Here is a 57671-nt window from a genome sequence, read left to right as displayed (position 1 = left end):
CAGCAGCAGGGCCAGGGCGTACCCGATGGTGGCAGCGGCCCCGGCGATGGGCCAGAACACCCTCGGGCGGGTGGCGACCGGCGGTGGTTCGCCGTGCCAGGCGCGAAGGAGCCGGCGGCGGCCGACCAGAACGGCGACGCCGAGCGTGACCAGGGCGCCTGCGAGGCTGCTGGGAATGTCGGACACGGTCCACCAGGCGACGTCGCTGACGCGGTCCCAGTCGATGCCGAACACGACGCGCAGCCACCCCACGGTGTGGGTGAGGTGATCCCAAGCGAGGTGACTGGCCGCGCCGAGCAGCGCCGATCCGGCGGTGATCTGCCAGGGATGGCGCACCGTGGCGAGCACCCCGTAGTCGCGCAGCGCGAGCGAACCGAGGTGGGGTAGGTGAGCGGCGAGGGTCGCGACGGTGGCGCGGACGACCCACGCACCGAGCAGCGCCACCGGCAGACACCACCACAGCAGCGCGGTGAGGGTGTGACTCTGCCACTCCGGGCCGATGCCGAGGAACGCGTACCTGATGTCGGGTGCGACCGCCCCGGTAGTCAACGCGACACCGTCGAACCATCGAGGTCGCCAGAGCTTGAGCGGGAGTACCCCACCTGGGTGCGACGGAAAGGTGAGTGGCATCGGCGCATCTTTACATTCAGCGGGCAGCCGAGGCGCTGTCGGGGCGACATGCGTGCGCAGACGCAGCCGAGTCCTTCGTGGTACGTTCGCCGTCGCTGTGCGCTACTGCGAGCTGAGGAGGTGAGACCGATCAACGCTGTGACAGGTCGGGGCTCCCTCCCTCGCATGGCCTAGGGAGCGCCCGAAGAGGCATCCCGAAAGGCTCAGAACACTATGCGCTTCACCTCTGAGACGTCGTCCGACGGCATTCTCGAACAGCTGTTCATCCTCGGTGACGTTCCCGGCGTGCTGTGGACGCCGGAAGGTGCCGCCGGCCCTCGTCCCCTGATCCTGATGGGACACGGCGGCGGCCAGCACAAGAAGGCCCCCGGCATCGTGGCCCGGGCGCGCCGCCTCGTGGCCGAGTGTGGTTTCGCCGTGGCGGCGGTGGACGTGCCCGGCCATGGCGACCGGCCGAAGGACGAGGAGTACGACCGGATCGCGACCGAGAACCAGGCTCGCGTGGCTGCCGGAGAGGAGTTGGCTCCGCTGATCGCCGGTTTCCAGGCGCTCGTGGCCCGCCAGACCGTCCCGGAATGGCGGACGGTCCTGGACACGGTCCAGGACCTTGAGTACGTCGGCGCCGGCCCGGTGGGCTATTGGGGTGTGTCGTTGGGTTGCGGGCTCGGCGTGCCGTTCGTCGCCGCCGAACCCCGGGTCCACGCGGCGGTGCTCGGTCTGGGCGGGGCGCTGGCATCGGCGGAGGTCGCCGCGCGGATCACCGTCCCGGTGGAGTTCCTGCTGCAGTGGGACGACGAGCGGGTGCCGCGAGCCCAGGGCCTGGCGCTGTTCGACGCATTGGCCTCGGCCGAGAAGACCCTGCACGCCAACCCCGGCAGGCACGGGGAGATCCCGGCATTCGAACTGGACAACACGCTACGGTTCTTCGCCCGGCACCTCGGCTGACACCACCGCCTGCGGTCCGCTACGCGCCGGTCGGGATCCGTTCCCGATCGGCGCGTTCGCCGCGATCGCGGCGTACGACCGGTGGGTGCCGTCGCCGGGCCGGTGCAGGCGCTCGACCTCCGTGAAGCCGGCCCGCGCCAACCGCGCCGAGAACTCGTCGACGGGCCAGCGGTAGGCCGTCGCGACCTTGTGGTCGAAGGCAGCGACATCGTCGCCTTCGAAGAAACCGACCACCAGCGCGCCGGCCGGTGCCAGCACTCGCCGGAACCCGGCCAGCACGTCGTCGACGTCCTGCGGCGGCAGGTGGATCAGCGAGAACCAGGCCAGGATGCCGGCGACGGAGTGGTTCTCGACGTCGAGGCTCCGCAACGACCCGAGTTGGTACCTACCGTCCGGATGGGTGGCCTTCGCGTGAGCGATGAACTCGGGAACCAGGTCGATCCCCGTGGCCTCGACGCCGAGTGACCGGAGGTAGTCGGTGATGTGGCCGGGACCGCAGCCCAGATCGAGCACGTCGCCAGGCCAAATCGCCAGGTGTCGCCCGATGAAGGCGAGGTCGTCGGGGTGCACCTGCTCTTTCGTACCGAACAGCTCGATGTAGAGGGCTGCGACCGAGGTGTACGCGTCCCGAACCTGTGTGAAGTCCACCGCGCGACCATACCGACACCTACTGCACAGCGGAGACGGCCAAAAGTAACAATTATGGTTGCTTTCGCTGCGCCGGTGAGCGAGACTGCCGGAGTGGCGGCCAACAGCAGGGTGACGATCGCGGCCCACGCCTTGGCGTGGCTGGAACTGGCCAGGCGGCGCGGTCGGGAGGTGCTCACCTCCGAAGAGGTGGCGGCCAGCGTCAACACGAACGCGGTCGTCGTCCGGCGCAGCCTCGGTGACCTGCAGCGGGCCGGCCTGGTGACGGCGCGCCGCGGCAACGGCGCCGGCTTCTCCCTCGGGCGGCCGGCAGCAGAGATCACGTTGTTGGACGTCTGGCTCGCCGTCTCGCCCGAGCCGCTCCTCGCCCTGCATTACTCGGAGCCGAACCTGGAGTGCCCGGTCGGACGCGGGATCCGTCCGGTGCTCACCGACCTGTACGACGAAGCGACTGACGCGTTTCGGGCGGCGCTGGCACGCCGGACCGTCACCGACGTCCTGGAGAGGATCCTGGCATGATCGTCGAGCTGCGCCGTTACACCCTGCGGAAGGGGCGCCGTGACGAGCTGATCGACTTGTTCGACCGCGAGTTCGTCGAGACCCAGGAGGAACTGGGAATGGCCGTGCTGGGCCAGTTCCGCGACCTCGACCGTGCCGACCAGTTCGTGTGGCTGCGCGGATTCACCGACATGCCGTCGCGCCGGACCGGCCTGACGGCCTTCTACTCCGGCCCGGTGTGGGCGAAGCACGGTCCAGCGGCGAACGCGACGATGCTCGACTCGGACGACGTCCTGCTGCTCCGCGAGATCGTCGCGGTGCCGGTGTTCGAGCGCGGCGCCGCTGATCCCGAAGCGGTCCTGCACGCGACCATCTGGTACTGGGCCGGGCCCTTCGCCGACCCCACCCAGATCCCGGACGATGCGCACGGTGTGCTGAGGACCGAGTACGCCGCCAACGACTTCCCCCGGTTGCCGGTCCGGGAGGGAGAGCACGCGCTGGTCTGGCTCACCCGGTCACCTCTACAGGCGGACGTCCCGGCGGAGGTGGTGAAGACCGAGACCCTCCGCCTGCGCCCCACCCGCCGCTCCAGCCTGCACTGACAGACAAGGCACTACCGGGTCCGCGCCTCGATCTCGGCGACCCGTGCGGCCGGGATGCCCCACGGCTCGGCTACGCCGACCTGCGCGTCCAGGTCCCACAGCACGCACCGCTCGCCCGGCCGGGCCACCATCGACCAGGCGACGACGGTACGGCCCAACTGGTCGCGCATCGACCCCGCGCGGGCAGCCGCGCCCGGCAGGCCGCCGCCCTCCGGGTGGTGGTGCAGGTAGCGGCCGTACGCCGCCGCGCAGAACGCCGCGTACCGCGCGGTGCACAGGATGAAGCCGTGCCATGCCTCGTCGACGGCGTACGAGGGCATGCCGATGATCCGGTTGTCGCGCAGCGCCGCGCCGCAGCAGCGCAGCCACTGCCGCAGGCCGGCCTCGACCAGTGCGCGGGGCTGGTAGGGGCACGTCCTGAAGACGGCGTCGGGCAGTTCCAGGCTCTCGACGGCCCGGGCCACGCGGTCGATGCGGATCCTGCGACGCAGCAGTGCCATCCTCACCTCCCGGGCATCAACAGGCTTCACTGTAATGATGGTGAAGAAAGCCTTGCTGATCTGGTTCAGTGTCCTCCTCCTCAGCGGACTCGTCGGCGGGGAGGACTACATGAAAACGGTGCTGTGCCTGGGCCTGGCCGGTGGCGGGCTCTGGTTGATGTTCCACCTCGCCACCGACAACAGCAGCCAGAGCGGTAAGGACAAGTGGGGCACGGGCGCAGGCGGACACGGCGGCTCGAGTGGTTGCGGGGGCGGTTGCGGCGGCGGCGACTGAGTCGTGCCGCCCGGGTGCCACGACCGCCACCGATCCCCTGGTTCAGGGGTCAGGTAGGGCTCGGCGCGGCGAGGCGGCCCCGCGCCGGGTGCCGGACGAGCGTCTGGCGGACTTGCCCCGGGCGCGCTTCCGCCCCGGGAGGGCGCCGGCCCTGGCGGCGGAACGCTTGGCCGGTCGCCGCCGTCGACGTGCGGACGTCTTTCGGGCAGGGTGGACGACGGGCCGCCCGGCCAGCATGCAGAACACGGCGAGGACGACGAAGACGACGGGGACGATGACCCACAATCCGCCGGCGTCGGTGAGCTCCTCGGGCAGGCGTGGGTCGACCAGGCCCTCGGGATCCCGCACCACCGTGACCCCGTGCCCCACGTCGCCTTCCGGGTTGTCCGAGGCGCCGATCCTGGCCCCGGGCCACTGCCCCAGCTCTCCGGGAATTCGCCGACCATCCGGATCGGCGAGGGTGTAGTAGAGATGACGACTGTCTTCCTGGCCCTGGCGCAGGGCGGTGACTGTGGCGTCGACCCGTTCGCCGCGCTGCGTGAGCACCACCGACCACAGGCCCTCGGAGGCCACGAACATGAGGATGGCACCGACCACCCAGGCCGCGCACAGCAGGCCCATGCGGGGCGGTTCCGCGGGCCAGGTCACCAGCACCGCCAGCGCCATCGCGACACACCACAGCAGGGTGCCGGGCATGACCGCGCTGTCGGCCCGGATCCAGGTCGTCCCCGCCAGGGCGCCGACCGCCCCGACGACGGTGAACACCGCCAGGTACGTCGCCCCGAGCGGGTTCATCCACCGACGAGCACCGATACGCTGCACGGCCGCAGCGTAGGCGGAGTGGGCAACAGCCCGGATTCAGTGGACGAGGGCTGCCGGGCAGTGCGCGAGAAGCTCCGTCGGGGCGTGCACGACCAGGTCGGGGCCGGCGGCGAGCAGCGCGGCGATGTCCCCGCCGTGCCAGGTGGTGGCGACCGAGGTCGCCCCGGCGTCCCGGCCGCTGAGCAGGTCGATCACCGCGTCGCCCACCATCATGGCCTGGTGCGGCGGCACGTCGAGGTGGCCCAGCGCCTGGAGCACGATGTCCGGGGCCGGCTTGGGACGCGCCACCTCGTCGGAGCCGATCACCTGGCCGAACAGGCCCAGCACGCCGAGCTGGTCGAGCAGCGAACGGGCCCGGGGGCCGGCCTTGCCGGTGGCGACCGCCATCCGGATGCCCCGCGCGTGCAGGGTCTCCAGGGTCTCGCGTACGCCGGGGAACAGCGGCACCAGGTGCGCCATCCGGTAGCTCTCCCGGACGAACGGGGCCTCCATCTCCAGCGGCAGGCCCATCAGCCGCATGATGTCCGGGAAGTACCGGCCCATGTGCCGGTTGTACTCCTCGAACGGCGCCGGCCCGCTCCCGACCACCTCGGCGTACGCGATGCTGAACGCCTCCCGCATGACGGCCGAGCTGTCGACGATGACGCCGTCGAGGTCGAACACGACCGCACGGATCGGCCCGCGTGTCGGCGGCTGCGGGATCACCTCGACGGTGGACGGTGGGTGGCTCATGGCTGCTCCCGGAAGCGAGGAGGGTCGACGGTGGTTCTCACCGGTCGCGATGGCCTGCCAGGGCGTGCTCCCGCGCCGGCTCGGTGGGCCGGGCGGAGTGGTAGATCCGTTCGATGACGTCGATGGTCCGGCGTGCCTCGGCCACGGCCGCGCCCCGGGAGGCGGGGTCGGCGAGCAGCCCGGGCAGTTCGTCGAGCTGGCGGCCGTACTCGGTGCCGATCGGCTCCTCGGGCAGCGGCAGCCGGACGCTCTCCCCGTCGCGGGTACGGGTCAGCACCGGCGTGGGCTCCCGGTTGGGGCTGAAGCCGAAGGTGCAGCGCAGCGTCGCCGATCCGGCCGCGCCGTGCACGGTGACGGTGGTGCGGTCGAGCGACTCGTGCGAGGCCCAGCAGGCGTGCAGTGCGACCGAGGCGCCGTCGGCGGTGAGCAGGAAGCCCCGGGCGGTGTCCTCGACGTCGCCGGGGGCGCGGTCACCCGCGCCGGTGTCGCCGCGCCAGGCGGCGTTGGCGGCGCCGTCGTTGACGAAGTCGTCGGAGACGCTGCCGATGGCGTGCACGACCCGGGTCGTCGGGCCGAGCAGCGGCAGCACGGTGTCGAGCAGGTGCCAGCCGAGGTCCACCAGTGCGCCGCCGCCGGAGAGGTCGCGGCGGGTGAACCAGCCGCCCGCGTCGGGCACGCCGCGCGCGCGGACCCAGGCCACGTCGACGTGCCGGATCGGGCCCAGCTCTGCCGCCGCCGCCGCGAGGGCCCGCACGTCGGCCCGGTAGCGGGCGGCGCTGCCGGCGAGCAGCACCGCCCCGCCGTCGCGTTCCGCGTCGGCCAGCAGGGTCGCCTCGGCGGAGGTCAGGCAGACCGGCTTCTCCAGGAACACCGGTACGCCCCGGCGCAGCAGCCGGGCGGCGACGGTGGCGTGCAGGTGGTTCGGTACGGCCACCACCACGAGGTCGACCGACCCGGCCGGCAGCTCGTCGACGTCGGCGTACCCGGCGGGGATGCCGTGGGTGTCGCGGACCTTCTCGCGTACGCCGGCGGCCGGATCGACCACGGCGGTGACCGCGTAGCCGGGGTGCGCGGCGAGTCGGGGCAGCCAGATCTCCCGCCCGGCCCAGCCGAGGCCGGCCACCGCGACCCGCACCGGGCGGTCGGTCGCGGCGGCCGGGGGCAGGCCGGTCATCCGGCGAGGACGTCGGCGAGCACGGCGGCGATGTCGTGCATCTGCTGCTCGGTGCCGAGCAGCGTGCGGTGGTGCAGCCAGATGCAGTCGGAGTGGATCAGCTCGGTGTTCGGGCACCGGGCGGCGACCGCCTCGACCGACTCGTCGGGCGCGCCGGCCTTCCAGAAGCCCTCGCAGCGGTAGATCGCGCGGAACGCGACGAACGCGGGCACGCCCCTGGCGATGAGGGCGTCCACGACCTGGCGGCGCCGCGCGATGTCCATGCCGGGGACGCGGAACATCGCCATGTAGTGCGGGTTGCGGTCGGTACGCGGGTCGGTGGACTGCGGCACGACGCCGGGGATCTCGGCGAGCAGGCTGGACAGCAGCGGCCAGCGCTGCTCGCGCACCGCGATCTGCTCGTCGAGGCGGGTCAGCTGGGCCCGGAGCACGGCGGCGGTGAACTCGCCCATCCGGTAGTTCGAGCCGGTGGTGCCGTGCAGGTAGTCCCGGTCGGTGCGGGGCCGGCCGCAGCTGTGCACCAGGAACGCCCGCTCACGCAGTTCCTCGTCGGGGAAGAGCACCGCCCCGCCCTCACCGGCGGTCATCAGCTTGCCGTTCTGGAAGCTGAACGCGGCCACCGAGCCGAGCGCGCCGGCCCGCTTGCCCTGCCACTGCGCGCCGTGGGCGTGCGCGGCGTCCTGGAGCAGCGCCACCCCGGCGTCGGCGGCGATCTTGTCCAGCGCGTCCATGTCGGCGAACTGGCCGGCCATGTGCACCGGCATGATCACTTTGGTCCGCGGCGTGATCGCGGCAGCGACGGCGGCCGGGTCGACGCAGTAGGTGTCCAGGTCGACGTCGACCGGAACGGCGACCGCACCGAGGCGCTGGGCGGCCAGCGACGACGAGATGAACGTGAAGGCCGGCACGATGACCTCGGTGCCCGGCCCGACGCCGAGCACCTCCAGGGCCACCTCCAGCGCGTGCGTGCCGTTGGTCACGGCGAGCGCGTGCGGCGTGCCGTGGTACGCCCCGAACTCGGCCTCGAAGGAGTCGACCTCGCTGCCGCCCATCCGCCACCACTGGCCCTGCTCGAGGGCGCGGATCAGGCCGGCGCGCTCCGCGTCGCCGAACTGCGGCCACTCGGGGAATTCCGACACCGTCGGCTGACCACTCATGACATCCCACTTCCCAACTCGGGCGGACCAGGGGTTTCGCCGGCCCGTCGGGCGGGGCGACCAGGGACCGCCGGTACGCGGTCGGTGTCGCCCGGTGCGCCGGGAGGGCCGGTTCGAGGTAGGGGCCGCCCCCGTGCAGCCGGCGGCGTCGCTTCAGCAGGGAGGACGCTAACCGAACCGGCCGTACGGTTACCGCCCCTAACAGCCCCTAGGCACCCCTTAGTCCGCCCGTTCCCTCGCCGCCGCCGGTTCGCCCGACGGCCGGCGCGTAGTAAGACTGCGGAGGACCAGTCATCGGTCCTGTCGCGACAGGACCGCGCCCCGCGAGGTGAAGTTGTGTCGGACGTGCTGCTGTTGAACGGCCCGAACCTGGGCATCCTCGGCCAGCGGGAACCGGAGATCTACGGCACCGACACCCTGGCGGACATCGAACGGGCGGTCGGCGAGGAGGTCGCCGCCCGGGGCTGGCGGGTCGTGGCCGAACAGCACGACTGCGAGGGCGCACTGATCCGCGCGATCCAGGGCCGCTACGACACCGTCGGAGCGATCGTCAACCCGGGCGCGCTGATGATCGCCGGGTGGAGCCTGCGGGACGCGCTGGCCAACTATCCGCGGCCCTTCATCGAGGTACACCTGTCCAACGTCTGGGCCCGGGAAAGCTTCCGGCACGACTCGGTCATCGCCCCGCTGGCCAGCGGCGTCATCGTCGGGCTCGGGTCGTTGGGCTACCGGCTGGCCGCCCGCGCCCTCGTCGCCACCCTCCGGTGACGATCCGGGACACCGCCGTCCGATCCGGGCGGCACCGGGCCCGCCCCGGTACGGTCGTCCGCACGTTCCCGCTCTCCCCGAAGGACATCACGTGCGCATTCCCATCATCGTCCTGACTCTCTCCCTCGCCGTGGTCTTCGTGACCACCGCCATCCCGAAGCTCACCGGGCAGGCGCTGATGCGCGAGCGGATGGCTCACCTCGGCGTCTCGGAGCAGCTCACCCGCGTGCTCGGGGTGCTGGAGCTCGCCGCGGTCGCCGGCCTGCTGCTCGGGCTGCTCTGGCCCCCACTGGGCATCGCGGCGGCGATCGGTCTCGCCCTGCAGATGGTCGGCGCGGTGGTCTACCACGCCCGTGCGAAGGACCCGATCGGGATGATCCTCACGCCCGCCGTCTTCGCCATCGCCGCCGTGGCGCTCGTCTACCTGCACGTGCGGCAGGGCTGAGTCACCGTGCCCGGTCCGCGCCCCGCTGACGGCCTGCTGGGCGTCGACGTCGGCGGCACGAAGGTGGCGCTGCGCGCCGAGGCGGCCGGCCGGCCGGCGTACGAGAGTTCGTTCCGCTGGCCGCGCGACGCCGACCCGGCAGCCGACCTGGCCGCGCTGGCCGCCGAGGTGGACCGGCTGCGCGACACCTGGGGTCCGGTGGCCGCGGTCGGCGTGGCGATGCCGGCGACCACCGACCCGGCCGGCATCGTCACCACGTGGCCCGGCCGGCCGGGTTGGGCGGGCCTGGATCTCGCCGGCGCGCTGCGCCGCGTCTTCCCCGGCGCGGCGACGGCCGTCGCCGACGACGGTGACCTCGCCGCGCTGGCGGAGGCCCGGCACGCCGGCCGGGACGACGTGGTCTACCTGGGCGTCGGCACCGGGATCGGCGGCGGCGTCGTGCTGGCCGGCAGGCCGGTGCCCGGCCGGTCCTCCGCCGAGGTCGGACACATGATCGTCGCCCTCGACGGCGAACGCTGCGACTGCGGCCGGCGCGGCTGCCTCCAGTCGATCGCGTCCGGCCCGGCCACCCTGCGCCGGGCGGGTGCCGCCCGGGGCGCCGAGGTGGGCTTCGACGACCTGCGGGCGGGGCTCGACGAGGGCGTGGCCTGGGCGGTGGACGCGGTGGACGCGAGCTGCCGGGCGCTGGCGGCGGCGGTGGTCAGCCTGGGTGAGCTGCTGGACCCGGCGCTGGCGGTCGTCGGTGGCGGGTTCGCCGCCGGGCTGCCGGGCTTCGTGCCGCTCGTCGCCGAACGGGCCCGCGCCGCCGGTCGGCCCGGGCGGCCGGCGCCACCGGTGCGGGCCGCCGCCCTCGGCGCGTTGTCGTCCCTGCACGGCGCGGTGGAGCTGGCCCGTGGCCTGACCGACGCGCCGGCTTCCGTGCGTCCCACCCCCACCCCGTAGAGGAGATCAACCATGGTCAGGATCGGTGTCGTCGTCGGCAGCACGCGGCCGGGCCGCAAGGCCGACGCCGTGGCCCGTTGGGTGCACGGCGTCGCCGCCAGGCGGGGCGACGCCACGGTCGAGCTGGTCGACATCGCCGACCACGACCTGCCGCACTTCGACGAGTTGCTGCCGCCGTCGATGGGGCCGTCGAGGCGGCCGGCCGTACGCCGGTGGGCGGCGACCGTCGCCGGGTTCGACGGTTTCGTCTTCGTCACCCCGGAGTACAACCACTCGATCCCGGGCGCGCTGAAGGACGCCATCGACTTCCTGTTCCAGGAGTGGCAGCACGCGTCGGCCGGCTTCGTCAGCTACGGCGTGCACGGCGGGACCCGGGCGGCGGAGCACCTACGGCTGGTGCTCGGGCAGCTCGGGGTCGCCGACGTCCGGTCCCAGGTCGCGCTCTCCCTGACGACCGACTTCGTCAACTTCCGCGACTTCCGGCCGGCGGCGCACCACGAGCAGGCCCTCGGCACCATGCTCGACGAGGTGGTCGCCTGGGCCGGGGCGCTACGGACGCTGCGCCGCGGCTGACGCCAACCGGCGTCGAGGCGGTCGCGGCCCGGCAGGGTCACACGTCGGGTGCCGCCGGAGGTGGCAGCCGTAGGCCGGCTGGGATCCGGGCGCCCACCGGCCACAGCCCGGACGCCGGAAGCCGCTGCCCTCCGTCGATCTTCGACAGGTCGAGCAGACCCCCGCTGAAGGTGGCGCCGACCTTGCCTTCGTCCATATCGAGGACGCCCCGGACATGCGCTGGGCACTGGTGTGGCGCAGCGACAGCGACGACGACCCGCGCGTCCAGGCGCTGGCCGGCATCTTCCGCGAACACGGACCCCTGCGGCACTGACGAAGCCCGGAAGTCGCGGATGCCTTCCCTCGCAGCGGACGCACACCGCGCTCAACAAGGGCTGGGGCAATCCACGCCCCCACGCAGCTGCACCGATAACGTGTGGTTATCGCACCTTAAGAAGACTGTCGTAGATGAGCCGGCGAGGTAGCTGAGAGGCTGGCCAGGTCCAAGCGATCCGGACGCCGCTGGGTCGATCTCCGTTATGGAGGAACGACCGCATCGAAGGGAGTAAGCTCTCTTGCGTCACATCCGCACAGTTTTCGCACTCCTCCTGGCCCTCGTGACCGCGGGCGGCGCACTCGTCGTCCTCACTGCGTCACCCGCACAGGCCGCCGTCTCGTGCTCCGGGACCATCACCTACAGCCGTACCTATGGTCCGGGCGAGCTGACGATCTTCTACAACACCTCGAACGGCGGTACGAACAGCGCCTGCTTCTACCACAAGGGTGCCGCGTACGGGGTGGCCGCACCGACCTATGTACGCGCGTACCGGTGTACGCAGCAGTCCGGCGAGGGAGAGCCGTGCACCGTCGCGGCCAGCTCCAGCGCGGACTCCGGCAACTACGCCTACTACGCCGGACCACGTGGGGTCACCGGCACCGCCAACTACTGCGTCGCAGCGATCGGCTACATCGACTGGCAGGGCTACCGCTACGAGATCAGCAGCGGGCGACAAGGCTGTTGACCCGGACCTCTGAGGACGACCTCGAACCGCTGAACCTCAACGGCTTACCCGCCCGGACGGCCTGAACCTTTACGCGGGTCACACCTCAAACCTCTAACCATCAGCCGCGCCCAGCCAGGCGCGGCTGATTCCATATCCGACACCACTATCAGGATCAATTATTTGTGGTGCCGGGACAGCTACCCAAGCGTGGGGCCGACAGAGCCGCCCGAACGTTGACGATCTTGCCTAACTGGTGGCTCCGGCGCCGCTGCCTCGACCTCGACGGTCACCGGCTTCGACACGTACCTTGGACGGCCCCGGCCTCAGCCGGCCCGCTCGGCGCGACGCAGCAGCGCGGCGGCCACGCAGCCGCCCGCGAAGACGGCCACGGCGCCGACCGTCTGGCCGGTCTCCAGCGCGGAGCGGAACGCGTCGGAGACGACCCCACGCTCCGCCTCGGACCGCGCGGCGGCCAGGGCGGCGGGAAACGATCCGGCGCCGGCCAGGGCGGCGGGCAGCAGGGCGGCGAACCGGGCGTTGAGGATCGCGCCCAGCACGGCGATGCCGAGGCTGCTGCCGACCTCCGTCATGGTGCCGTCCACGCCCGCCCCGGCTCCGGCCTTCTCCGGCGGGATCGCGCTCATCACCGCCTCCACGATGGCCGGGTTGGCCAGGGCGCAGCCGGCGCCCATCACGAGCAGTCCCGGCAGCAGCACCCCGTAGCCGTCCGACGGGACGTGGGTGATCAGGGCGAGACCTGCGGCGAGCATCGTCATGCCGAGCGCGATCGAGTACGCCAGCCCGAGCCGGTGGATCACCCGCGCGGCGATCCCGCCCAGATTGAGCAGGACGATGGAGAGCGCGAACGGCATCATCCGCAGCCCCGCCTCCCAGGCCGGGTAGCCGCGGACGAACTGGAGGTGCTGGGTGAGCAGGAACAGCGCGCCGGTGGCGCCGAAGGTGATCAGGACGACCCCGGAGACCGCGCCCACGAAGCGGGGGTTGCGGAAGAAGTGCATGTCCAGCATGGGGTCGGCGACCCGCCGTTCCCAGGCCACGAAGGCGGCGAGCAGGAGCACCCCGGCGACCGCCGCGCCGAGTACCGGGGTGGCGTCCCAGCCCTCCTCCGGGCCGGCGATGATCGCGTAGACGACCCCGGTCAGGCCGGCCGTGGAGAGCACCACCCCGCCCAGGTCGAGGCGCCCGCCGGCCGGCTGGCGCGACTCGGGCACCAGCGCCCACGCCGCCGCCAGGCAGACCAGCACGATCGGGACGTTGACCAGGAAGATGGCTCCCCACGGGAAGTGGGCGAGGATGAGCCCGCCGAACGGCGGCCCGGCCGCGAACCCCAGGGCGCTCGCCGCTGCCCAGAGGCCGATCGCCCGGGACCGCTCGGTGTCGTCGAAGACCTGCATCGCCACCGCGAGGGTGGCGGTGACCAGGAGGGCCCCGCCGACGCCCATGCCGGCGCGGGCCGCGATGAGCTGGCCGCTGGACTGGGACAGCCCGGCGGCCAGCGACCCGAGCCCGAACAGCACGAGGCCGGCGAGCAGCATCCGGCGGCGGCCGTACCGGTCGGCGGCGCTGCCCGCGGTGAGCAGCAGTCCGCACTGGACCAGCGCGTACGCGTTGATCATCCACTGGACGTCGGCGGTGCTTGCGCTCAGCTCGGTGGTGAGCACCGGGATCGCCACGGTCAGCACGGTGTTGTCGAGCACCACGGTGACCTGGGCGAGGCAGAGCACGCCGAGGATGAGCCACCGGCCCCGGACCCGGCCGTCGGTGTCGGCGACCGGCGTCCGGGGCGTGGTGGCGGTCATCGGGCCGGGGCGAAGCGGGCGAGGGGGTTGGTCAGGCTGCCCACCAGTTGCAGCGCGGCCGACGGGTCGGCGAGGTCGACCATCTGCTGGTTGTTGCGCAGTTGGAGCCGGTTCAGGCAGGACAGCGCGAACTCCGGGGCGAACAGGTCGTAGCGCCGCAGCCGCTCGGCCAGGTGCGGGACGCTGTCGGCGTAGTCGGTCGCGCACTCGGCGACCGTCCGCCAGAAGGTCTCCTCGTCCAGGACGTCCTCGGTGACGAGGATCGCGCTGAGGTAGCGCAGGAAGCAGTCGAAGACGTCCGTGAAGATGGACAGCAGCTTCATGTCCTCCGGCACGTCGGCCCTGACCCGCTGGACCTGCGGGGGCAGGTCGGCCGCCGGGTCCATCACCACGATCTCCTCGGCGATGTCCTTGAAGATCGCCCGCTCGACCGTCCCGCCGTCCAGGACGAGGATGACGTTCTCGCCGTGCGGCATGAAGGCCAGGTCGTGGGCGTAGAAGCTGTGCAGCAGCGGGGTGAGATAGGCGTCGAGGTAGCGGCGCAGCCACACCTGCGGCGCCAGCCCCGACTGCGCGATCAGCGCGGCGGCGAACGAGCGGCCCTCGCGGTCGGTGTGCAGCAGGGACGCCATCGTGGCCAGCCGCCGGCCCGGCTCCAGCGCGGGCACCGGGCTCTCCCGCCACAGCGCCGCCAGCATCTTGCGGTACGGGGAGTACCGGTCGGTCGCCGCCTCGTACTCCAGGTGCCGGTACCCGACGGCGGCCCGCTCCCGGATGATCGTCAGCCCGGTGCGCTTGAGCACGTCGTCGCCGTCGATCAGGTCGGCGAGCCAGTCGTTGATCGCCGGGGTCGCCTCCATGTACGCGGCCGACAGCCCGCGCATGAAGCCCATGTTCAGCACGGACAGCGCGGTCTTCACGTAGTGCCGCGACGGGTCGCTGACGTTGAAGAAGGTGCGGATGGACTGCTGGGCGAGGTATTCGTCGGGGCCGGGGCCGAGGCAGACCAGCCGGCGCTGCGCCACCTCGGCGGCGAACGTGACGGAGATCCTGTTCCACCACTGCCACGGGTGCACCGGGATGAACAGGTAGTCGGCCGGGTCGAGGCCGAGCCCGGTCAGGGTGTCCGCGAACCCGGCCAGGGTCTCGTCGCCGAGTTCGGCGCGGATCAGGCTGTCGTAGTCCAGGTCGGCGGCGCAGGTGAACGTCGTCCGGTCGCGGTGCCCGGCCACCCAGAGCAGCCGCACCGGGCGGCCGGCCTCCGGGGCGTACCCGAGGTATTCGTCGATGCCGAAGCCGATGCGGCCGTTGTTCGCGACGAAGCCCGGGTGGCCCTCGGTCATCTGGGTCTCGATGGTCTGGAAGTCCGCGCCGGCGAGGTCGGCGGCGCTCACCGCCGGCTTGTCGAGCTTGTACGCGGTGCTGGCCAGCGTGGAGCTGATCTCCTCCAGGTAGACGGGGAGGATCTGGTCGGTGAGCCCGAGCGCGCCCCGCAGGTCGAGGCAGAACTCCAGGGCGTCCAGCGGCAGCTCGGTGTCGCCCCGGTGGCGGGTGATGCTGTCGGCGTCGATCCGCCAGTGGTCCAGGGCCAGCAGGCCGGCGGTGAACCGGTAGACGACCTCGCCGTCGTCGCCGCGCACCTGGTAGCGCCGCTCCCCCTCCGCCGGTGCCGCCTGGTCGGCGGGGGCCGTCCGGTCGGCGTCGAGCGGCTCGGGCGTGAGCAGGCGTTCGTGGGCGAACTCGGCCAGCGCCTTGCGGACCAGCAGCCGGTTGGCGTGGGCCCAGTTCGCGGGCGTCAGGTGGGCCACGGATGCGAGCGGGTTCACGCGGGTACGTCTCCTCGGGTTGCGGCGGCGAACTGGTCACGGGTGCAGACGCTGAGCAGCGCTTCCTTCTCCGGCTTGCGGATCGGGCCGACGACGGTGAACCCGACGGCCGCGTTGAGCGCGTGCACCGCCGTGTTGCGCACGTCGGGCTCCACGACGACCCGCCGGGTGGCCGGGTCGGCGAAGAGCCAGGACATCACGGTGGTGATCACCGCCCGGGTGAAGCCGTGCACCGGCGCCTCGGCGGGCGCGCAGAGGAAGTGCATCCCCACGTCGCCGTCGGCCCGGTCGTAGAGGCCGACGAGTTCGACGTGGGCGGGGTCGTACCGCTCGGCCAGGAAGGCCGGCCGGCCCTCGTGCAGGCCGAGGAACGCGTCGTGGTGCGGGTGCGCGGCGATCTGCCGGTACTCCCGCGCGACCCGCGCCACGTCGGCGTCCTGCATCAGCCAGAACGCCGCCTTCGGGTGGGTCACCCAGCGGTGCAGCAGCGCCGCGTCGGCGTCCGGGTCGAGCGTACGCAGGGCGAACTCGCCGAGCCGGTCGTCGAGCCGGCGGTGGACCACGTCGGTCACGATGCGGCCCCGGCGGACACGCCGAACTCCTGGAAGGCGATGCGCTTCTCGATCGGGTAGTGCTCGCGGCCCAGCAGCTCGCGGATGATCCACGAGTTGCGGTACGGGCCCATGCCCAGGTCGGGCGAGGTGATGCTGTGCGTGTGGGTGCCGGCGTTCTGGAGGAAGATGCCCCGGCCGGTGTGGTCGATGCTGTAGTTGCGGGCCACGTCGAAGCGGCCGTGGGAGTCCCACCGGATCCGGTCGCGGACGGGCTCCAGGAACTCCGGCACCCGGTAGTGGTAGCCGGTGGCCAGCACCAGCCCCTCGGTGTCCAGGGTGAAGTCGTGCCCCTGCTCGACGTTGCGCAGCCCCAGCGTGTAGGTCCCGCTGGCCTCGTCGTGGGTGGCGGTGGTCAGCGCGGTGTTGGTCAGCAGCCGGGTCCGCACCGGGCCGGGGATGCTCTTCGCGTAGAGCAGGTCGTAGATCTCGTTGATCAGGTCGGCGTTGATGCCCTTGAACAGGCCCTTCTGCGCGGACTCCAGCCGGTAGCGGGTCTCCTCGGGCAGGGCGTGGAAGTAGTCCACGTAGTCCGGTGAGGTGATCTCCAGGGTGAGCTTGGTGTATTCGAGCGGGAAGAACCGGGGCGACCGCGTGACCCAGTTGAGCTGGTAGCCGCAGGAGTCGATGTCGCCGAGCAGGTCGTGGTAGATCTCGGCGGCGCTCTGCCCGCTGCCGACCACCGTGATGCTCCGCTTCGCGCGCAGCGCCGCCCGGTGCTCGAGGTACCGCGAGTTGTGGATCACGTCGCCGCCGAGCCCCGCGCAGGACTCGGGCACGTACGGCGGCGTGCCGGTGCCGAGCACCAGGTGCCGGGCCCGGTAGGTGACCGACTCCCCGGTGGCGGTCACCGTCACCCGGACCGTGTAGTGCTCGTCGGCCGGGTCGAACCCGACGGCGGTGACCTGCTGGCCGAACCGGATGTTGTCGAGCTTGCCGGCCGCCCAGCGGCAGTAGTCGTCGTACTCGCTGCGCAGCGGGAAGAAGCTCTCCCGGATGTAGAACGGGTAGAGCCGGCCGGATTCCTTGAGGTAGCTCAGGAACGAGTACGGCGAGGTGGGGTCGGCGAGCGTGACCAGGTCGGCGATGAACGGCGTCTGGAGCCGGGTCGACTCCAGCAGCATCCCGGGGTGCCAGCTGATGCTCTCCCGCGCCTCCAGGAAGAGGCCGTCGAGTTCGTCGATCGGCTCCGTCAGGCACGCCAGGCCCAGGTTGTACGGGCCCAGCCCGACGGCGATGAAGTCGTGCGTCGACATGTGGTTCTCCAGTGCGGGGTGGGGATCGTCAGCCGACGGTGCAGGACAGCTCGGCGGTGGCCCTGGTCTGCGCGTACCAGGCGGCGTGTTCGGCGATCAGGTCGAGCACGTGGGCGATGTCGTCCAGCGTGGTCTCGGGGTTGAGCAGGGTGAACTTCAGGTAGTGCGCGCCGTCGACCTTGGTCCCGGCGACGAGCCCGGCGCCGGACGCCGCCAGCGCCTCGCGGGCGTACAGGTTGGCGTCGTCGACGAGGCCCCGGTTGGCGCCGGCCGGCAGGTAGCGGAAGACCACGGTGCTCAGCTGCGACCGGGTCACCACCTCGAAGCGGGGATCCTCGGTGAGCAGCCGCCAGGCGTCGGCGGCCCGGTCGATCACCTCGTCGAAGAGCGCGCCGACCGCGTCCGGCCCCATGATCCGCAGGGTCAGCCAGAGCTTCAGGGCGTCGAAACGGCGGGTGGTCTGGATGCTCTTGTCGACCTGGTTGGGGATGCGCTGCTCGACCATCCGCGCCGGGTTGAGGTAGTCGGCGTGCCAGGTGGCGTGCCGCAGCACCCGCCGGTCGCGCACCAGCAGCGCGCTGGAGCTGACCGGCTGGAAGAAGGACTTGTGGTAGTCGACGGTGACCGAGTCGGCCCGCTCGATGCCGTCGAGCAGGTGCCGCCGGGTCGGCGACACGAGCAACCCGCAGCCGTACGCCGCGTCGACGTGCAGCCAGACGCCGGCGGCCGTGCAGATGTCGGCGATCTGCGGCAGCGGGTCGATGTTGCCGAAGTCGGTGGTGCCGGCGGTGGCGACCACGGCCATCACCAGCAGCCCCTCGCTGCGGCACCTGTCGATCTCGCGGGCCAGGTCGTTGGTCTTCATCCGCCGGTCGGCGTCGGTGGGCACGGTGACCACCGCGTCGGCGCCGAGGCCGAGCAGCTTGGCCGCCTTCTGCACGCTGAAGTGACCGGCCGCCGACGTGATGATGCGCAGCCGGGACAGCAGCTCCGGACGCGACGGCCGCTCGGCCGAGCGGCCGACCACGTTCGCGCAGGTCTCCTCGCGGGCCAGCAGCATCGCCTGGAGGTTGGACTGGGTGCCGCCGCTGGTGAAGATGCCGTCGGCGGCCGGCCCCAGGCCGATCCGGTCGGTCGTCCAGTCGACCAGCCGGCGTTCGATCAGCGTGCCCCCGGCGCTCTGGTCCCAGGTGTCCAGCGAGGAGTTGACGGCACTGAGCACCGCCTCGCCGAGCAGCGCGGGGATCACCACCGGGCAGTTGAGGTGCGCCAGGTAGCGGGGGTGGTGGAAGTAGACGGCGTCGCGCAGGTAGACGTCGTGCAGCTCGTCGAGCGCGGCGCCGGTGTCCGCCAGCGGCCGGTCCAGGTCGATGCCGGCGATCCGCGGCGCCAGCTCGTCCGGTGTCACACCCGTGAACGGCCGGTCCACGCCGGTCATCCGGGCCGCCACCCGGTCGATGCCGTCGGCCAGCACCCGCCGGTAGTCCTCGACCGAACCGGCGGTGAACAGGTGGGCACGGGCGCCGTCCGACCCGGGGGTCACCCCGGTCGACGGCACCTGGGCGGTGGATCCGGGCAGGCTCATGCGGGTCCTCAACGGTCGGGGGTGGATGGTGGCGGGAACGTCGAACATCGGACGTCGGACGTCTTCTTCCGCCCCGCGGTCCGGCATTTTCGCGCCAACTTAGGTTACCCTAACCTAATTGTGTGTCAATATTGTTGCCGCGTTGCGAGCGACCTCACTCACCCCGGCACCGCCGCCAGCGGCTGCCCGTCCGGCGCCACATCGGACGGACGCGGGAACCTCCGCTGGTGCGTCAGACCCAACGCGACGCCCAGCGCCACCAGGACGACGGAGGCCACCGCGACCGCCGGGTAGCCGACCTGGTCGGCGGCGGCCAGGGCGACGGAGGCCGCCACGAACGAGCAGACCAGGCCGAACGACGACAGCACCGTGAAGTCGGTACCACCCGTGCCGGGGCGGGAGTAGTCCATGTTGACCGTGTAGAGCACGACGTTGGCGACCGTGTAGGCGGCCATGAAGCAGCACAGCGCGGCGACCGTCCCGGCCAGCGGCGCCCGGCCGTTCAGCAGCGGCAGCAGCATCGCCGTGGACAGCGCGAGCGCCACCCCGCCGGCGACCAGCACGCGCCCGCGCCCGAACCGGCCGACCGCGGCGCCGCCGACCAGACCGGCCAGGATCGCCGGCAGGCTCGTCACCACGCCGGTCACCACGCCGATCCGACCCAGCGACCAGCCCGCGTCGACCAGGGCCGGCGTGACGAGGGCGTACGTCGCGCCGGCTCCGATGTAGACCAGCGGCACCACGCCGAACGTCCACCGGCGGCAGCCGGGCTGGCCGAGCACGGACAGCAGCGCCCGGTACGCCGCACCGGCGCTGGCGACGCGGTCCGTGCGGTCCGGCTCCCGGAACCGCCACACCACCAGCAGGCCGACGGCGGTCAGCGCGGCGAGCAGCAGGATCGCCGGCACCCAGCCGAACCGGTCGTAGACGACCACGCAGGCGCCGCCGCCGAGCAGGTTGCCGACGTAGCTCGCGGCGACCTGGATGCCGTTGCCGGTCCCCCGGCCCCGATCGGAGAGCAGCCGGACGGCGACGGCGTCGACGGCGATGTCCTGCGTCGCGGAGAGGAACACGTACGCGACGCAGATCGCGATGACCGGGCCGAGCTGCCCGGCCGGGCGGTCGAACGGCAGCAGCGCCAGCAGGGCCAGCACCAGCCCGCCCTGCAACACCAGCAGCCAGGACCGGTAGTGGCCCCGGTGCCGGGAGCCGTACCGGTCGAGGATCGGCGCCCAGAGGAACTTGATCGGCCAGACCAGGCCGACGATCTGCAACACGGCCAGCGTGTCGAGGGAGGTGCCGCCGTCGCGCAGGATGGCGGTCAGCCCGACGGTGATGAAGCCGATGCCGAGGTACTGGGTGACGTAGAGCGCGGTGAGCGTGCCGTAGCGACTCCTCACCGGGCGCTCCAGTAGGCGAGCGAGGTGAGCTGGTGCTTGCCGACGCCCAGGGTCCGCCGCACGTGCTTGGTGATGCCCCGCGTGCTGGCCGCCTCGCAGGCCACCCAGTAGTGGGCGTCGTCGGCCGCGGGCAGGGCCGCGCAGACCGTCTCGACCAGGTGCTGCCCGCCGTCGCGGCGCGGCACCCAGGTGATCTCCCGTCCCGCCCGGGCGCTCGGCGCCAGCGCCTTCTCGCCCTCGTGGGCGTACTCCAGCCAGAGCGTCGCCGGGACGTCGGGGGCGGCGGCGAGCAGGCTGTTCACCGCCGGCAGCGAGGCGGCGTCGCCGACCAGGTAGAGGTGGCTCGGAGCCGGGTCCGGCAGGCTGAACCCGGTGCCCTGGACGGTGGCGTCGATGGTGTCGCCGACCTGGGCGGCGGCGGCCCAGCGGGCGGCGCATCCGTCGTGGATGGCGAACTCGAGGTCGAAGTGGCCGGTCTCCGGGTCCGGGTCGACGAGGGTGTACGCGCGCTGGTGCGGCCGGCCGTCGTTGTCGAACCAGAGCCGGACCCACATGGTGGGGTGTACGCCGCAGGCCTCCAGCAGGCCCCCGCCGTCCACGCGCAGCCGGCGGAAGTGCTCGCCGACCGGCTCGGTGCCGAGCACGGTCAGCCGGAAGTCGCGGCCGCCCATCGCCTTCAGCACCAGCGCTTCCCAGTTTCGCTTCACGGACCCCTCCAGGTAAGGTCTGCCTCAGTTAGGGGAGGGTAGCCTAAGTTGACGATCCTGTGGCAGTCGGGAAGTCCACCCCATCCGCCCGGTCCCCCGTTGACCGGCGTCTATCGCGACCGGTGGGGAATCCCACACCTGCGCGCCGGCACCGTCGACGAACTCGCCCGGTTGCAGGGGCGGGTCGCCGCCGCCGACCGCGCCTGGCAGATCGAGGTCGAACGGTGGCGCTCGGAGGGCCGGCTGGCCGAGCACGTCGGCGCCGCTGAGCTGGGCTGGGACAAATTCGCCCGCCGGGTCCGCCTCGACGACACCGCCCGCCGCTGCTTCGACGGGCTCGCCCCCGACACCCGACGGTGGGTCACCGCCTATGTGGACGGCGTCAACGAGGCGCTCGCCGAGGGAGCCGCCGCGGCACCCGAGTTCGCGGCCGTCGGCGCCACCCCGGGCCGGTGGCGGCCGTGGTCGCCGCTGGGCGTCTTCCTCGTCCAGCACGTGCTCTTCTCCACCTTCCCCAACAAGCTGTGGCACGCCCACGTCGCCGCCACCCTCGGCCCGTCGGCGGCCGACCTGTTCGCCGTCGAGGGCCCCGGCGGGGCGGGCAGCAACGCCTGGGTGACGCCCGGCGACCCGGACGCCGGGCGGGCGCCGGTCGTCGCCGGCGACCCGCACCGCATCCTCGAACTGCCGAACATCTACCAGCAGGTGCGCCTCGCCTGCCCCGAGTTCGACGTGTTCGGCTTCGCCTTCCCGGGGGTTCCCGGCCTCCCCCACTTCGGACACGCGGGCGAGGTCGCCTGGGCCGTCACCAACGCGATGGCCGACTACCAGGACCTCTACCGGGAGCAGTTGCGCCACGACGGCGACCGGGTGCTGGTCCGCGAGGCGGACGGCTGGGCGCCCGCCCACCGGCACGTCGAGCGGATCGAGGTCCGCGGCGGCGAACCGGAGTCGGTCGAGGTGATCGAGACGCCCCGGGGCCCGGTCGTCGACCACGACCGGGCCACCGGCGAGGCGATCAGCCTGCGTACGCCCAGCCGGGTCGAGGCGCGCCTCGGCTTCGACGCGCTGCTGCCGCTGCTGCGTGCCAGGAGCGCCGACGACGTCGCGGACGCGCTGCGGGACTGGGTCGAGCCGGTCAACAGCGTCCTGGTCGCCGACCGGAACGGAACGGTCCACCAGTTGGTCGCCGGGCTCGTCCCCACCCGCGACGACCGGTGCCGGCGGGAGCCCGTGCCGGGCTGGGAGCCGCGGTACGCGTGGCACGGCGGGTACGCCGCACCCCGCCGCAGCACGGTCGACGGCATCGCTGTCTGCGCCAACAACCGCCGGACCGACGTGGCGGACCTCGGCACCGACTTCGCCCCGCCGCACCGCGCCCGCCGCATCCGCGCCCTGCTCGACGAGGGCACGGAGGCGGCGGCCGTACACATGGACACCCGGCTGGAGGCCGGCGCCCTGCGCGCCGTGCTCGACCGGCTCGACCCGGGCGGCCTCAGCGAGCCGGCGCGGCGCCTGCGCGACCGGCTGACCACGTGGGACGGGCACATGTCGGCCGACAGCGCGGACGCCGGCGCCTACGCGGCCTGGCGCGCGGCCCTGGCCCGCCGGCTGTACGACCACCCCTGCCTGCGCCCGCTGCACGCCCGGAGCGCGTTCGACGAGCTGTTCACGCCGTGGACCGACCCGCTGGCCCGCATCGGCCACGCCCTGGACGGGGTGGCCACCGGCCTGCACCGCCTCGGCGGGGAGGTCGGCCCGGTGGCCGCCGCCGCCCTCGAGGACGTCGCGGCCGGCGACCCGCCCGGCCCGTGGGGGCGCCGGCACGTGCTGCACCCCGTGCACCTCGGCGTGGCGCCGGAGGTCGACGAGGCGGTCCACGCCATGCGGTCGCGGGTCACGCTGGCCGGCGACTCCGACTGCGTGCTGGCCACGTCGAGCGTCCCCGGGGTGTCCGACGCGTGCTGGCGGGGCCCGGTGGCCCGCTACGTGTGGCACCTGGCCGACCGCGCCCAGAGCCGCTGGGTCGTCCCCTTCGGCGCCTCCGGACGCCCTGGCGACCCGCACTTCGACGACCAACTGCCACTGTGGGCCGGCGGAGAGCTGGTCCCGGTGGTCACCGACTGGCACCAACTCACCCGAGAACCAGGAAACGAGACACCATGACATACCAGGAGAAGATTCCCGACCTCGGCGAGCTCTCGCTCGTCGTGCTGCACCCGGAGACACACGCGGAGCTGGTGCACGGGTGGGTGACCGAGCCCCGGGCCGCCTTCTGGGGCATGGGGTCGCACTCCGTCGACGACGTACGGGAGATCTACGAGTTCGTCGACAGCCTCGACACCCACCACGCGTACCTGGTCACGCTGGACGACACGCCCATCGGCATCTTCCAGACCTACCAGCCGGAGGCGGACCCGGTCGGCGAGCGTTACCCGGTCCAGGACGGCGACGTCGGGATGCACCTGCTGCTCGCCCCGGGCAACCGCCCGCCGAAGGGTCTGACCGACGCCGTCGGCCCCGCCCTCGCCCGGTTCCTGTTCAGCGACCCCACCCGGCAGCGGATCGTCGTCGAGCCCGACGTGCGCAACCACCGGGCGCTGCAACGGCTGGAGCGGGAGGGCTTCACCCTGGACGCCGAAATCGACATGCCCGACAAGCGGGCCCAACTGGCGTTCCTGAGCCGGGAGCGGTTCGAGGCCAACCACCCCGCACCGGCGTGACGGCCGGCAACGCGCGGCGGGGCCCCGCCGGGTTCCGGCGGGGCCCCGCGTGGGGACCGGTCGATCAGGCGGTGGGGAAGTTGTCCGGGGTACGGATGCGGTCCCGGACGAGGGCGCCCGACTGGGTGAGCACGTTCGGGCCGGTGTAGACGCCGCTGGCACAGGTGCCCGGCCGCAGCGCGGCGCTGCCCTCGGCCTTGTCCGAGTAGGTCCAGTTCGCGTAACTGATCTTCAGGCGGTCCAGCAGGTCGATCCAGGCGGTGCTGCTGGCCACGTCCACCCCGCCGTCACCCGTGTACGCCACCGTGCCGAACTCCGTGACGAACAACGGCAGCCGGGCGGCGGCCCGCTCCACCTCGGCCCGGTAGTTGTCCTTGTGGGACGCGGCGTAGAAGTGGAACGTGTACATGACGTTGGTGGCGTTCACCGGGTTGTTGATGATCTCGTTGGCGTTCGAGCCGTCGGAGACGCCGAGCGAGGACCAGCCCCGGGTACCGACCACGACCACCGCGTCCGGGTCGTTGGCGCGGATGACCGGAATGACCTGCTCGGCGTAGCTCTTGATGGTCGCCCAGCTGACGCCGTTCGGCTCGTTGGCGATCTCGTAGATGACGTTCTTCTTGGCGGCGTTGCGGGCGGAGACCGCGCCGAAGAAGGTCTTGGCCCGCTCCAGGTTGTACATCGGGTCGCCCGGCGTCAGCGTGTGGAAGTCGATCAGCGCGTACATGCCCCGCTGCTCAGCCTCGTCGACGAGGCCGTTGACCCGGTTGGTGAATCCGGCCGGGTCGGTCTCGTAGCCGTCCTCCTGCACGTACATGGCGATCCGCAGCAGGTCGGCCCGCCAGTCGTCGGCGAGCGCGTCGAGCGAGGCGTCGTTGAGGCAGTTGGCGAACCACTGGATGCCGTGGGTGCTCATGCCGCGCAGTTGGATCGGCTTCCCGTACTGGTTGCACAGGTTGGCGCCGCACACCCGTAGCTGGCCGTTGATCGCGACCGGGGTCACCCCGCCGGGCGGCGGCGTGGTGGGCGGCGGCGTCGTCGGTGGCGGGGTCGTGGGGGGCGGCGTCGTCGGCGGCGGGGTCGTGGGCGGCGGCGGGGTGGTCGGCGTGGTCGTGCCGGTGCACGCCGTGCCGTTGAGGGTGAACGACGTCGGGACGGGGTTGGCGCTGGCCCAGGTGCCGTTGAACCCGATGCTGGTCGACGCGCCGGTCGCCAGCGTGCCGTTCCACGCCACGTTGCGCGCGGTGACGGCGGCGCCGGTCTGGCTCCAGGTCGCCGACCAGCCCTGGCCGACCCGCTGGCCGGCGTCCGGGAAGGTGAAGCCGAGCGTCCAGCCGTCGACCGCGTCGCCCAGGTTCTTGATGGCGATGTTCGCGGTGAAGCCGCCGGCCCAACTGGTGGTGGTGTAGGTGACGGCGCAGCCCGTCGCGGCCTGCGCGTCGGCGGTGGGGACGACCGCCGATGCCGCGACGGTCAGCGCGCCGACCGCGCCGGCCATGACCAGGGTGCGCCGGGACAGGCGCGGTAGGAGCTTCATGCGGGGTGCCTTCGCTTCCGATCGGTGGTGGGGGGTGCCGGAGCACAGGGCGGCGGGACGCCACGTCCGCCCACACGCGTACGGCAGCGGCCCGACGACGGGCCGGCTGGCCGGGAGGCTCACGGAAAGTCCCTGCCCATCGGGCCGGGAGCGCTCCCATTGATCGGCAGCTTAGGCGCGCCGCCGGCTCCCCGCAACATGGACAGTGCTAGATGCTCGCCCGCAGCCATCGGCGACGGGTGGCCGCGGCGATCCCGTGGACCAGTCGGGCCAGGTCCGCTGCGCCTGCGGCGTCGTCGGCGCGACGCACCGTCGTGAGGATCGGCGTGACCTCGTCGAGTTCGACGCTCCCGCGCAGCAGCACGAACTGGAGCACCAGCCCGGCCAGGCGGGCGTTGCCGTCGTCGTACGGGTGGTAGAAGGCCACGTCGAGGTAGGCCCGGGCCGCGCGGGCCGTCACCGGCGTTTCCTGGTCGGCGGTCGCCGCCAGGCAGGAGGCGAACCGGGCCTCGGTGTCGGCGTGCAGGCCGTACCGTTCCCGGCCGTTCTTCGCGTACGCCGGTGCCCGGCGGAACGCCGCGACCGGGACACCACGGACGATCCGGTTCCAGCGGGCCAGCAGGTCCATGGTGAGGTCGGCGTTGGCGGCCGCCTCGCACCGCACGTCGTCGTACGCGCTCAGCAGCCGGCTCAACCGTCGCGGGCCACGCCCGGCAGTTCCTGCGGCGAAGCCGACGAAGCCGTCCCGAAGGCCGGACACCGGAGTATCCGGGTGTGGCACGATGTCCCGCCAGGCCACCTGTTCCCGCACCCGCTGCCACACCACCAGGTGATCAGGGGTGGTCACCGGCCACCCGCCGCGCCAGTTGCCCGGCCACCGACTCCACGACCGCTCCCGGCGGCTCCAACCAACTGTCGAACCGGCCGGCGATCGCGTGTTCGAGCAACTCCTCCCGCCGGGTGGCCGCGATGCCGGCCGCGTCGAGGAACCAGCCGAGCACGGTCCGACAACAGCCGTACCAGGCCGACTCGTACTGCGTGCGGTCACCGACCGCGGTCACCAGGTGAGCGACCGCGCGTTCCCAACCGTCCAGGTCCCCGGCGGGCAGCGGCAGGAACCGGTCGAACCGCTCCGCCAGGTCGGCCAACCAGTCGTGCCACTCCACCAGGGCCGCGACGATCGTGGCCGCGGTCGCCTCCGGTGTGGTGACCGAGTGCGGGAAGCAGCACCAGGAGCCGACCGGGCCACCGTCGAGATCGCCCTCGCCGACCGACCAGCGCCAGCCCACCGCCCACCGCCCGTACCGGTCGACGAGCCCTGTCGTCACGTTCTCCAGCCACAGGTCCTTCAGACGCCAGTCGGCCTCCGCGGACGGCGGCTCGAACGCCGCGACCAGGCCGGCCGCTGTCGCCGGCACCGTCCCCGGATCGAAGTCCCGGCCGGCCGGGTCGACCTCCGCCCAGCTCAGCTCCCTCGGATCGGGCAGACGACCGTCCGGGAGACCGGTGTGGACGACCACCATGCCGTGACCCTTCACGGCCCGCCAGGCCGGCGGATCGCCAGTGCCATCCGCTGCCGTCGGGGCCGCCGCGGCGAACCGGCCACGGGCATCGGTGGCGAACTCGACCAGCAGTTCGTGCCAGGCCACCACGGCGTCGGCGAAGCGGGCCAGGGTCTCGGCCGGTGTCGTCACCGGAGGGCGTCCCGTCCGCCAGACCGGGATGACACCGCGGTCCTGGTGGTCCTCCATCTCGACGGTGTACGGCCAGCCCACGACCCAGACGCCCAGACGCTCGACCAGCGCCGCCGTCATCCGGTCGTACCAGAAGTCGGTGAGCCGCCAGTCGGTGCCGGCCGGTGGAACCTCGGCGGCCGGCGGCAGCGCCCTCACCACCTGTGCGACGTCGGCGGGGTCGAACGCGGGCCGCGCAGCGGGGTCGACGTCCTTCCAGGTCAACCTCCAGAGTTCGGAGAGCTGGACTCGGTCCGTTGTCATGGTCGACCTTTCGCGTGGGCAGCCGGCCAGACTAGCTGGTCCGCCCTACGCTCGCCGCCCCGCCATCCACGAGGTGGAGGCGCCCGGCCGGGGCCCGACGGGCACCGGCCCCGGGGCGGGGACGCCTCGGGGCCGGTGCGACGACGGTGTCGGTCAGGACGACGGTGCCGTCAGAAGGTGGGCGCGAGGTACAGCAGGCGGTTCGGCGAGCCGGTGCCCGGGCTGGTGATCACGTTGGGCGTGGACTGGCTGACGATGTACGAGTGCACCTGGGCGGGCGTCCAGCTCGGGTTGACGCTGAGCACCCGGGCAGCCGCGCCCGCGACGTGCGGGGAGGCCATCGAGGTGCCGCTGATGGAGGAGGTGGCGGTGTCGCTGGTGGACCAGGCGGACAGCACGCCCACGCCGGGGGCGAACAGGTCGGTGCAGGTGCCCCAGTTGGAGAACGAGGCCCGCGCGTCGTTGCTCTGCGACGCGTTGACGGTCAGCGCCGTCGGCACGGAGGCCGGCGAGAAGTTGCAGGCGTTGGCGTTCGAGTTGCCGGAGGCCACGGCGTAGGTGATGCCGTCGGCGATCGAGTTGGCCACGGCGGTGTTCAGGGAGGCGTTGGTCGCGCCGCCGAGGCTCATGTTCGCCACCGCCGGCTGACCCGCCTGGTGGTTCGAGGTCACCCAGTTGATGCCGGCGATGACCTGCGCCCAGGTGCCGCTGCCCTGGCAGTTGAGCACGCGGACGGCCACCAGCCGGACGTTCTTCGCGACGCCGTAGGTGTTGCCGCCGACGGTGCCCGCGACGTGGGTGCCGTGGCCGTTGCAGTCGGCGGCCGGCAGGGCGTTGTCGATCGCGTCGTAGCCGTCGACGGCCGCGCCGGCGAAGTCCACGTGGGTGGTCCGGATGCCGGTGTCGATGATGTACGCCGTGACGCCGTTGCCGCTGCTGTTGTAGGTGTAGCTGGCGCTCAGCGGCAGGTTCCGCTGGTCGATCCGGTCGAGCCCCCACGGCGGGTTGTTCTGGGTGGCCGTCATCTGCACGGTGTGGTTCTGCTCCACGTACTCGACGGCGGGGTGCGCGGCGAGACGCTTGGCGGCCTGCTCCGACAGCTTCACCTCGAAGCCGTTGAGCGCGTCGCCGTAGACGTGGCCCACGGCGCCGCCGAAGCGCTTGGCGAGGCTGCCGGCGGTGTCCTTCACCGCGGCCTGCCGGGTGCCGGCGCGGCCGCCGACGCTGCTGTCCTTGAGTACCACGATGTAGCTGTCGGCCAGGGCGGTCGCGCCACCGGCGCTACGGATCTCGCCGGTTGCCGGGGCCGCTGCCGCCGGGGCGCCGAGCATGGTGGTGACCATGGCTGCGCTGGCGAACACGCTGGCCGCGACGGCGAGAGTACGCCGGCGAGTGCGAGGGAGTGTCATCTCCCGGTCCTCCTACTGTGGTGGCCTCCGGGCAGCTCGTAGCTCACCCGGGAGGCGATCTGGACGATGAGGAAACCTTAGCCGTCACATTCATGTCCGTACATTTTGTTGATGTTCACGATGTGAGAATGATGTTGATAAAGATGAACGTGAATGACTTGCGTGAGAGGGCATTCCATTGAGATGCGTCGGGTTCTCTGGTTGACTGCCGGGGGAGCACCGGGCCGTCACACATCGCACCTCGACCTGTGACAGGAGTTCCTCCACCATGCTCCGAAGGCCTTTGATCCACGCCCTGCTCGCCGCGCTGGCGGCCATCCCCCTCGCCCTCGCCGTCGGGCTCTCCGCCCCCTCCCCCGCCCCGGCGGCCGCCACGCCGGTGCGGGTCATGCCGCTGGGCGACTCCATCACCGGCTCGCCCGGCTGCTGGCGATCCCTGCTCTGGAACCGCCTCCAGTCCACCGGCCACACGAACATCGACTTCGTCGGCACCCTCGGCCCGCAGGGGTGCGGCCAGCCGCACGACGGCGACAACGAGGGACACGGCGGCTACCTGGTGACCAACGTGGCCAACCAGAACCTGTTGCCGGGCTGGCTCGCCGCCACCCGGCCCGACATCGTCCTGATGCACTTCGGCACCAACGACGTGTGGAGCAACATCCCGCCCGCCACCATCCTCGCCGCGTACAGCCGACTGGTGGACCAGATGCGGGCCAGCAACCCGGCGACGAAGGTCCTCGTCGCGAAGATCATCCCGATGGCCCCGCCCACCTGCCCGGCGTGCGGCCAGCGGACGGTCGCGCTGAACTCCGCCATCGACGGCTGGGCCGCGGCGACCACCACCGCGGCCTCCCCCGTGGTGGTGGTCGACCAGTGGACCGGATTCAGCACGGCCACCGACACCTACGACGGGGTGCACCCGAACGCGTCCGGCGACCAGAAGATGGCCGACCGCTGGTACCCGGCCCTGACCGCCGCGCTCGGCGGCGTCACCCCGACGCCCACGGGCAGCCCCACGCCGAGCCCCACCGGCAGCCCGACCCCGACGCCGACCGGCAGCCCCACGCCGGCCCCCACCGGCTGCACCGCGAGCTTCCGGGTGGTGGGCCAGTGGCAGGGCGGCTTCCAGGGCGAGGTGACGGTACGCAACTCGGGCACCGCGCCGATCTCCGGGTGGACCGCCCGCTTCACCCTCGCCGCCGGCCAGGCGATCAGTCAGGCCTGGAACGCCCGGCTGACCCAGAGCGGAGCCGAGGTCACCGCCCGCAACGTGGAGTGGAACGGCGCCCTGGCACCCGGCGCGCAGGCCACCTTCGGCTTCCTCGGCAGCACCGCCGGAAGCCCCGGCGAGCCCACGGTGAACTGCACCACGGGCTGATCCGCCACGACACCACCCCCAGCGCCACCACCGGCGGCCCGGACACCCACGAAACACCGTCCGGGCCGCCGCCCACACCCGCACCCCGCACCCCGCACCCCGCACCCCGCACCCCGCACCCCGCACCCCGCACCGGCGATCTTGCACTTTCGGCCCCACTCTTGCGACATACACCCTTTTTGTCAGGGCAGGAAGTGCAAGATCGCCGACGGGAGGGGCAGGAAGTGCAAGATCGCGGGCACGGGTGGGAGCGGGCCGAACGGCAAGGTCTTCCGGGGCGGCAGGTTTTGGCATCCGACAGCCATCGGGGAACCGTGGGCATCTCGGTGTCACCTACGTCTCGGCCCGTCTTTGAGTGAGCTTGGTCACATTAAGCCCCTCTGCGCCTTCCCGCCCCGCCCGACAATGGCCGCACAACGGAATTCCCTTCCGGCGACCGGGATTCGGGGCGTCGCCACCCTCCAAATTGGGGCGACACCACACACGTACGGAGGGGTAGCCTGCACCGAGAGTCACCGGACGCGCCACCGGCACCGGCCACCCGGGCCGCCCGGGTTCGGCCGCCCGGCATCCGGGTTTGCAGCGCTCACTACCCTGTTCGATGATCCCGTGCCTGGGCACACGTCGACATCGATAGGGCATCACATGAGCGACAGTTACCCTCCGTACGGAGGGCAGCAGCCGGACCCGAACGTCACCCCCTGGAGCGGGCCGCCGGCCCCGCAGCAGGGCGGATACCCGGCACCGGGCGGGTACCCGGGATACGGGCAGCCAGCCCAGCCGCAGTACGGCGCCCCTCTCCCGCCGCCGCAGAAGTCGAACAAGGGCCTGGTCATCGGGCTGGTCGCCGGTGCGGTGGTCCTCGTACTCGCCATCTGCGGCGCCGGCATCGGCTTCGTGCTCGTCAACGATGACGACGAGCCCGTGGTGGTCGCGTCCTCCAGCCCCACCCCCGACGCCGGTGGTGGAAACACCTCGCCGGGCACCGACGCCTCCCCCACACCCGGGCAGCAGGACCCGCCGCCGAACAACAACGCGGTGACCGCGCGCTACTCCAGCGACCTGTCGAACGTGTGCGAGGGCGGGGCGATCCTGAACGCGGCGACCTACAGCGGCCCGGCCGGCGCCAAGGCGTACACGTTCTCGAACAACCCCGACCGGCAGACCTCCTGGTCGTCGCGGAGCATCGCCTCCAACAAGCCCTACTACGCCAAGAGCGCCGACTTCACCACGGTGTCGGTGGTCGGCTGCCTGAAGTTCGTGGACGGCAGCCAGGGCACGCCGCGGAAGTGCCAGTACAAGGACAGCTCGGACAAGCAGGTCACCGTCGACTACGTCTCGTCGAGCTACACCCTGACCTTCTACGCCGCCAAGACCGGCGAGAAGATCGGCGACGGCGGCACCGTGAGCGCCCCGGCGAACCGGTGCCCGAGCTTCATCTCGTACAACAAGAGCACCATGCGGTCGTACGCGGCGCCGGACTCCGGCACCATCGAGGCGGCCCTGGACAAGTTCCTGTCCTGAGCGGCTACGTCGGCGGCGGGGAGGGGCGCGACAGCGCTCCCTCCCCGCCGCCGTTTGCGCCCACCGGCCGCCAGCCCGCGTCCGGTCCGCACAGCGAGCGTCCACGCACCAGGAACGACGTGTCCCGGGCCGTCGTGGGCCGGGTACCGAAGCGACCTGGCGGACGTCGCCGCGCGGGGCCCGCCCCGGTCAGGGTTGGCCGAAGTACTCGACGTACTGCGGCTCCCGATAGCCCGGCAGCGACCTGAACAGGACCCGGGCGTCGGAGTCCAGCCTCGACGCGGTGCCGGCGTCGCCCGCGGCCCCGGCGATCCGGCCCAGGGCCCGCCGCGCGACGGCCAGCAGGTAGCGGTCGCCGATCCGGACGGCCGTCAGCCCCGCCTCCTCGGCGTCGTGGGCGGCGGCGACGTGGTCCCCGAGTTGGAGGTGTGCCGCCGCGCGGGACAGCAGCGCCTCGCAGCGCGACGGCAGGTCGCCCGCCCGCTCGGTGGCGGCCAGCGCCTCGGCGAGACACTCACGGGCCTCGGACCACCGTTCGACGCGGCACAGCAGTTGCCCCCGCATGCTGAGGGCGGCGCCCTCCAGACCGACGGCGTCGATGTCGCGGGCGATCCGCAACGCCTCCTCGACGTCCGCGAACGCCTCCTCCCGCGCGCCGGCCGACATGCGGGCCTGCGCGGAGTTGCTCAGGGTGGCGCCGACCATGAGGGGCCGGCCGGACTCCCGGCGCAGCGCCAGCGCCTCGTCGAGGTAGGCGAGCGAGCCCGGCACGTCACCCATCCGGTGGCGCAGGTTGCCGAGCGCCTCCAGGCAGGTGGAGATCCGGTCGCGGTCACCCAGCGACTGGACCAGTTCGAGGCAGCGCAGCAGGTCCGCCTCGACCACCGACGGATCGGCGGTGCCCTTGTTGAACGCCGCCCGGTAGAACAGCGCGGCGCAGTGTTCGAGCGTGAGGCCGAGCCGCTCGGTGGTGGCGGCGGCGCCGTCCACGAGGGTGAGGGCCTCCTGCAGGAAGCCGTGCCGGCGCAACGAGGCGACGCTCGCCCAGGCGAGCCCGGCGGCGAGCTTCGCGGTGCCGGTGGACGCGGTCGACGCCTGCCGGAAGGCGGCGAGGATGTTGAGATGTTCTTCGGCCAGCCAGGTCACTGCCTGCGCCGGGTTTTGCGGCGGCTCCTGCCAGGCCGGTCGGTCCTGGTTTCCGGCGTCCGTCGGCGACCAGCCGGCGTTGGCCATCCGTTCGAGCTCCCGCGCCCCCTCCAGGTACATCTCCAGCAGCCGCCGCAACGCGGCCTCCCGGTCGTCGGTCGGCTCGTCCGCGGACCGTTCGACGGCGTACAGCCGGACCAGGTCGTGGATGCCGTAGACACCCGGTTCCCGGGGCTCCGTCAGACGCTCGTCGGCGAGCCGTTCGAGGACCGTCTCGGCCACCGCCGGGGACTCGCCGAGGAGAGCGGCGACGGCCCGGGCGGTGACGCCCGGCAGGTGGCTGCCGCCGATCATCCGGAAGGCCCGGGCGCACAACTGCCCGCCGGCATCCCCGTCGCGCAGCGCGGCGTAGGTGAGCGCGATGGACGGCCGGACGCTGAGGTCGTCGAACGCCAGCTCGTTGAGCCGCAGCCCGGGGTCGGCGAGCCGCTGCACCAGGCGGGCGATCGGCCAGCCCGGCCGGCTGGTCAGCCGGGCGCCGACGATCCGGATGGCCAGCGGCAGCAGGCCGCAGAGCTCCACCAGGCGTACGGACGCGTCCGGCTCGGCCGCCACCCGATCGGTGCCGCACTCGCCCGCGAGCAGCCCGACCGCCTCCTGGCGGGACAGCAGCCCCACGGCGAGATGTTTACCGTTGGGCAGGGTCGCGAGCATCCGCCGGCTGGTGACCACGGCACCGCACGACCCGTCGGCCGGCAGCAGGCTCCTGACCTGGGCGGCGTCCCGGGCGTTGTCGAGTACGACGAGCACGCCCCGTCCCGCGATCTCCGACCGGTAGGCGACGGTGGCCTCGCCGACGTCGGACGGCACGGCGTTGCCCGGCACCCCGAGCGCACGCAGGAACCGGCCCAGGACGTCGATGGGCCGCAGCGGTGGCAGGTCGGCGTCCGCTCCCTGCAGGTCCACGTAGAGGGTGCCGCCCTGGTACCGGTCGGCGAGGTGGTGGGCGATCCGGACGGCCAGCGCCGACTTGCCGGCCCCACCGGGGCCGTGCAGCGCGACGACCGGGCTCGTCGCGGGCCCTTCGAGCCAGCTGCTCACGGCGTCGATCTCGGCCCGCCGGCCGACGAAGGTGTCGACGTCCGGCGGCAGCCCGCGCACCACGATCCGCGCGGGCGCCGGCCGCTGCGGCTCGCCGGTGAGGTGCGGGCTGTGGTCGAGGATGTCCCGGTAGAGCGCCTCCAGCCACGGGCTGGGATCGATGCCGAGCTGGTCGGCCAGCACCCGCCGGGCCCGCAGGTACGCGTCGACCGCGCCGGCGATGTCACCGGTGCGGTAGAGCGCGGTCATCAGCTGGCCCCAGCCACGCTGCCGCAGGGGATGGTTCTCGACGTGCTCGCGCAGCCGCCCGACCAACTCGGCGGACGCACCCAGGTCGAGTCTGGCCTGGACGTGATCCTCCTCGACCATCAGCCGCTGCTCGTGCAGGCGGGTCAGGCGTACGGCGATCGTGTGGGGCAGGGGCAGCCCGGCGAGCGGGGAGTCACGCCAGAGGGACAACGCGTGGGCCAGGCTCGCCTCGGCCTGCCGCAGCTCGCCCCGCGCACGGGCGTCGCGGCCCTGCTGCGCCGCCTCCTCGAACTCGTCGAGGTCCCGCTCGCCCGGGTGCACCTGGAGCAGGTAGCCGCCGGTGCCGGTGTGCAGCCGGCTCACGCCGTCCGACCGGTCGCGCAGGGCCTGCCGCAGCCCGTGGGCGTACGTCCTCAGGTTGGCCGCCGCGGAGGCCGGCCGGGGCTCGTCCCACAGCATCTCGGCGAGGTGCTCGGTGTGCAGCACCTCGTTCGGGTCCAGCAGCAGGGCGGCGCAGAGCAGCCGTTGCTTCACCGTGCCGAGCGGCACGGGCCGACCGTCGATCCGGACCTCGAGCGGCCCCAGGAGTTGGAAACGCATGGCGGCCACCCGGGCTTTCTACCACAGGGGCGACACCGGCATCGGACCGTCGTTCCGCTTCTCACCGGCAGCCGAAAACGGCGCCCCGACCATCACCCTGGGCAACCCGCCGGGCACTTTCCGTCACCAGTCGCGGATCGGGCCCGCCCTTCTGCGGGCCTGGTCTCCGGCGTCACCTGGAAGGCGCGGACCCGCCCCAATGGCCAGGAAATGTCATTGAGCAGCATAAATGCCGCGTGATTCGCGTGACCCGGTCGTGACCGAGACGGTCTTGACCCTGCCCCCGCGCTCGATGACGCTCGCAGCATCCGACGACAACTCCAAGGAGGACACATGCGGACGGTAGTCGACGGTCGACGCGCTGCACGGCTGCTCGTACCCGGCGCGCTCCTGTTCCTGGCTCTCGGGTCGCCCGCCGTGGGCGCCGCCGACGGCGCCGACAGCCGGGCCGTCGCCGGACCGGGCAGCGGCCTGACGATCGGCGGGGGCGTCGTTCTCCCGCCGCCTTCCGAGTCGGGCTGCGTGGACAGGGACAGGGGCACCTCGTTGTGGGACAACCTGTTCCCGACCTGCAACCGGGACACCGATCCGGTGACGATGGGCGGCGGCCTCCAGTAGGGAAGCTCCTCCTCCGGCCGGTGCCGTCGCGATCGTGACGCCCGGCCGAGGCGGGCCTGGCAACCGACGGCGCCCTCCCAGGCACCCGACGAGACCGGGGTCGCCACCGTCTTCGAAGACGGTGGCGACCCCGGTCTCGTCGGTCGGCGCCTCAGCGGCGGGCCGGCGCCTCCTTCGCCCCGGCGTCGACGGTCACCTGGTCGAAGGCGGGAGCGCCGTCGACCGCGTCGGCGGCCACGGCCGCCGACCTGGCCGGGTCGGGCAGGTCCAGGCTGGTGCGCAGGGCGACCGGCTTCAACAGGATCGCGGCGATGACGCCCACCACGGCGATCGCGGCGGAGATGAGGAAGATGTGGCCGGTCGCGTCGCCGTACGCGGCCCGGACGATCTGCTGGACCACGGCGGGCATGGCGTCGAGGTTGAGACTGCCGGCTCCGCTGCTGCCGGAGGCGGGAATGCCGGCGGCGGTGAGGTCGGTGGTGATCTGGTCGGTGACCCGCCGGGCGAGCACCGCGCCGAGCACCGAGACGCCGATCGTGCCGCCGAGCGAGCGGAAGAACGCGACGGTGGAGCTGGCCGCGCCGATGTCCTTCAGCGAGACCGTGTTCTGCACGGCGAGGACGAGGTTCTGCATCGTCATGCCGACCCCGACGCCGACGATGAACATGGCCGCGCCGACCAGCGTCAGCGAGGTCTCGTGGTCGATCGTGCCGAGCATGGCGAACCCGATGACCAGCACGATCGCGCCGAAGACGATGTACGGCTTGATCTTTCCGGTCTTGGTGATCAGCCGGCCGGCGATGATCGACGAACCGAGGACGCCGGCCATCATCGGGATGGTGAGCAGCCCGGCCTCGGTCGGGCTGTAGCCGCGCCCGATCTGGAAGTACTGGCCGAGGAAGACGGCGCCACCGAACATCGCCATGCCCACCGCGAGGCTGCCCAGGATGGCCAGGGCGGTGGTGCGCTGGCGGACGAGGTCGAGCGGGACGACCGGCTCGTCGGCCCGGGACTCGACCCAGACCGCCAGGGCGAGCAGCACGAGCGAACCGCCCACCATGGCGGCGCTCTGCCAGGAGACCCAGGCGAACGAGTCGTCGACGAAGGAGATCCAGATGAGCAGCAGGCTGACCCCGGCGGCGATCAGTGTCGCACCCAGGTAGTCGATCTTCACGTTCTCGCGGCGGACCGTCGGCAGGCGCAGGGTGGCCTGGAGGAGGACCAGCGCGAGGGCGGCGACGGGGACGCCGACGAAGAAGCACCAACGCCAGCCGAGCCAGGACGTGTCGACGATGAGCCCGCCCAGCAGCGGGCCGCCGACCGTCGCCACCGCCATGACGCCGCCGAGGTAGCCGTTGTACCGGCCGCGCTCGCGGGGCGGGATCATCGCGGCGATGGCGACCTGGACGAGGGCCTGGAGGCCACCGACACCGATGCCCTGGAACGCGCGGGCGCCGATGAGCTGGCCGGCGGTCTGGGCGAACCCGGCGATCACCGAGCCGACCAGGAAGACCACGATGGCGATCTGCACCAGGAGCTTCTTGTTGAACAGGTCCGCGAGCTTGCCCCAGATCGGGGTGGTCGCGGTCGCCGTGAGCAGGGTGGCGGTGACCACCCAGGTGTACTGGGTCTGCGACCCGTTCAGCGCGCCGATGATGTTCGGCAGCGCCGTCGAGACGACCGTGCCGCTCAGCATCGCGACGAACAGCACCAGCAGCAGGCCGCTGAGGGCCTCCAGCGTCTGCCGGTGTGTCATCGGCGCGTCGCCGGCCGTGGTGGTGGGTGCGCTCATCGCGCGGCCTCCAGGTTGTCGTTGTCGTGGTGTCCGAGGGCGGTCTCGATGTCGCGGGTGAACCGGCCGAGCGCGGCGGCCAGCGCGGCCACCTCCGCGGGGGTCCAGTCGGCGAGCGCGGTGTCGAGCACCCGCCCGTACCAGTCGTAGGTTTCGGTCAGGGCGGCCCGCCCGGCCGGGGTGACCGTCAGCAGGCTGGCCCGCTTGTCGGCGGGGTCGACGCGCCGCTCGACCAGGCCGTGGCTCACGAGGGAGGCGACGGCGCGGCTGACGGTCGACGGGTCGAGCCCGCTGCGGACCGCCAACTCCCGGGCGTGGCAGTCGGCGGGATTCTTCTCGATCTGCATGAGGAGGCCGGCCAGGCCGATCGGCACGCCCGGCCTGACGTCGGCCCGGCGCCGCTTGATCAGCCGTACGCTCCTGACAAGCTCGGACAACCTCGCACCGAGCTCACGACCGGCAGTTTCCACCCTGTCCTCCCCGTGGTCGCAGATGGTTGCCGCATACAAGCATCTGCCGATCTTGCCCAGAGTGCAAGTTTGCTCGTTGAGAACTGGGTCACCACCCGTAAGCTGTCGCCCATGGAGGAGATCACCGGCCTACGGGAGCGGAAGAAGGCGGCCACCAGGCTCGCGCTGCACGAGGCCGCCCTGCGCCTCGCCACCGAGCACGGCCTCGACCGGGTCACCGTGGAGGCCGTCGCCGACGCCGCGAACGTCTCCCGCCGGACGTTCTCCAACTACTTCTCCAGCAAGGAGGAGGCGATCTTCCACGGCGACGCCGTCCGGCTGCGCCGGCTGCTGGAACTCGTCCGCCGGCAGCCGGCCGACGAGCCCCCGTGGGTCGCGCTGAGCACGGCGGCCGAGCGTCTCGCCGTCGAGGCGTACGGCAACGCCCCGCCCTCCTGGCTGGTCCGCCGCCGGCAGCTACGCGGGCACCCCGGCCTCGTCGCACACCAGATCGCGGCCTACACCGCCATCGAGCGCGACCTGGCCGACGCGCTCGCCCCGCACCTCACCGGCCCCGACCATGCGCTACGCTCCCGCGTCCTGGCCGCGACCCTCCTGGCCACCCTGCGCGTGGCCATCCAGCACTGGATCGACCACCCCGACGGGCCGCTGCTCGACATCCTCCGGACCGCGCTCGCCGAGGCCGCGGCCGCCCCGGCCGCCGCCTGCGGGTCACCGTCGGACGGCAGCGGGACCGACTGACGCCCGGGTCACCGCGCCAGTCGACGCCATGAGCCGGGCTCCCCGCCGGGCGGCGGGGAGCCCGGCCGTCAGGGCAGGTCGGGCGGGCTCACATAGGACCAGGTGGCCCCGTCGGCGGAGAGCCAGAGGCCCGAGGCGTACGGCCAGGTCTTCTGCACGTGACCGTCGGCGCCGGGCACGGGATCCGCCGCGGCACCCGGCGCGGGTTCCACCGGAACCAGGCTCTCCCCCTCGTCGCCGCTGGTGAACATCAGCGGGCGGTCGCCCGAGACGATCCCGGCCTGGACGACCAGGGTCCCGTCGGGCCGCACGGAGGCCCGGACCGACCGCTCCCCCACGGCCGCGGTGCCGGTGGTGCGCCGCCAGGTCCGTCCCCCGTCGGCACTGCGGTGCACGACCAGTGCCGCACCGACGCGGCCGACGGCGTAGACGGTCCGCCCGTCCCGCGTCGCGACGTCCAGCGCCACGTCGTCGCCGGCGGTGAGCGCCCCGGCGAAGACGTGCCGTTCCCAGGTGCGGCCCCCGTCGCGGCTCACCGCGACCGCGCTGCCCTGGCCGACGAGCCGGCCGCCGGATTCGGTCCGCTGGCGTTCGTACCCGCTCGCCCAGATGCCCGCCTCGGCCGGCACGTCACCGGCGAACTCCGGCATCTTCAGCCCCGAGGTCTGCGGCACCAGCACGACGTCACCGGTCACCGGGTCAACCGCCACGATCTCCTGGAACCGGTGACCCAGCCAGTGGTTCACCACCCGCCAACCCTCGGGCACCTGGGCAGCCGTCCCCGGCGTCGCCTCCCGCCACCGCTCGCCGCCGTCGACGCTCGCGAGCCAGCCCTGACGGATCGGCACCCCTCCGGCGCCGAACTGGTAGTGGGCGACCAGGGTCCGCTTCGCCGCCGCCGCCACGACGAACTTCGCGTTGTCCGGCAGCGGAAGGGGGAAGGTGCGCCAGGTCGCCCCCCGGTCGGCCGTGCCGGCCACCATCGTCGCGCAGTCCTCCCCGTCGCAGTCGTACCACCGCAGATAGAAATGGTCGAGGTCGCCCGCCACCATCGGACCGGTGTGGGCGGTGCGCCCCACGCGGGGACCGGGGGACGCGGTCGCGCTGGGCCCCGGGGACGGCACGAAGGCCGGCGTCGGGGTCACGTCGGAGCCGGGCACCGGCGCCGGTGGCTCGCCGGCGCGCAGGCCGACGCTCGCCGCTGCCGCGACCAGCGCCAGCGCCGTCAGCGACACGGCGACCAGATGGGTCCGCTGGCGACGGCGCGCCCGGTGCCGCACCGCGGCGAAGTCGGGCTTGAACGCCGCCTGGGCGGCCCGGTCGAGCCCGGCGAAATCCAGGTCAGGCATGGCGGCGTCCTCCCTCGTTCACGCTCGCTGGCAACACAGTCCGCACGTGGGCGGTGTCGTCGAGGTCGGCGGCGAGAGCGCGGCGGGCCCGGACGAGCCGGGTCTTGACCGCCTCCACCGAACACCCCAGGGCCGTCGCCACGTCGGCGACCGGCAGGTCCGCGATGTGGTGGAGGACCACGGCCTCACGCGCCGGTCGCGGCAGCCGCTGGAGAGCGGTGACGAGGGCGACATGGTCGGGCGACAGGCCCGCGATCCTCCCCCGCCCGGTATCGAGCCTGCCGGAGCGCGCCAGCCGGAGGAAGACCGCCGTGCGGCGGTACCGGCTGCGGGCGATGTTCAGGGCCACCGTGCGCAGCCATGCCTCCGGATGCTCCACCTCGCCGAACCGACCCGGTCGGGCGAGCGCCCGCACGAAGGCGTCCTGCACGACGTCCTGGGCTTCCGCGTAGTCACCGATGATGGCGAAGAGCTGCGACACCAGGCGCGGCGCCGCGGCGGCGTACAACTCCCGGATATGTTCCTGGTTCGTCACATCGTCCCCTCCTCGTCGGCCTCTGCACCCTTGAGACCAATCAGCCCGCGGCCCGGTGACACCCCCCACCGGAAAACCGGGGGGCAGCGGCCGACGGCGGACCGGCCGAGGACGGCGACGCCGAGGCCAACGTGGTGCCCGCGCGCCGACGAACCGCGGCACCGGTCACCCGGCGTCGAGCGGCACCCGTACCGCGGCGGTGCGCGGGTGCGGAGCCAACCGGGCGCCCGCGTGGCTGTCCAGGAATCCGGCGAGTTCGCCGAGCGGCGCGGCCTCCGCCAACGGATGGTCTCCGGGCCGCGGGGCGAACGCCGCGAGCAGGGCCGCCCGGAGCCCGGCGTCGAGCAGCGGCAGGACGTACGACGCCGTGGCGTCCGGCTCGAACTCCTGCGGCAGGGTGCCGCGCAGGAACATCAGGTCGAAGACCCGGCGCGTGGCCCCGCCCGGCTCCGGTTCCTGCGAGGTGGTGAGGATCGTGCCCAGCCGAAGCGCGGGCGCGGCCCTGACGAGGTCGTCCATGGAGTCGGCCTCGTGGCTGTTCCACCACCGCCCGACCTCGTCGTCGGGCACCTCCTCACGGATCGCCGCCAGCCACAGGTCCTGGATCCAGACGTCCACCCCGGAATCATGCCCACCGGTGGTGCCAACGGACACGCCGACGCGGCGGGGCGCCTCGCGCAGGCGGCCTCCCGGTTCCTGCTAACGCGCGCCGTTCATGCCGAGGTGCCCCTGGCGAGCGCCGCCTCGATCTGCGCGACGGCAGTGTCCGGTTCGTCGACCTCGACGATGAGACGGGCGTACTCCGCGTCTTCGAGGGTGACGACGATCGCGCGCTCCGGGTCACGTACGTCCCAGAAGACCCGGTCGCCGTCCTGCCGGAAAGTGCCGCCGAGGTAGTGCCCGTAGGCGTTGGTCCCGGCGATCTTGTAGCCGGGCCACTCGCCGGACTTCTTGAACCCGGCCCAGTTGATGCTCAACGTCGGGTCGACGGTGGCGCCGCGCACGTTCGCGAGCGGGATCGTGAGCTCACTCTTGAGCGTGCCGAGCTTCCGGATGCCGTGGATGGCGATGACGAGGTTGCCGTCTTCGATCTTGATGCTGGCCACGGGAGTGCCCTTCCTTGTTACGGGGTCCGCTCCTCCTCGCCGCCGGTCGCGGGGCGGGCGACGGCGAGGAGGCGGGTGAAGACGAGTTCGCTGATCGGGGCCGAGGAGGAACTGGCGAGCCAGGCGATGGCCCGCTCGGTGGTCGCGGCGACGACCGGGTCGTACGCGGCCCGCTCGCGCAGCGCCACGACGAGAAGGTCGGTCACCAGATCCGGGGACTCGGCGGCCCCGACGGCCGCTCCGAAGCTCTCACGGAACAGCTCGGCCTTGCTGCCGAAGGCACCGTAGAGGCTGCCGCGCTTCAGCCCGGTCGCCTCGACGAGGTGCGAGATCGACGCGCCCTCGTAGCCACGCCTGGCGAACACCGCTGCGGCGCGACGGAGGGCATCCGGCGTGTCGAAACTCTGCGGCCGGCCCATGATCCGAGCATAGCGGTTGTTGACCGATCGTTCAAAAAAGGTCAGTGCACCCGCGGCGGATTCTCGTCGCCGAACTGGTCGGCGAAGTCGAGCCAGCCACCGGCGCAGGCCCGGGCCACCGCGTCGAGCGAGCGCCGGCAGTGGTCGGGCGCCGCGTCCGCCATCGGACCGGAGTGCTCCAGGAAGGCCAGCGTGGCCGACACCAGCCGGAGCAACGCCCGCCCCCGGTCGGTGTAGCGCAGCGCCGGCTCCCTGGCCAGCCACTCCAGCTGCTCGCGGATCCTCAGCACGGTGAGCTGCCCGGCGCCGCCCGCGACCCACTGCGCCGTCCCGGGCTCCGCCGCGCCGGCGGCGGGAACGACCAGCTCGGGGCCGCCGGCCAGCAGACGCCGCCGTACGTCCAGGGCGGTGCCGACGGACACCCCGGCGCGGCGGGCCACCTCGCGCAGGCTGGCTTCCGGCTCCTCGCGCATGATCTGCTCGGCCAGCCGGCGGCCCTCGTGGGCGGAGAGCGGGTGGCGGCGGCCGTCGCGACCGATCCGGGTGTCGAGCCGCTGACCGGCGTCGGCCGACTTCTGCCGCAGCGTGGCCACGGTGCGCGGCGCGACCCCGCACACGGAGGCGATCCAGCGGTCCGACCGATGGGGGTACGCGTCGAGGATGCGCCGTGCCGCCGCGGCCCGGTCCTTCGCGCGCAGCGCCCTGCCGTGGGTCGCGTTGAGCCGCACCGCGACGACGAAGGCCTCCGCGGAGGTCCCCTCGAAGTACACCACGGGCACCTGCCGCTGGCCGCGTACGCGCGCCGCGGCGAGCCTGTGCAGCCCGTCCATCACGCGCATCGTCGCCCGGTGCACCACCAGGGGCGGCAACTCGTCCGCCAGGCCCGCGAGGTGTCGCACGTGGGAGGTGTCGACGCCGTCGAGCCGGGGTGAGAGGCCGTCCCGCAGCAGGGTCACGTCCACCTGCTCGGCCTCGCCACGAATGCGCTCGATGGCGTCCTCGGCGCGCGTCTCCGCCGCGACGGCGCGTGGCGGTGCGACATCGGTCATCGCCACCCGTACAGGACTCATCTGCTTTCTCCCCCATCAGAGAGCAGCTACCCGGACAACCACCTCAGGCCGGTGGTGGGCAGGTAGAAGCTAGCGCGCTCCGGAGACGGATGGGTACAGGCGGCGTACACGCTCCGTACAGGCCGTTCTCAACCACCACCGGCAGCGGTGGCGAACGAAGAGGGGCCCGTGGGCATCGGCCCACGGACCCCTCTACGACCAGCCTCCGGTCAGTCGACGGGAGGCGGCGAAGGCAGCACGTGCCGGTGGAAGACCGGACGCTCAGCCGCTGCGCTGGCCGTGCGGGCACTGGCCGAGCCGGCGATCCAGGAGGTCGGCTCCTGGACGGTGTACAGCCGCAGCGAGCCGGCGGGGGTGCGGGCGAGGTAGGCCACGTTCGCCCCGTTGGCGTTGACGAAGCTGAACGCGGTCGGGTCGGTGGCGTAGGTCTCGAACGCGTCCTGCGCCGGGATCCAGGCGCCCCACGTGCCGCTGCCCTGCGCCGTCTCGGCGGCGTAGTGGATGTAGCCGTCGGTGCCGCGCACGTAGACGCCGATCCGGCCGGTGACCGGGCTCAGCAGCGCGCTCGGCGCACCCGCCGGGGCGACGCCGGTGCCGCCGACAGGCGTCCACGTGCCGGTGAAGGTGCCGTCGACCCGGCGTTCCGTGGCCGCGATCCGGCCCTCGGCGTTGCGGGCGAAGATGCGCAGCCGGTAGCCGGGCATCACGACCACGGCCGGGGTGCCGGTGAAGCCGCTGCCACCGAGGCTGGTCCACGCCCCCAGCGTGCCTCCCGTGTAGACGGCCGCCTGCAACGTGCCGGCGCTGTCCGCGACGACGACCAGGGCGCTCGCGTTGGCCAACGGCACCGCCACCGGGGTGCCGGTCAGGCCGCTGCCACCGAGCTTGCGCCAGGCCAGCAGGTCCGCGTGCGCCGGGTCCTGCCGCCGGGCCCACAGGGCGCCGCCCGCGTCCACCGCGAACACGACCTCACGCTGGTCGGAGAGGCGCGCCACGGCGGGGTTGGTCGCCATCCGGCCGCCCAGGTCGGCCCAGCCGCCCCAGCCGGGGCTGCCGGCGACCGACTGGGTACGGGTCCAGACGTCGCTGTTGATGTTGCGAGCCGTGATCCGGGTGAGGTTCTGGGTGTTCTCCGACACCGCCGGCACGCCGCTGAAGCCCTCGCTGCCGGAGACCGCGGTCAGTTGCAGCGAGCTGAAGTTGTCCGGGCTCATCCGGCCGTGCAGCAGCCGGCCGATGTTGTCGGTGTGCGCGAGCTCGATGCTGTTCGAGCTGGCCTGCGTCACGCTCGCCGCGGCGTTCTGGGCCACCGGCACCGACGGCCGGGCCGGGACGTGGGAGGCGGTCAACGTGCAGCCGTTCGTGGTGGCCGCGACGCTGCTGAAGTTCTGCCAGCCGGAGGTGCTGATGGTCCGGCGCAGGACCACCCAGGTGTTGTTGTCCTCGCGGAAGCGGTACTGCGCCATGAGCCCGCTGGCCTCGATGCCGAACAGGGTGTCCCCGCCGGCCGAGACGACGCCCTTGGTGAACACGTTCCAGCCCGTGCCGAGCGACAACTGGTAGTCGATCCACCGCTGGCTGTCCGCGTCGTACCGGTAGCGGTAGAGCCGGCCGTCGGTGGCGTCCCGGGCGAACAACACGCCCTGGCCGGCGGCGACGATGAGGTTGAACCGGCCCCACCCGGTGTCGAGCAGGCGATCCGAGAAGGCCCAGGCGCCGGCCGTCTCGTCGTACCGGTAGGTGCGCAGCCTCCCCAGCCCGTCGACGGCGTAGAAGTCACCCCGCTCGTCGACGGTGATCTTGTCCCGGGAACTGCCGGACGCGAACTGGGTGAAGCCGGTGCTGATCCGCTGGGCGGCGCTGCCGTTGATCTGCTCCCAGCCGCTGCTCGTCCAGCGGTAGCGGTACATCCCGTTCGCGTTGATGCCGTAGACCCGCCCACCCGGGCCACCGATGACCCGGCCGTAGGTCTGCCAGCCGTTGCCGATCTGGCTGCGGGTCGCGAAGCTCAGGCTCGTGCTGCCGGGCGAGTTGACCGGATAACGCCAGAGCCTGCCGGTGGTGTCGGCGGCGAAGAACGACGTCTGGGCGGCGCAGCTCACCGTGTCGGCGGCGTGCGCGGGCGTCGGCGTAACCACCGCCAGCAGCGCCGCGGCCAGCGCCGCGACCTGCGTGGCGGCCAGCCCGCCGCGCCATCGTGACCGGTTCATGACATGCCTTTCCATCGAGCTGGCGTCCCCGGTCGCCGCCGGTTCCCTTCAGGGGCGACGGTCCGGTGGACGGCCAGCTGATCAATATCGAGAGGTGAGGTGCTGTGTGTCGTGCCGGGTCGGGCGCGCAACGGTGCCGCCCCCGACCCGTTGGTGCGTCAGGCCGGTGGGGCGGGGAGGGTGTGCGCGGCGAAGACGCCGCGCGCGACCGCCGTGGCGGCGGCCTCCCCGGCCTCGTCCATCGCCGTGGTCGAGCTACGGCCGTCCGTGCCGGCGAGGCCGGCGACCGGTTGCCGTTCGTAGATGCGGCTGGCGTTGTTGGCGTTGCGGAACAGGATCAGCCACGTCTGCCCCGCGCTGTTGGTCACCGGCACGATCGTCGGATCCGTCGCCGTAACCTCGAACAGGTCCGGAATCGCCGGCGACCACCCGGAGAACGCGCCCGAGGCCTGCGCCGTCTCCCAGGACAGCATCACCTGACCCGACGGGCTGCGGGTGACGACCGCCGTGCGGCCCAGCACCGGATCCAGCACCGCCGCCGGGGCGCCCGCCGACACGTACGACCCCAGCGACGTCCACCCGGCCGGGAACGTCCCCGCCGCGTCCTGGTACTTCGTCGCGATCGTCCCGTCGACCGTCCGCACGAACACCCGCGTCCGGTAGCCGGGATACGTCACCACGGCCGGGGCGCCGGTGCCGGTGCCGCCGAGGTTCGTCCACGCCGACAGGACGCCCTCGACGTACTCCGCCGTCGCGACCGTGCCGGAAGTGGTACGCAGGAACAACCGCACACCGGTACGGGTCGGCGCGACGACCGGGGTGCCGGTGAAGTCCTGGTCGACCAGGGGCCGCCAGGCCGGGATCGTGCCCGTCTGCTGGTGGACCCACAGTTTCCCGTCCGCGTCGACGGCGAACACGGCCATCGTCCCGGACGGGAGCCGGGTCACCGCCGGAGCGGCGGCCATCGAGCCGCCGAAGTCCGCCCAGGCGCCCCAGGTCGCCGCACCCACCGCCGTCTGCGTCTTCGCCCACACGTCCGAGTCCGAGTAACGCGCCGCCACCTGCACCTTGCCGTCACCCAGGACACCCAGCGACGGCCGGCCCGAGAACGCCTCGTTACCCGACACCACGGTCCACTGCACCGAACCGAAGTTGTCCACGTCGGTCTGGTGCCCGATCAGCACCCGACCGATGTTGTCCGTGTACGCGTACTCCACCATCCCCAGCGCCGCACCCGCCACCGGACCGGCCTGCACACCCACCGACGCCGCGTACGACTCCACCGCGGCCGGCGGGATCGGATCGGCGAAGTATCCCTGGACGTCCACGATGAGGCGGGTGGACGTGGCCAGCGTGTGCCTCAGCCGGATCGCGCCGTCGGTGCCGGGCTGGACGACGGCCAGGGCGCCCACGGTGTGGGGCTTGCGCATGTGCACCTGGGCGACGGCAGGAACGGCGCTGCCGGTCGGCCACACCTGGACGTTGCCGGCGGCGTCCGGGGCGACGGCGGTCACGTTGAGGACCACGCCGGCGACGCCCCGGGTGGGCATCCCGAGCTTGCCGGTCACCTGCACGTCGACCACCCCGCCCGCCGCGACGGAGCCGTCGTACAGCCGGGTGGCCGCCAGGTGGCGGAATCCGGCTCCCTGGCCGGCCTCGCCGCTGACGTAGCCGTACGGCGCGACGACCAGGTCGACGGCGGCCCCGCTCTTGTTGAAGAAGGTGGCCTGCCCGGCCGAGGAGAGCGGCACCGAGACGAGGTGGCCACTGTGCCCGGTCTCCTCGAAGCTCACCGCCGAGTGCGACGGCGTGCCGCCGCCCGCCGGCATCACGCCGAGCCAACCCGGCGCGGTCACGTTGACGGCGATCACGTTGGCCAGCACGGCGGTCGCGGTCGCCGGGATCGCGCCGCCGGTCAGGGTCACCGTGCGGGTGCCCTGCGCGGGGACCTTCGCCTTGGTCGTCCCCGTGCCGTCCCGGGTGTCGACAAGCTTGTTCGACACGACCGGCACGAACCCGCCGCCGGCACCGACCGTGGAGCGGAAGTAGCCCTGCGCGGTGACGATGACGTGCGCGCTGCCGGCGTCCTGCCGCACGGCTATCCGGCCGTTGCTGCCCGGCTGGACGACCGCCGTGTTGGAGATCTGCTCCTTCGGGGAGGTGTTGAGCATCGAAACCGCGTTCGGCGTGGTGCCGTCCGGGTAGGCCCGCAGGTAGGTGGTGGCGGTGCCGTCCGTCGTCACCATCCGGATCAGGACCGCGCTCACCCCGGCGGAGGGAACGCCACCGACGCCCAGCACCGGGAACGACACCACGCCGCCGGTCCCGACCACGCCGGTGCGCCCGCCGATCCCGGACCGGGTGTCCAGCAACGCGACGCCGCTGGGCAGTGGCACGAAGTCGCCACCCAACCCGGCCGCGTCCGCGGCGACCGGCGACGGCCGTGAGATGGCCACGCCCAACGCCGCCACCAGCAGCACCAGCACGGCCAGCAGCCGCACCGGCCGCCGTCTGTACGTGCCTTCGGTCAACACGTCACTTCCCCTTGTCGTCGTTGTTCGCCTGTGGATGGTGTGCGTGGATGTCGAGGCGTCGGGCGGTGTCAGAAGCCCGGTGCCCCCGGTGAACCCCCCGGTGGGACGAAGAGATCGTGAATGGTCTCCAGGACGTCCTCGACCTGGCCGGTGACGCTCTTCGGCAGTTCTGCCCGCTTGCCCCGCCCCTCGATCTCCCTCCGCAGTTCCTCCATGCGGTCGGCGTTCCGCCGCTGGGCGGTGCCGGTGCGCAGGTCGGAGGCGTCGTCCAACTTCGAGTCGCCGCAGTCGCACTTGCCCGGGGGCTTCCTGCCGGTGACGGATTCGGGCAGCGCCGAGGGGCCGTGCATCGGGCAGCCCGCGTCGGTGTTGTGCACCAGCAGGTCCAGCGCGCCGGCGAGCACGTAGAACGTGTGCGTCGTGTCGACGGTGAGGTTGTAGACCCGCTCCCGCTCGGTCCGTTCCCGGGTGGCCAGCACGGTCCCGGTCCCCCCGGTGGAGGTCAGCAACCGCTCGCCGGCGGCCAGGTCGCCGGCCTCGACCCAGGTGTCGCGCTCCGGGGACCAGAACGGGTGGCCCTCGGTGGCGGTCACCGAGGCGGTGGCCGAACCGGTCGGACCGTCGGTGTCCACCTCGACCTCGACCAGTTCCTTGCGCCCCTCGCCGACGATGACGGCGGTGACCGCGAAGGCACCCGTACGGCCGGTGGTGGGATCGGTGGAGAGCACCTTCTCCCCCACCCTGACCTCGCTGATCGGCTTGGTCGAGCCGTCGGCCATGCGGACCAGCGTGTCGCCGGTGAAGCTGTTGCCGGTGGCGCAGGACGCGACGTCAGCCGCGTCGTCCGCCCGCCGGGCGGTGGGCACCCGGGTTCCCCCACGGAGGGCGTCGGCGATCTCGTCGCCGTTCTTGGCCGCCAGGCGCGCCAACCGCGCCGTACGCACCGCGCCGCCGCCGACCCCGCCGAGCGCGAAGCCGGCCACGGTCGCCGCCGTCCAGGCGCACGCCTCCAGGTCGCCCTTGCTCACGCAGTCGACCAGGTCGGTGACGCCGACGGCCTCGGCGGCGAAGCTCAGCGCGTCCTTCAGGTACGGCGTCGCCGCCCGGGCGAAGTCCGCCACCGCCTCGGTCGCCTTGGAGACCTCCTCGACGACGTTGCCGACGGCCAGGACGGCCGACTGGTAGATGACCTTGGTCGCCTGGACGACGTCGGTCACCACGTCCCGAACGGTGGCGACCACCGCGGCCGGGATGTGCGCCGCGGCCGAGACCACCGTCTTGATGGTCGACACGACCGGCTTGAGCGCGGCGGCCACGGCCTTGATCGGGTTGTGCTTGACCGCGTACTCGATGGCCCGGCGGGCGGTCTCGGTGACCCGCCGCTTCGCCTCGTGCAGCACCCGGCGCGCCTGCTCGGCCTTCTGCCTCGCCCAGGTCATCCCCGCCGAGACGGCGCCGGTCACCGTCTTCCACGCCCGGGACGCCTTGTTGGCGACCCAGCTCGCCGCGGACTGGATCTTGTTGCCGACCCAGGTGACGGCGGTGCGGGCCTTGTTGTAGAGCCACCTGGCTCCGTTGGATATCGCGCTGCCCACCTTCCTGATGGCCGAGCCGACCCAGGCCGCCGCCCGCTGCACGCCCGACCAGACGTTCGAGGCGGTCCGTCTCGCCCAGGACCAGGCGCTGGACGCGACCCGCTGCACACCCGACCAGGCGTTGGAGGCGGTCCGCTTCAGGCCCGACCAGGCGTTGGAGGCCGTCTTCCTGACCTTGTTGACGACGGACTTGCACCAGCCGCACGACGGCCAGTGCCCGTCCGGGTCGATGTGCGCCAGCGGGTCGCCCGCCGCGTACGTGTACCGGTTCGCCAGAATCGAGTCGCCGGTGCTGTAGTTGGCGGTGTCGCGGGAGACGAAGCCGCCGGTGCCGGGCTCGTACCAGCGCGCGCCCATGTCGACCTGGCCGGTGGTCGGGTCGGTCCAGTCGCCCTGGAAGCCCAGCTCGCCCGTGTCACCCTCGGTGGCGACGACCGCGCCGAAGGGGTCGTACGCCTTCGAGTCGGTGAGCTCGGTCAGCGCGGTGTCCGTGGGGTCGATGCCGGCCACCACGTCGCCGTGCCCGTCGGTGAGGGCCAGCAGTTTCTCGTCGCCCTCGCCCACGGCGAGGACCTCACCGGCCGGCCCCCGGGAGAAGCGGCCGGTGCCGTCGCTGACCACGTCGTCGGCCAGGCCCGCGTACCCGAACGGGGAGGTGCCACGGGCCGCCACCCGGTTCAGCGCGTCGTACGTGTACGTCACGCTGCCCGCGGTGGTGAGCCGGTCGAACGCGTCGAAGGTGTACTTCTCGGTCAGTCCGGCGCTGGTCCGCGAGGCGAGCGTGCCCCGCGCGGTGTAGGTGTAGGTGTAGTCCGAGTCGGACAGCAGCCGGTTGCGCTCGTCGTAGCTGGCCGTCTTGGCGCCCGCGCGGATCCGGTTGCCGGAGGCGTCCCAGGCGTACGCCACGGTGCCCTGCGGCCCGGTCCACGAGATCAGGCGCCCGGCCAGGTCGTAGGCGTAGGTGTGCTTGCCCGCCCCGGCCGTTCCGGCAGTGGTCTTGCCGATCAGCTTGTCGTCGGCGTCGTAGGTGTAGTTGACCGAGCTGACCGGCTGCCCGGTCGCGTTGCGGGTGACGTCGCTGCTCAGGCGCGCCAGGTTGTCGTAGGCGAAGGTCCGGGTGCGGCCGGAGCCGTAGTCGATGCCCGTCGGCTGCCCGGCGGCGTCGTAGGTGTAGCTCTGGGTGACGCCGGTGATGCCGTCGCGGGCCGCCGTCAGCCGCTGCCGGGTGTAGGTGTAGGTGGCGGTCCCGGCCGCGTCGGTCTGGCTGGTCAGCAGGCTGTCCGCGTCGTACTGGAAGCGGGCGGTGCCGGCCCGGCCGGTGGCGCTGAGCATGTTGCCCCGGTCGTCGTAGCTGTACGTGTCGGTGCCGACCGGCGCGGCGGCCCGGATCAGCCGGCCGGCCAGGTCGTAGCCGAGGGTGCGCTCCGGGCTGCCGGCGCCGCTGCCGGTCTCGCCGGTCAGCCGGCCCGCCGCGTCGTAGCTGCGCAGCCGGGTCACCCCGCCGGGCGCGGTGAGCCTGGTCGGCTGCGCGGCGATGTTGTACGCCACCGTCCAGGTGCGGTCGGCCGCGTTCGGGTGGGCGGTGGTGGCCGGCTCGATCTGCGACTCCAGCAGGCCCCAACTGTTGTACGTGGAGACGGTGCGGTTGCCCCGGCCGTCGGTGTAGCGGGTGGGGTTGCCGGCCGCGTCGTAGCCGAAGCTGGTGGTGATCGAGGAACTGGTGGTGGTCGGCTCCACCTGCCGGACCAGCCGGCCGAGCGTGTCGTACTCGTACGTGGTGGTGACGCCGCCCGGGCTGACCGCCGAGGTCAGGTTGCCGGCTGCGTCGTAGCCGTAGGTCTGGGTGCGCAGGATCGCGCCGTCCGGCGCCACGTCCGACTCGGCCGTGATCAGCCCGAGCAGGTCGTAGTCGATCCGCTCGGTACGCCCCAGCCCGTCGCTGACCCGCACCTGCCGGCCGGCGTAGTCGTAGCCGTAGCTGGTGGCCACCCCGGCGGCGTCGACCATCCGGGTGAGCTGGCCGAACACGTCGTACGTGTTGGCGGTGGTGGCGCCGCCGGGCGACACGACCGACGTGACGTTGCCGCCGTCGTCGTAGCGGTACTGCCTGGTGAGCGTGCGGGGGGTCGGGTACCGCTCCAGCACCGTCGCGGTCACCTGGCGGTCGAGGTCGTCGTAGGTCGCCTCGGCCCGGCTGCCGGTGGGGCTGGTCTTCGACAGCAGCTCACCCGTGCGGGTGTAGGTGTACCGGGTCACCGCCCGGTCCGCGGTGCCCGCCGGCTCGTCCCGGCTGACCAGGCGACCCATCTGGTCGTACTGGTACCGGGTGGCGTTGCCGCGCGCGTCGACGGTCTCGACCACGTTGCCCGCCGGGTCGTACCGCGCCGTCGTGGTGGGCTGCAACGAGCTGACCCCGGCCGGCGGCGCGTACGTCGGGGCGGTGCTGCCGACCTGGCGGCCCAGCCGGTTGTAGGTGTAGCTGCTGACCTTGCCCCGGGCGTCGGCGGTGTGCACGGTCTCGTCGAAGGTGTTGTAGCCGGTGACGGTGGTCGGCGTGACGGTGGCCGGCGCGCCGCCGTTCTCCTCGGCGGCCACCGCCGGGGCGACGACCCTGACCTGGCGGCCCAGCTCGTCGTGCTGGTAGCGGATCGTCCGCCCGAGCGGGTCGGTGGCGGCGGTGAGCAGCCCGCGCTGGTCGTAGGCGCTGGTGGTGACCCGGGTGACCGTCCCGGCGACGACCGTCTGGCGGATCGGGTTGCCGCTGTCGTCATAGGCGTAGTCGACCTGCTCACCGGCGGTGGACAGGGTCCACGGCACGTTGGACGGCCGCCCGGCGCGGGTCATCCGGGTGACGTTGCCCATCGTGTCGTACGTGTACGACGTGGTCAGCGCGGCGGCGCCGGGATTGACCACGATGCTGGCGACGGCACCCGCCGGGGTGTACGTCTGCTGGGTGACCGAGGTGCCGTTGGCCGAGGCCTGCCGGGTGCGGTTGCCGGCGCCGTCGTACGTGTTCTCCTCCACGACGTAGTCGCGCGTGCTGCCGTCCGGGTTGCGGAAGTTCTTCAGCACGAGACGGTGCAACTGGTCGTCGCCGTAGTACTGGTACTCCAGCCGCCGGCCCATCGCGTCGGTGTGGCTGGCCATCCGGCCGGCGTGGTCGTACGTGTAGGTGTGCAGCACCAGGTAGTCCCCGGTGGTGGGGCCCTCGTCGCCGGCGTACGCCCGCAGGCGCACCTCGGCCAGGGCGTTGCGCGCGGTGTAGGCGTAGTCGTACCGGTTGCCGTTCGCGTCCACGACGGTGGTCTCGTTGCCGAACCGGTCGTAGTTCTTGACGGTCTCGTTGCCCTCCGCGTCCGTGGTCTTGACCGGCCGGTTGGACTGGTCGTACTCCCAGGTGCTGACCCGGGTCTCGTCGTCGCCGCGCACGTCGTCGACCTCGACGCGGGTCACGTTGCCGTCCACGTCGTAGGTGGTCGTGGAGCGCTTCTGGTGCGCCTGGCCGGTCACCGCGTCCGTGGTGGCCGGCGCGGTGGTGCTGACCGGCCGCGACAGCGCGTCGTAGGTGTGGCTGGTGACCACGCCCGCCGGGTAGCTGTCGGAGATTTCCGTGGTGGTGAGCAGCCGGCCCAACGCGTCGTAGGTGTGGGTGGTGGCCAGCCCCGACGGCTCCGTGGTCCGGTAGAGGTCGCCGTTCTGGTAGTACGCGTAGCGGGTGATCTTGCCGCGCGCGTCGGTGGTGGTCAGCAGCAGGCCGGCCGGCACGGTGCCGCCGCCGTACGCCGCCTCGCCGCCGGTGGTGTAGGTGTGCCGGACGGTGCCCCCGTCCGGGTTGACCTGCGTCGCCAGCTCACCGAACGGCGTGTGGGTGTAGCTGGTCCGGTAGGTGTTGTCGGTGGCGCTGGCCGAGCGCCCGTCCCGCGACTCGGTCGGCAGGTCGTTGCGCGGGTCGAACGGGTCGGTCACCGTCGCCGGATAGGTCGTGTAGGCGGTGTGGCAGACCCCGCCTGCGCGGCAGGTCCGCTTCGAGGTGACGTTGCCGCGCTGGTCGTGGCCCATCCGTACGGCGTCGCCGTTCTCGTTCGTGACCACGGTCTGGTTGCCGCGGTCGTCGTACTCGAACGTGCGGATCGCCATGCCCTCCAGCGGGTGCCGCACGAACACCGGCCCGCCCGCGTCCCCGGGGATGACCGTGCAGAACGACGGGTCACCCGGGTCCGGCGTGGAGCACACCTCCGTCGGTGGCGGTGGCGGTGGCGGCGTGGGCGAGCCGGGCCGGTCCTCCTCGCGGATCTCCAGGCCGAGCGGCGTGCCCGAACGCAGCAGTTGGCCGCTGAGCGCGTCGTACTCGAACAGGTGCGGCCGGTTGGCCGGGTCCAGCACCTGCACGCTGCGGCGCAGGTCGGTGTCGCCGCCGTAGACCAGCGGCGCGCCGATCAGCCACATGCCGCCGTGCCGGTCGGTGTGCTTGGTGACCCGGTCGGCCGCGGTGTCGTAGCCGAACTGCGCCGCGATCTTGCCGCTCGGCAGGGTCACCGTGGTCAGCTGGTCGGTGCCGGCGGCGTACCGGTGGTGCGCGGTGACCGCCGCCTGGCCCAGCGGGTGGGAGTAGACGGCCACCTCGTCGATGACACCGGCGAAGTGCCGGCGGGCCGTCGTGCCCCACGCCGGCCAGGACGCCGGGCTGGTCGCGTACGCCGCGCCGAGCTGGTTGAAGGTGAGCAGCGAGTGCTCGACCGTCGTGCCGGTGCGCTCGGCCGTCTTGACGCCGTCGAGGTAGAGGGTCTGGACGCCGCCCATGACCGACAGCACCGCGTGGTGCCAGCGCCCGTCGTTGACGGCGGCGGTCGAGGTGAGCGGCGCGATCGCGGGGCCGCCGAACTGGCCACGCAGCAGGCCGTCGGTACCCACGTACAGCACCGGCACGCCGGTGGTGGAGGTGGCGCCGAGCGCCTTGTCCTGGTAGCCCAGCAGCGGGCCGCCACCGCCGGTGGTGCTGGCCTTGAACCACAGCTCGACCGCGGTGTCGCGGGCCTTCTTCACCGCGCCCTTGGGCAGCTCGACGACCGAGGAGGTGCCGTTGAAGGTGGCCGCGGTGTTGCCGGTGCCGGTCAGCGCGCCCGCCGTGCCGAGGGTCACGCCCGTGTGGACGCCCGCGTCCTTGCCCAGGTTGACGGCGACCTCGCTGCCGGCGGCGGTGCCCTGCGGCTCGCCCAGGCGCCAGTACGACTCGGGCTTCGCGTCGAGCACCCCGGTGCGGTAGTTCGAGCCGGCCGCGTAGCCGTACCGGGTGCAGGCGTTGCCGGGGGCGCAGACCGAGGTGAGCAGGTCGCCGCTGTAGGTGTAGGTCCACGTCGGCGCCACGCCACCGACCGCGTCGGCGGCGACGCTCGTCACGTGCGCGCCGGTCCAGGTGAAGGTCAGCGACCGGCCGGCCGTGTTGGTCTGGCTGTTGGCGACCCGGGCCCGGGCCAGCTTGCCGTCGGTGGCGTTGTAGGTGAGCACGATCGACCGCAGGGCCGCGTCGGTGATCTTCGTGAGCCGGCCGGCGGCGGAGAACTGGTACGTCATCCGCGCCTTGTCGACAAGCGTCCACAAAGTGCCGTTCCAGGTCAGCGAGGCGGTGCGGCCGGCCGGGGCGGCGAAGGTGCCGTCGGGGTTGCGGCCGAAGCGCACCTGCTGCCCGTCCGGGTAGGTGACCAGCACGTTGCCGGAGCCGTCCGCGTCGGCGACGACGCGCATGTCGTACCGGCTCGACCAGCCGGCACCGAACGCGCCGTCGCGGCGCGGGTCGAGGCTGTTGTAGGTGCGGACCAGGTTCAGCTCGGGCCCGACGGTGGTGACCGTGGCGTCCATCGCGGTGGTGGACACGTTGCCGGTCTGGGCGTCGAACTCGCGGTCCCGCGCCGCCGTCGTCGCGCCCGCGATCCGCGAGGTGATCTCCGGCTGGGGCACGGCGGTGAGCAGCGTCGAGGTCGGCGACGACACCTCGTTGCCGGCGTCCTTGACGATCACCCGCCACCGGTAGGTCTTGCTCCAGGACAACCGGCCGGCCGGCACCGCCCAGGCGGTCTTCGCCTGGAAGCCGGAGTCGAAACACCCGGTGGGATCGCCGGACGCCGGCTGCTCGCACACCTCGAACTTGTAGGACAGCGACACTCCCGGGGGCGCGTCGATGTCCAGCGCGCGGCCCCACAGCTGCGGGGTCAGGGTCTGTGCGGCGTAGCCGTTCGGCGGGTACAGCTCCTGCACGACCGGTGGGATGTCGACGACCTCGAGCACCATCCGGGCGGGCGGCACCTGGTGGTCGGTGAAGACCACGCCCCCGGTACGCACCATCGTGAAGTCGAGGAAGTACCGGCCCGGCGGCAGGGCCTTGATGGTCGCGTCGAGGGTCACCGCGGCACCACGCGCCACCGGGGCGGTCAGGTTGGCCGCGCGCTGCTGGGTGACCGCCGCGCCGGTCCGGGCGTTGTAGGCCCGGTAGGCCAGGTAGTAGTCGCCCACCGCCCACGCGCCGGCGCTGCGGTTGGTCACCGTCACGGCGACCCGGCCGTCCTGGTTCTGCAACACCGGCGGGTTGGGCACCGGCTTCGGGATCTGGTACGAGGCGTTGTACGGGCTGTGCGTCACGTACAGCCTCGGCGGGTTGGCCGTCTGCGGGCCGGCGAACCGCTTGCCGCTGAGCGGATCGGTGGAGGCGCGCAGCGACAGGCCGTGGTTGGCCTGCTCCCCGTTGACCCACCGCTGCACCAGGTTGCCCCCGGCGCCGCCCAGGTCGAACGCCTCGGCCGCGGTCGGGCAGGCCGACGAATCCTCGCCGAACGCGACGTAGCCGTGCGCGAACGACCGGCTGGCCAGCGCGGCGCCGACCGCCGGGCCGGGGTAGGAGTAGCCGGTGCCGGCCGACCACGCGGCCGTCACCGGGTGCACGGTCACCTCGCGCGCCCGGCAGGAGTCGGCGTCGTAGTTGACCACCTGGAGCTGGGCGCCGTAGATGGTGTGGTAGCGCAGCCGGTCCACCAGCCCACCGAACTTGACGTACGACGCGGCGTTGGCGCCGTCCACCGTGCCGACCCGCAGCTCGCTGCTGCCCGAGGCGGAGCTGCCGCCGTGCACGTACATGGCCGAGTCGGCGGCGCCGTCGGCGACCGGCAGCTCCACCGTCGGGTCCAGCCGCACCGGGTAGACGCGGGCCGGGTCGCGCAGCCATCCGTCGTCAACGGAGACCCGCAGGACGGTCTTACCGCCGGCGGTACGCAGCTGGTAGCTGACCGCCGTCGAGGTCACCGGAACGGGCGCGGCGTCGACCACGTAGCCCGGTGGGAAGACGGCCCGCACCGTGCCCGCCGCGTCGGACAGCTCGACGGAGCCGTCGCGTACCGCCGCGGTGAGCCCTTCGAGGCGCAGTGGAAAGTCGTACACCCGCGGGGCGTTCGGGGAGTGCAGTACCAGCGTCTCCTTCAGCGCGCCGGGGCGCGACTCCAGCTCCAGATCGACGCCGGGCAGCACGCCGCGGTAGGTGACCAGCGCACCGTCGGCCTGTCCGGGCACCGACGCGGCGCCGGCCAGCCCGTACGACACGGCCTGACCCTCGGAGAGGGCGAAGCGGGCCACGGCCGGGGCGTCGGCCCGGGCGGCGAGCCGGACCTGCACGGCGTCCGCCGTGTTGCGCCAGCCGGAGGCGGCGTCGGCCGTCAGCTTCGGGTCGATCGGCGCCCAGCCGCCGCCGGCCGTCCGGTAGTTCACCGCAGCGGTGGAGAACACCGTGGTCTGCGTGCCGTCGGCGTTGGCGTAGACCTGCCGGAAGGCGTCCCGCTCCTGCGCCAGCTCCGCGCTGGTGGCCGGCTGGTAGCCGCGCGCCGGTTCCGCCGGGGGCTGCTGCACTGATGCCTTGTTCGCGGGAACGGTCGGCTGCTGCGGCAGCGCGTGCTGTGGGTAGCGCGACCGCTGGGAGGCGGGGATCTTCCGGTTGGTGTGCTGCCGCGACTGCTCGCCGCCGGCCGGCACCCCGTCCCACCGCTGTCGCGGGGCGGCGGCCGCGCCCTGCCCGCTCCGGGCCCTGTCGGCCCCCGGCGCCGAGCCCGCCGTCGGGAACTCGATCGGCGCCGGCTGTTCGCCCACCCCGCTCACCGCGATGACGAGCGCCATCGCTGCCGCCAACGCGGTGGTGAGCGTCCGCCGCAGCGGCGGGCGCGCACCCAACAGGTCGGGAAGCAGGTCGGCGGCCCGGTCGCCGGACGCGCTCTTCTTGCCGTCGTGCATCGCCGACCTCCGTGGCGCACAGAATTGTCTCCCACACCGCGGGCGGCGGTGCCAACAATGCATATCGAGACGCGCCACCCTGTTTCGGCGGCGAGACGAAACTGTTATCTACAGTGGACTGTTCAACCGCTGCCGATGGCCGGCTGAACGGCGCGGACGCGCCGGCGTCTCCTTGTGCACACCCGGGCGATGCCACATCATGCCGATGTTCCGGATATCAGCGAAAGGGACGGCTATATGGCCAGAGCAAGCATGTGGCACCGGCTACGGACGATCGGGGCGACGACGGCGATCCTGCTCGGAATCGCGATCGTCCCGGCGCAGCCGGCGGCCGCGCAGACCGGGGTGATGATCCAGCCGGTGGGCGGGCGGGTCACCGGTGTGCTGTCGAACAGGTGCGGCAGC

At 72.7% G+C, this 57671-nt stretch carries 45 protein-coding genes (1 of these 45 running past the window's edge); 15 read left to right on the top strand and 30 right to left on the bottom strand.

Going from position 1 to position 57671, the window contains the following annotated elements; translation table 11 throughout:
• Positions 1–630: the 5' portion of a DUF4184 family protein gene (locus tag ABZ809_RS23545; RefSeq protein ID WP_357564732.1), read on the bottom strand. The gene continues 120 nt to the left of window position 1, outside the view; 630 of the gene's 750 nt are visible here — the first part of the coding sequence; it begins with the start codon at positions 628–630; its stop codon lies off the left edge, out of view.
• A gap of 213 nt (positions 631–843) precedes the next feature.
• Between ABZ809_RS23545 and ABZ809_RS23540 the strand changes: the two genes are divergently transcribed.
• On the top strand, positions 844–1575 hold the full coding sequence (locus ABZ809_RS23540; protein WP_357564731.1) for an alpha/beta hydrolase: 732 nt from the start codon (positions 844–846) through the stop codon (positions 1573–1575).
• On the opposite strand, the gene ABZ809_RS23535 is transcribed toward ABZ809_RS23540, so the two are convergent.
• Positions 1546–2223 (bottom strand): class I SAM-dependent methyltransferase, encoded by a 678-nt coding sequence (locus tag ABZ809_RS23535; RefSeq protein WP_357564730.1) that lies wholly within the window; start codon positions 2221–2223, stop codon positions 1546–1548. The two genes, ABZ809_RS23540 and ABZ809_RS23535, sit on opposite strands and share 30 nt — an antisense overlap.
• A gap of 75 nt (positions 2224–2298) precedes the next feature.
• On the opposite strand from ABZ809_RS23535, the gene ABZ809_RS23530 reads away from it, so the two are divergent.
• Both ABZ809_RS23530 and ABZ809_RS23525 read left to right on the top strand, forming a co-directional pair.
• On the top strand, positions 2299–2742 hold the full coding sequence (locus ABZ809_RS23530; protein WP_357564729.1) for an Rrf2 family transcriptional regulator: 444 nt from the start codon (positions 2299–2301) through the stop codon (positions 2740–2742).
• Positions 2739–3323 (top strand): NIPSNAP family protein, encoded by a 585-nt coding sequence (locus ABZ809_RS23525; RefSeq protein ID WP_357564728.1) that lies wholly within the window; start codon positions 2739–2741, stop codon positions 3321–3323. Before ABZ809_RS23530 ends, ABZ809_RS23525 begins: the two co-directional genes overlap by 4 nt.
• A gap of 11 nt (positions 3324–3334) precedes the next feature.
• Here ABZ809_RS23525 and ABZ809_RS23520 read toward each other — a convergent pair whose 3' ends face one another.
• A complete protein-coding gene (locus ABZ809_RS23520; protein WP_357564727.1) occupies positions 3335–3823 on the bottom strand; it encodes a hypothetical protein in 489 nt (162 codons plus the stop codon).
• A 37-nt stretch (positions 3824–3860) separates the two neighbouring features.
• Between ABZ809_RS23520 and ABZ809_RS23515 the strand changes: the two genes are divergently transcribed.
• A complete protein-coding gene (locus tag ABZ809_RS23515) occupies positions 3861–4097 on the top strand; it encodes a hypothetical protein (RefSeq protein WP_357564726.1) in 237 nt (78 codons plus the stop codon).
• A 42-nt stretch (positions 4098–4139) separates the two neighbouring features.
• Here ABZ809_RS23515 and ABZ809_RS23510 read toward each other — a convergent pair whose 3' ends face one another.
• Genes ABZ809_RS23510 through ABZ809_RS23495 form a run of 4 tightly spaced genes read right to left on the bottom strand, consistent with a single transcriptional unit; the run spans position 4140 to position 7982 of the window.
• Positions 4140–4919: a hypothetical protein gene (locus ABZ809_RS23510; RefSeq protein WP_357564725.1), complete on the bottom strand. Its 780-nt coding sequence runs from the start codon at positions 4917–4919 to the stop codon at positions 4140–4142.
• A 36-nt stretch (positions 4920–4955) separates the two neighbouring features.
• Positions 4956–5651 (bottom strand): HAD-IA family hydrolase, encoded by a 696-nt coding sequence (locus ABZ809_RS23505; protein ID WP_357564724.1) that lies wholly within the window; start codon positions 5649–5651, stop codon positions 4956–4958.
• Between the two features lie 37 nt (positions 5652–5688).
• Positions 5689–6825: a Gfo/Idh/MocA family oxidoreductase gene (locus ABZ809_RS23500; RefSeq protein ID WP_357564723.1), complete on the bottom strand. Its 1137-nt coding sequence runs from the start codon at positions 6823–6825 to the stop codon at positions 5689–5691.
• Entirely contained in the window at positions 6822–7982 is a 1161-nt protein-coding gene (locus ABZ809_RS23495; RefSeq protein ID WP_357564722.1) for a DegT/DnrJ/EryC1/StrS family aminotransferase, read from the bottom strand. Before ABZ809_RS23495 ends, ABZ809_RS23500 begins: the two co-directional genes overlap by 4 nt.
• A gap of 336 nt (positions 7983–8318) precedes the next feature.
• On the opposite strand from ABZ809_RS23495, the gene ABZ809_RS23490 reads away from it, so the two are divergent.
• From ABZ809_RS23490 to ABZ809_RS23470, 5 genes are all read left to right on the top strand, one after another.
• Positions 8319–8750: a type II 3-dehydroquinate dehydratase gene (locus ABZ809_RS23490; RefSeq protein ID WP_357564721.1), complete on the top strand. Its 432-nt coding sequence runs from the start codon at positions 8319–8321 to the stop codon at positions 8748–8750.
• Positions 8751–8841: 91 nt separating this feature from the next.
• Positions 8842–9195 carry a DoxX family protein gene (locus tag ABZ809_RS23485; protein WP_357564720.1) on the top strand — a complete coding sequence of 118 codons (354 nt, stop codon included), beginning with the start codon at positions 8842–8844 and terminating at the stop codon, positions 9193–9195.
• Positions 9196–9201: 6 nt separating this feature from the next.
• Positions 9202–10137, top strand: a complete 936-nt coding sequence (locus ABZ809_RS23480; protein ID WP_357564719.1) for an ROK family protein — start codon at positions 9202–9204, stop codon at positions 10135–10137.
• 12 nt (positions 10138–10149) lie between these two features.
• Positions 10150–10710, top strand: coding sequence for an NAD(P)H-dependent oxidoreductase (locus ABZ809_RS23475; RefSeq protein WP_357564718.1), 561 nt, complete (start codon positions 10150–10152; stop codon positions 10708–10710).
• Positions 10711–11306: 596 nt separating this feature from the next.
• Positions 11307–11711, top strand: a complete 405-nt coding sequence (locus ABZ809_RS23470; RefSeq protein WP_357564717.1) for a hypothetical protein — start codon at positions 11307–11309, stop codon at positions 11709–11711.
• Positions 11712–12016: 305 nt separating this feature from the next.
• Here the strand turns inward: ABZ809_RS23470 and ABZ809_RS23465 are convergent, their stop codons facing one another.
• The 7 genes from ABZ809_RS23465 to ABZ809_RS23435 form a co-directional block, all read right to left on the bottom strand.
• Positions 12017–13513, bottom strand: a complete 1497-nt coding sequence (locus ABZ809_RS23465) for an MFS transporter (protein ID WP_357564716.1) — start codon at positions 13511–13513, stop codon at positions 12017–12019.
• Positions 13510–15339 carry an IucA/IucC family siderophore biosynthesis protein gene (locus ABZ809_RS23460; RefSeq protein WP_357564715.1) on the bottom strand — a complete coding sequence of 610 codons (1830 nt, stop codon included), beginning with the start codon at positions 15337–15339 and terminating at the stop codon, positions 13510–13512. The genes ABZ809_RS23465 and ABZ809_RS23460 overlap by 4 nt, the downstream gene beginning before the upstream one ends.
• The gene (locus ABZ809_RS23455) at positions 15336–15902 is read right to left on the bottom strand and encodes a GNAT family N-acetyltransferase (protein WP_357564752.1); all 567 of its coding nucleotides are present in this window, start codon (positions 15900–15902) and stop codon (positions 15336–15338) included. Before ABZ809_RS23455 ends, ABZ809_RS23460 begins: the two co-directional genes overlap by 4 nt.
• Before the next feature lie 5 nt (positions 15903–15907).
• Positions 15908–17206 carry a SidA/IucD/PvdA family monooxygenase gene (locus ABZ809_RS23450; RefSeq protein ID WP_357564714.1) on the bottom strand — a complete coding sequence of 433 codons (1299 nt, stop codon included), beginning with the start codon at positions 17204–17206 and terminating at the stop codon, positions 15908–15910.
• A 28-nt stretch (positions 17207–17234) separates the two neighbouring features.
• Entirely contained in the window at positions 17235–18791 is a 1557-nt protein-coding gene (locus ABZ809_RS23445; RefSeq protein ID WP_357564713.1) for an aspartate aminotransferase family protein, read from the bottom strand.
• Between the two features lie 158 nt (positions 18792–18949).
• Positions 18950–20191 (bottom strand): MFS transporter, encoded by a 1242-nt coding sequence (locus ABZ809_RS23440; RefSeq protein ID WP_357564712.1) that lies wholly within the window; start codon positions 20189–20191, stop codon positions 18950–18952.
• Positions 20188–20898 (bottom strand): siderophore-interacting protein, encoded by a 711-nt coding sequence (locus ABZ809_RS23435; RefSeq protein WP_357564711.1) that lies wholly within the window; start codon positions 20896–20898, stop codon positions 20188–20190. Before ABZ809_RS23435 ends, ABZ809_RS23440 begins: the two co-directional genes overlap by 4 nt.
• 99 nt (positions 20899–20997) lie before the next feature.
• On the opposite strand from ABZ809_RS23435, the gene ABZ809_RS23430 reads away from it, so the two are divergent.
• Both ABZ809_RS23430 and ABZ809_RS23425 read left to right on the top strand, forming a co-directional pair.
• A complete protein-coding gene (locus tag ABZ809_RS23430) occupies positions 20998–23064 on the top strand; it encodes a penicillin acylase family protein (RefSeq protein WP_357564710.1) in 2067 nt (688 codons plus the stop codon).
• A complete protein-coding gene (locus tag ABZ809_RS23425; protein WP_357564709.1) occupies positions 23061–23621 on the top strand; it encodes a GNAT family N-acetyltransferase in 561 nt (186 codons plus the stop codon). The genes ABZ809_RS23430 and ABZ809_RS23425 overlap by 4 nt, the downstream gene beginning before the upstream one ends.
• Before the next feature lie 64 nt (positions 23622–23685).
• Here the strand turns inward: ABZ809_RS23425 and ABZ809_RS23420 are convergent, their stop codons facing one another.
• From ABZ809_RS23420 to ABZ809_RS23405, 4 genes are all read right to left on the bottom strand, one after another.
• A complete protein-coding gene (locus ABZ809_RS23420; protein ID WP_357564708.1) occupies positions 23686–25158 on the bottom strand; it encodes a cellulase family glycosylhydrolase in 1473 nt (490 codons plus the stop codon).
• Between the two features lie 208 nt (positions 25159–25366).
• Complete coding sequence (locus tag ABZ809_RS23415; protein WP_357564707.1) at positions 25367–26005, bottom strand: hypothetical protein; 639 nt, start codon at positions 26003–26005, stop codon at positions 25367–25369.
• A complete protein-coding gene (locus tag ABZ809_RS23410) occupies positions 25992–27155 on the bottom strand; it encodes a hypothetical protein (RefSeq protein WP_357564706.1) in 1164 nt (387 codons plus the stop codon). Before ABZ809_RS23410 ends, ABZ809_RS23415 begins: the two co-directional genes overlap by 14 nt.
• 170 nt (positions 27156–27325) lie before the next feature.
• Positions 27326–28564 carry a S8 family peptidase gene (locus tag ABZ809_RS23405; protein ID WP_357564705.1) on the bottom strand — a complete coding sequence of 413 codons (1239 nt, stop codon included), beginning with the start codon at positions 28562–28564 and terminating at the stop codon, positions 27326–27328.
• 268 nt (positions 28565–28832) lie between these two features.
• Here ABZ809_RS23405 and ABZ809_RS23400 point away from each other — a divergent pair, with 268 nt between their 5' ends.
• Both ABZ809_RS23400 and ABZ809_RS23395 read left to right on the top strand, forming a co-directional pair.
• On the top strand, positions 28833–29942 hold the full coding sequence (locus tag ABZ809_RS23400; protein WP_357564704.1) for a cellulose binding domain-containing protein: 1110 nt from the start codon (positions 28833–28835) through the stop codon (positions 29940–29942).
• A 645-nt stretch (positions 29943–30587) separates the two neighbouring features.
• The gene (locus ABZ809_RS23395) at positions 30588–31466 is read left to right on the top strand and encodes a hypothetical protein (RefSeq protein ID WP_357564703.1); all 879 of its coding nucleotides are present in this window, start codon (positions 30588–30590) and stop codon (positions 31464–31466) included.
• A 189-nt stretch (positions 31467–31655) separates the two neighbouring features.
• On the opposite strand, the gene ABZ809_RS23390 is transcribed toward ABZ809_RS23395, so the two are convergent.
• On the bottom strand, positions 31656–34562 hold the full coding sequence (locus ABZ809_RS23390; protein WP_357564751.1) for a BTAD domain-containing putative transcriptional regulator: 2907 nt from the start codon (positions 34560–34562) through the stop codon (positions 31656–31658).
• A gap of 333 nt (positions 34563–34895) precedes the next feature.
• Between ABZ809_RS23390 and ABZ809_RS23385 the strand changes: the two genes are divergently transcribed.
• Positions 34896–35180 (top strand): hypothetical protein, encoded by a 285-nt coding sequence (locus ABZ809_RS23385; RefSeq protein ID WP_357564702.1) that lies wholly within the window; start codon positions 34896–34898, stop codon positions 35178–35180.
• A 151-nt stretch (positions 35181–35331) separates the two neighbouring features.
• On the opposite strand, the gene ABZ809_RS23380 is transcribed toward ABZ809_RS23385, so the two are convergent.
• Together ABZ809_RS23380 and ABZ809_RS23375 are read right to left on the bottom strand one after the other, a co-directional pair.
• Positions 35332–36972, bottom strand: a complete 1641-nt coding sequence (locus tag ABZ809_RS23380; RefSeq protein WP_357564701.1) for an MDR family MFS transporter — start codon at positions 36970–36972, stop codon at positions 35332–35334.
• A complete protein-coding gene (locus tag ABZ809_RS23375; protein WP_357564700.1) occupies positions 36969–37409 on the bottom strand; it encodes a MarR family transcriptional regulator in 441 nt (146 codons plus the stop codon). Before ABZ809_RS23375 ends, ABZ809_RS23380 begins: the two co-directional genes overlap by 4 nt.
• A gap of 144 nt (positions 37410–37553) precedes the next feature.
• Here ABZ809_RS23375 and ABZ809_RS23370 point away from each other — a divergent pair, with 144 nt between their 5' ends.
• Positions 37554–38183 carry a TetR family transcriptional regulator gene (locus ABZ809_RS23370; RefSeq protein ID WP_357564699.1) on the top strand — a complete coding sequence of 210 codons (630 nt, stop codon included), beginning with the start codon at positions 37554–37556 and terminating at the stop codon, positions 38181–38183.
• 68 nt (positions 38184–38251) lie between these two features.
• On the opposite strand, the gene ABZ809_RS23365 is transcribed toward ABZ809_RS23370, so the two are convergent.
• The 9 genes from ABZ809_RS23365 to ABZ809_RS23325 form a co-directional block, all read right to left on the bottom strand.
• Positions 38252–39532, bottom strand: a complete 1281-nt coding sequence (locus ABZ809_RS23365; RefSeq protein ID WP_357564698.1) for a hypothetical protein — start codon at positions 39530–39532, stop codon at positions 38252–38254.
• Positions 39525–40067, bottom strand: coding sequence for a sigma-70 family RNA polymerase sigma factor (locus ABZ809_RS23360; protein ID WP_357564697.1), 543 nt, complete (start codon positions 40065–40067; stop codon positions 39525–39527). The genes ABZ809_RS23365 and ABZ809_RS23360 overlap by 8 nt, the downstream gene beginning before the upstream one ends.
• Positions 40068–40232: 165 nt before the next feature.
• Positions 40233–40685, bottom strand: coding sequence for a hypothetical protein (locus tag ABZ809_RS23355; RefSeq protein ID WP_357564696.1), 453 nt, complete (start codon positions 40683–40685; stop codon positions 40233–40235).
• Positions 40686–40780: 95 nt separating this feature from the next.
• The gene (locus tag ABZ809_RS23350; protein WP_357564695.1) at positions 40781–41173 is read right to left on the bottom strand and encodes a hypothetical protein; all 393 of its coding nucleotides are present in this window, start codon (positions 41171–41173) and stop codon (positions 40781–40783) included.
• A 17-nt stretch (positions 41174–41190) separates the two neighbouring features.
• Entirely contained in the window at positions 41191–41592 is a 402-nt protein-coding gene (locus ABZ809_RS23345) for a helix-turn-helix domain-containing protein (RefSeq protein ID WP_357564694.1), read from the bottom strand.
• A gap of 41 nt (positions 41593–41633) precedes the next feature.
• Positions 41634–42662, bottom strand: a complete 1029-nt coding sequence (locus ABZ809_RS23340) for a ParB/RepB/Spo0J family partition protein (protein ID WP_357564693.1) — start codon at positions 42660–42662, stop codon at positions 41634–41636.
• A 209-nt stretch (positions 42663–42871) separates the two neighbouring features.
• Positions 42872–44872 (bottom strand): tachylectin-related carbohydrate-binding protein, encoded by a 2001-nt coding sequence (locus tag ABZ809_RS23335; RefSeq protein WP_357564692.1) that lies wholly within the window; start codon positions 44870–44872, stop codon positions 42872–42874.
• A gap of 158 nt (positions 44873–45030) precedes the next feature.
• Entirely contained in the window at positions 45031–47406 is a 2376-nt protein-coding gene (locus ABZ809_RS23330; RefSeq protein WP_357564691.1) for a hypothetical protein, read from the bottom strand.
• A gap of 68 nt (positions 47407–47474) precedes the next feature.
• The gene (locus ABZ809_RS23325; protein ID WP_357564690.1) at positions 47475–57266 is read right to left on the bottom strand and encodes a polymorphic toxin-type HINT domain-containing protein; all 9792 of its coding nucleotides are present in this window, start codon (positions 57264–57266) and stop codon (positions 47475–47477) included.
• Positions 57267–57671: the final 405 nt, after the last annotated feature.

Origin of the sequence: Micromonospora sp. NPDC047074 (assembly GCF_040643815.1) — a bacterium.
Classification (GTDB): Bacteria; Actinomycetota; Actinomycetes; order Mycobacteriales; family Micromonosporaceae; genus Micromonospora.
The sequence above is the reverse complement of the archived record's forward strand: the minus strand, read 5'-3'. Positions and strand labels throughout refer to the sequence as shown.

Bases quoted from the DNA above. Each gene is read 5' to 3' on its own strand.
- ABZ809_RS23540 (WP_357564731.1), top strand. From the start codon at position 844: ATGCGCTTCACCTCTGAGACGTCGTCCGACGGCATTCTCGAACAGCTG.
- ABZ809_RS23525 (WP_357564728.1), top strand. From the start codon at position 2,739: ATGATCGTCGAGCTGCGCCGTTACACCCTGCGGAAGGGGCGCCGTGAC.
- ABZ809_RS23520 (WP_357564727.1), bottom strand. From the start codon at position 3,823: ATGGCACTGCTGCGTCGCAGGATCCGCATCGACCGCGTGGCCCGGGCC.
- ABZ809_RS23515 (WP_357564726.1), top strand. From the start codon at position 3,861: ATGGTGAAGAAAGCCTTGCTGATCTGGTTCAGTGTCCTCCTCCTCAGC.
- ABZ809_RS23505 (WP_357564724.1), bottom strand. From the start codon at position 5,651: ATGAGCCACCCACCGTCCACCGTCGAGGTGATCCCGCAGCCGCCGACA.
- ABZ809_RS23500 (WP_357564723.1), bottom strand. From the start codon at position 6,825: ATGACCGGCCTGCCCCCGGCCGCCGCGACCGACCGCCCGGTGCGGGTC.
- ABZ809_RS23495 (WP_357564722.1), bottom strand. From the start codon at position 7,982: ATGAGTGGTCAGCCGACGGTGTCGGAATTCCCCGAGTGGCCGCAGTTC.
- ABZ809_RS23475 (WP_357564718.1), top strand. From the start codon at position 10,150: ATGGTCAGGATCGGTGTCGTCGTCGGCAGCACGCGGCCGGGCCGCAAG.
- ABZ809_RS23465 (WP_357564716.1), bottom strand. From the start codon at position 13,513: ATGACCGCCACCACGCCCCGGACGCCGGTCGCCGACACCGACGGCCGG.
- ABZ809_RS23450 (WP_357564714.1), bottom strand. From the start codon at position 17,206: ATGTCGACGCACGACTTCATCGCCGTCGGGCTGGGCCCGTACAACCTG.
- ABZ809_RS23445 (WP_357564713.1), bottom strand. From the start codon at position 18,791: ATGAGCCTGCCCGGATCCACCGCCCAGGTGCCGTCGACCGGGGTGACC.
- ABZ809_RS23425 (WP_357564709.1), top strand. From the start codon at position 23,061: ATGACATACCAGGAGAAGATTCCCGACCTCGGCGAGCTCTCGCTCGTC.
- ABZ809_RS23420 (WP_357564708.1), bottom strand. From the start codon at position 25,158: ATGAAGCTCCTACCGCGCCTGTCCCGGCGCACCCTGGTCATGGCCGGC.
- ABZ809_RS23410 (WP_357564706.1), bottom strand. From the start codon at position 27,155: ATGACAACGGACCGAGTCCAGCTCTCCGAACTCTGGAGGTTGACCTGG.
- ABZ809_RS23405 (WP_357564705.1), bottom strand. From the start codon at position 28,564: ATGACACTCCCTCGCACTCGCCGGCGTACTCTCGCCGTCGCGGCCAGC.
- ABZ809_RS23400 (WP_357564704.1), top strand. From the start codon at position 28,833: ATGCTCCGAAGGCCTTTGATCCACGCCCTGCTCGCCGCGCTGGCGGCC.
- ABZ809_RS23395 (WP_357564703.1), top strand. From the start codon at position 30,588: ATGAGCGACAGTTACCCTCCGTACGGAGGGCAGCAGCCGGACCCGAAC.
- ABZ809_RS23390 (WP_357564751.1), bottom strand. From the start codon at position 34,562: ATGCGTTTCCAACTCCTGGGGCCGCTCGAGGTCCGGATCGACGGTCGG.
- ABZ809_RS23385 (WP_357564702.1), top strand. From the start codon at position 34,896: ATGCGGACGGTAGTCGACGGTCGACGCGCTGCACGGCTGCTCGTACCC.
- ABZ809_RS23380 (WP_357564701.1), bottom strand. From the start codon at position 36,972: ATGAGCGCACCCACCACCACGGCCGGCGACGCGCCGATGACACACCGG.
- ABZ809_RS23370 (WP_357564699.1), top strand. From the start codon at position 37,554: ATGGAGGAGATCACCGGCCTACGGGAGCGGAAGAAGGCGGCCACCAGG.
- ABZ809_RS23365 (WP_357564698.1), bottom strand. From the start codon at position 39,532: ATGCCTGACCTGGATTTCGCCGGGCTCGACCGGGCCGCCCAGGCGGCG.
- ABZ809_RS23345 (WP_357564694.1), bottom strand. From the start codon at position 41,592: ATGGGCCGGCCGCAGAGTTTCGACACGCCGGATGCCCTCCGTCGCGCC.
- ABZ809_RS23340 (WP_357564693.1), bottom strand. From the start codon at position 42,662: ATGAGTCCTGTACGGGTGGCGATGACCGATGTCGCACCGCCACGCGCC.
- ABZ809_RS23335 (WP_357564692.1), bottom strand. From the start codon at position 44,872: ATGAACCGGTCACGATGGCGCGGCGGGCTGGCCGCCACGCAGGTCGCG.
- ABZ809_RS23325 (WP_357564690.1), bottom strand. From the start codon at position 57,266: ATGCACGACGGCAAGAAGAGCGCGTCCGGCGACCGGGCCGCCGACCTG.